This is a genomic window from Vibrio sp. S11_S32 (assembly GCF_014694465.1).
In the GTDB taxonomy this organism is placed as follows: domain Bacteria; phylum Pseudomonadota; class Gammaproteobacteria; order Enterobacterales; family Vibrionaceae; genus Vibrio; species Vibrio algicola.
The window spans coordinates 57442-98727 of sequence record NZ_JAAUWS010000010.1 but is presented as its reverse complement, the minus strand read 5'-3'; the positions used below and the strand labels follow the sequence as shown (position 1 = coordinate 98727).

53 protein-coding genes and 1 riboswitch (1 of these 54 only partly in view) are annotated in these 41286 nt (G+C 43.5%); of the genes, 42 read left to right on the top strand and 11 right to left on the bottom strand.

What is annotated here, in order from left to right; all coding sequences use genetic code 11:
• The 29 genes from HC723_RS08005 to rplQ all read left to right on the top strand — a co-directional run.
• The coding region (locus HC723_RS08005) for an EF-Tu C-terminal domain-related protein (RefSeq protein ID WP_446751388.1) at positions 1–245 on the top strand (245 nt) is incomplete at its 5' end.
• Between the two features lie 519 nt (positions 246–764).
• Complete coding sequence (gene rpsJ, locus HC723_RS08000; RefSeq protein WP_153447923.1) at positions 765–1076, top strand: 30S ribosomal protein S10; 312 nt, start codon at positions 765–767, stop codon at positions 1074–1076.
• 13 nt (positions 1077–1089) lie between these two features.
• Positions 1090–1719: a 50S ribosomal protein L3 gene (gene rplC, locus HC723_RS07995; protein ID WP_153447922.1), complete on the top strand. Its 630-nt coding sequence runs from the start codon at positions 1090–1092 to the stop codon at positions 1717–1719.
• 16 nt (positions 1720–1735) lie between these two features.
• Positions 1736–2338, top strand: coding sequence for a 50S ribosomal protein L4 (rplD, locus tag HC723_RS07990; protein ID WP_153447921.1), 603 nt, complete (start codon positions 1736–1738; stop codon positions 2336–2338).
• Positions 2335–2637 carry a 50S ribosomal protein L23 gene (gene rplW / locus HC723_RS07985; protein WP_153447920.1) on the top strand — a complete coding sequence of 101 codons (303 nt, stop codon included), beginning with the start codon at positions 2335–2337 and terminating at the stop codon, positions 2635–2637. Before rplD ends, rplW begins: the two co-directional genes overlap by 4 nt.
• Before the next feature lie 15 nt (positions 2638–2652).
• Complete coding sequence (gene rplB, locus HC723_RS07980; protein WP_153447919.1) at positions 2653–3477, top strand: 50S ribosomal protein L2; 825 nt, start codon at positions 2653–2655, stop codon at positions 3475–3477.
• 19 nt (positions 3478–3496) lie between these two features.
• Positions 3497–3775 carry a 30S ribosomal protein S19 gene (rpsS, locus tag HC723_RS07975; protein WP_001138114.1) on the top strand — a complete coding sequence of 93 codons (279 nt, stop codon included), beginning with the start codon at positions 3497–3499 and terminating at the stop codon, positions 3773–3775.
• Positions 3776–3785: 10 nt separating this feature from the next.
• The gene (gene rplV / locus HC723_RS07970) at positions 3786–4118 is read left to right on the top strand and encodes a 50S ribosomal protein L22 (RefSeq protein WP_153448223.1); all 333 of its coding nucleotides are present in this window, start codon (positions 3786–3788) and stop codon (positions 4116–4118) included.
• Positions 4119–4138: 20 nt separating this feature from the next.
• Entirely contained in the window at positions 4139–4837 is a 699-nt protein-coding gene (rpsC, locus tag HC723_RS07965; protein WP_153447918.1) for a 30S ribosomal protein S3, read from the top strand.
• A gap of 11 nt (positions 4838–4848) precedes the next feature.
• A complete protein-coding gene (gene rplP / locus HC723_RS07960; protein WP_153447917.1) occupies positions 4849–5259 on the top strand; it encodes a 50S ribosomal protein L16 in 411 nt (136 codons plus the stop codon).
• Entirely contained in the window at positions 5259–5450 is a 192-nt protein-coding gene (gene rpmC, locus HC723_RS07955) for a 50S ribosomal protein L29 (protein ID WP_153447916.1), read from the top strand. Before rplP ends, rpmC begins: the two co-directional genes overlap by 1 nt.
• Complete coding sequence (gene rpsQ / locus HC723_RS07950; RefSeq protein WP_153447915.1) at positions 5450–5704, top strand: 30S ribosomal protein S17; 255 nt, start codon at positions 5450–5452, stop codon at positions 5702–5704. The genes rpmC and rpsQ overlap by 1 nt, the downstream gene beginning before the upstream one ends.
• 165 nt (positions 5705–5869) lie before the next feature.
• On the top strand, positions 5870–6241 hold the full coding sequence (gene rplN, locus HC723_RS07945) for a 50S ribosomal protein L14 (RefSeq protein ID WP_017026385.1): 372 nt from the start codon (positions 5870–5872) through the stop codon (positions 6239–6241).
• A gap of 12 nt (positions 6242–6253) precedes the next feature.
• Entirely contained in the window at positions 6254–6568 is a 315-nt protein-coding gene (gene rplX, locus HC723_RS07940) for a 50S ribosomal protein L24 (RefSeq protein WP_017026384.1), read from the top strand.
• Between the two features lie 14 nt (positions 6569–6582).
• A complete protein-coding gene (rplE, locus tag HC723_RS07935) occupies positions 6583–7122 on the top strand; it encodes a 50S ribosomal protein L5 (RefSeq protein WP_153447913.1) in 540 nt (179 codons plus the stop codon).
• Positions 7123–7139: 17 nt separating this feature from the next.
• Positions 7140–7445 (top strand): 30S ribosomal protein S14, encoded by a 306-nt coding sequence (gene rpsN / locus HC723_RS07930; RefSeq protein WP_153447912.1) that lies wholly within the window; start codon positions 7140–7142, stop codon positions 7443–7445.
• Between the two features lie 29 nt (positions 7446–7474).
• Positions 7475–7867, top strand: a complete 393-nt coding sequence (gene rpsH, locus HC723_RS07925) for a 30S ribosomal protein S8 (protein WP_153447911.1) — start codon at positions 7475–7477, stop codon at positions 7865–7867.
• 10 nt (positions 7868–7877) lie between these two features.
• Positions 7878–8411, top strand: coding sequence for a 50S ribosomal protein L6 (gene rplF, locus HC723_RS07920; protein WP_153447910.1), 534 nt, complete (start codon positions 7878–7880; stop codon positions 8409–8411).
• Positions 8412–8420: 9 nt separating this feature from the next.
• The gene (gene rplR, locus HC723_RS07915; RefSeq protein WP_086962098.1) at positions 8421–8774 is read left to right on the top strand and encodes a 50S ribosomal protein L18; all 354 of its coding nucleotides are present in this window, start codon (positions 8421–8423) and stop codon (positions 8772–8774) included.
• A 14-nt stretch (positions 8775–8788) separates the two neighbouring features.
• Positions 8789–9289, top strand: a complete 501-nt coding sequence (rpsE, locus tag HC723_RS07910; RefSeq protein ID WP_153447909.1) for a 30S ribosomal protein S5 — start codon at positions 8789–8791, stop codon at positions 9287–9289.
• A gap of 7 nt (positions 9290–9296) precedes the next feature.
• A complete protein-coding gene (gene rpmD / locus HC723_RS07905; RefSeq protein ID WP_101111175.1) occupies positions 9297–9473 on the top strand; it encodes a 50S ribosomal protein L30 in 177 nt (58 codons plus the stop codon).
• A gap of 5 nt (positions 9474–9478) precedes the next feature.
• The gene (rplO, locus tag HC723_RS07900; protein WP_153447908.1) at positions 9479–9913 is read left to right on the top strand and encodes a 50S ribosomal protein L15; all 435 of its coding nucleotides are present in this window, start codon (positions 9479–9481) and stop codon (positions 9911–9913) included.
• Positions 9914–9933: 20 nt separating this feature from the next.
• A complete protein-coding gene (gene secY, locus HC723_RS07895; RefSeq protein WP_153447907.1) occupies positions 9934–11268 on the top strand; it encodes a preprotein translocase subunit SecY in 1335 nt (444 codons plus the stop codon).
• A gap of 42 nt (positions 11269–11310) precedes the next feature.
• A complete protein-coding gene (gene rpmJ, locus HC723_RS07890; RefSeq protein ID WP_000868186.1) occupies positions 11311–11424 on the top strand; it encodes a 50S ribosomal protein L36 in 114 nt (37 codons plus the stop codon).
• Between the two features lie 147 nt (positions 11425–11571).
• Positions 11572–11928 carry a 30S ribosomal protein S13 gene (gene rpsM, locus HC723_RS07885; protein WP_153447906.1) on the top strand — a complete coding sequence of 119 codons (357 nt, stop codon included), beginning with the start codon at positions 11572–11574 and terminating at the stop codon, positions 11926–11928.
• A 21-nt stretch (positions 11929–11949) separates the two neighbouring features.
• Positions 11950–12339 carry a 30S ribosomal protein S11 gene (rpsK, locus tag HC723_RS07880; protein ID WP_027697910.1) on the top strand — a complete coding sequence of 130 codons (390 nt, stop codon included), beginning with the start codon at positions 11950–11952 and terminating at the stop codon, positions 12337–12339.
• A gap of 29 nt (positions 12340–12368) precedes the next feature.
• On the top strand, positions 12369–12989 hold the full coding sequence (rpsD, locus tag HC723_RS07875; RefSeq protein WP_153447905.1) for a 30S ribosomal protein S4: 621 nt from the start codon (positions 12369–12371) through the stop codon (positions 12987–12989).
• Between the two features lie 24 nt (positions 12990–13013).
• Positions 13014–14006: a DNA-directed RNA polymerase subunit alpha gene (locus HC723_RS07870; protein ID WP_153447904.1), complete on the top strand. Its 993-nt coding sequence runs from the start codon at positions 13014–13016 to the stop codon at positions 14004–14006.
• A 26-nt stretch (positions 14007–14032) separates the two neighbouring features.
• The gene (gene rplQ, locus HC723_RS07865) at positions 14033–14416 is read left to right on the top strand and encodes a 50S ribosomal protein L17 (protein ID WP_153447903.1); all 384 of its coding nucleotides are present in this window, start codon (positions 14033–14035) and stop codon (positions 14414–14416) included.
• Between the two features lie 93 nt (positions 14417–14509).
• Here the strand turns inward: rplQ and HC723_RS07860 are convergent, their stop codons facing one another.
• Entirely contained in the window at positions 14510–14986 is a 477-nt protein-coding gene (locus HC723_RS07860; RefSeq protein WP_153447902.1) for a DUF2780 domain-containing protein, read from the bottom strand.
• A gap of 207 nt (positions 14987–15193) precedes the next feature.
• Entirely contained in the window at positions 15194–15814 is a 621-nt protein-coding gene (locus tag HC723_RS07855) for an FKBP-type peptidyl-prolyl cis-trans isomerase (protein ID WP_153447901.1), read from the bottom strand.
• A gap of 187 nt (positions 15815–16001) precedes the next feature.
• Here HC723_RS07855 and HC723_RS07850 point away from each other — a divergent pair, with 187 nt between their 5' ends.
• Entirely contained in the window at positions 16002–16649 is a 648-nt protein-coding gene (locus tag HC723_RS07850) for a LysM-like peptidoglycan-binding domain-containing protein (protein ID WP_225874269.1), read from the top strand.
• 5 nt (positions 16650–16654) lie between these two features.
• Here the strand turns inward: HC723_RS07850 and HC723_RS07845 are convergent, their stop codons facing one another.
• Entirely contained in the window at positions 16655–17110 is a 456-nt protein-coding gene (locus HC723_RS07845; RefSeq protein ID WP_190338707.1) for a GNAT family N-acetyltransferase, read from the bottom strand.
• 277 nt (positions 17111–17387) lie between these two features.
• Between HC723_RS07845 and cobA the strand changes: the two genes are divergently transcribed.
• The 5 genes from cobA to cysC all read left to right on the top strand — a co-directional run bounded on the left by cobA (position 17388) and on the right by cysC (position 23212).
• Entirely contained in the window at positions 17388–18317 is a 930-nt protein-coding gene (gene cobA / locus HC723_RS07840) for a uroporphyrinogen-III C-methyltransferase (protein ID WP_190338706.1), read from the top strand.
• 58 nt (positions 18318–18375) lie between these two features.
• On the top strand, positions 18376–19284 hold the full coding sequence (cysD, locus tag HC723_RS07835) for a sulfate adenylyltransferase subunit CysD (protein ID WP_153447898.1): 909 nt from the start codon (positions 18376–18378) through the stop codon (positions 19282–19284).
• A 62-nt stretch (positions 19285–19346) separates the two neighbouring features.
• Complete coding sequence (cysN, locus tag HC723_RS07830; protein ID WP_153447897.1) at positions 19347–20807, top strand: sulfate adenylyltransferase subunit CysN; 1461 nt, start codon at positions 19347–19349, stop codon at positions 20805–20807.
• A gap of 14 nt (positions 20808–20821) precedes the next feature.
• A complete protein-coding gene (locus tag HC723_RS07825) occupies positions 20822–22546 on the top strand; it encodes an SLC13 family permease (protein WP_190338705.1) in 1725 nt (574 codons plus the stop codon).
• A gap of 15 nt (positions 22547–22561) precedes the next feature.
• A complete protein-coding gene (gene cysC / locus HC723_RS07820; protein ID WP_153447895.1) occupies positions 22562–23212 on the top strand; it encodes an adenylyl-sulfate kinase in 651 nt (216 codons plus the stop codon).
• 98 nt (positions 23213–23310) lie between these two features.
• Here cysC and HC723_RS07815 read toward each other — a convergent pair whose 3' ends face one another.
• The 5 genes from HC723_RS07815 to HC723_RS07795 form a co-directional block, all read right to left on the bottom strand.
• A complete protein-coding gene (locus tag HC723_RS07815; protein ID WP_446751395.1) occupies positions 23311–23976 on the bottom strand; it encodes a DUF3299 domain-containing protein in 666 nt (221 codons plus the stop codon).
• A gap of 2 nt (positions 23977–23978) precedes the next feature.
• Positions 23979–25238 (bottom strand): ABC transporter permease, encoded by a 1260-nt coding sequence (locus HC723_RS07810; protein ID WP_153447894.1) that lies wholly within the window; start codon positions 25236–25238, stop codon positions 23979–23981.
• Positions 25235–25948: an ABC transporter ATP-binding protein gene (locus tag HC723_RS07805; RefSeq protein WP_407701679.1), complete on the bottom strand. Its 714-nt coding sequence runs from the start codon at positions 25946–25948 to the stop codon at positions 25235–25237. The genes HC723_RS07810 and HC723_RS07805 overlap by 4 nt, the downstream gene beginning before the upstream one ends.
• 7 nt (positions 25949–25955) lie before the next feature.
• Positions 25956–26558, bottom strand: coding sequence for a ZrgA family zinc uptake protein (locus tag HC723_RS07800; RefSeq protein ID WP_190338704.1), 603 nt, complete (start codon positions 26556–26558; stop codon positions 25956–25958).
• A gap of 164 nt (positions 26559–26722) precedes the next feature.
• Entirely contained in the window at positions 26723–27274 is a 552-nt protein-coding gene (locus tag HC723_RS07795) for a YtfJ family protein (RefSeq protein ID WP_153447892.1), read from the bottom strand.
• Between the two features lie 235 nt (positions 27275–27509).
• Between HC723_RS07795 and HC723_RS07790 the strand changes: the two genes are divergently transcribed.
• Positions 27510–27716 (top strand): DUF1107 family protein, encoded by a 207-nt coding sequence (locus tag HC723_RS07790; protein ID WP_153448219.1) that lies wholly within the window; start codon positions 27510–27512, stop codon positions 27714–27716.
• A gap of 90 nt (positions 27717–27806) precedes the next feature.
• On the opposite strand, the gene msrA is transcribed toward HC723_RS07790, so the two are convergent.
• On the bottom strand, positions 27807–28454 hold the full coding sequence (msrA, locus tag HC723_RS07785; RefSeq protein WP_153447891.1) for a peptide-methionine (S)-S-oxide reductase MsrA: 648 nt from the start codon (positions 28452–28454) through the stop codon (positions 27807–27809).
• 126 nt (positions 28455–28580) lie between these two features.
• Between msrA and tamA the strand changes: the two genes are divergently transcribed.
• The gene (gene tamA / locus HC723_RS07780; RefSeq protein ID WP_190338710.1) at positions 28581–30314 is read left to right on the top strand and encodes an autotransporter assembly complex protein TamA; all 1734 of its coding nucleotides are present in this window, start codon (positions 28581–28583) and stop codon (positions 30312–30314) included.
• Complete coding sequence (tamB, locus tag HC723_RS07775) at positions 30314–34084, top strand: autotransporter assembly complex protein TamB (RefSeq protein ID WP_190338703.1); 3771 nt, start codon at positions 30314–30316, stop codon at positions 34082–34084. The genes tamA and tamB overlap by 1 nt, the downstream gene beginning before the upstream one ends.
• 203 nt (positions 34085–34287) lie before the next feature.
• Here tamB and ppa read toward each other — a convergent pair whose 3' ends face one another.
• Both ppa and fbp read right to left on the bottom strand, forming a co-directional pair.
• Positions 34288–34815, bottom strand: coding sequence for an inorganic diphosphatase (gene ppa, locus HC723_RS07770; RefSeq protein WP_153447889.1), 528 nt, complete (start codon positions 34813–34815; stop codon positions 34288–34290).
• A 187-nt stretch (positions 34816–35002) separates the two neighbouring features.
• A complete protein-coding gene (gene fbp, locus HC723_RS07765) occupies positions 35003–36013 on the bottom strand; it encodes a class 1 fructose-bisphosphatase (RefSeq protein WP_190338702.1) in 1011 nt (336 codons plus the stop codon).
• 306 nt (positions 36014–36319) lie between these two features.
• Between fbp and mpl the strand changes: the two genes are divergently transcribed.
• The 4 genes from mpl to thiP all read left to right on the top strand — a co-directional run.
• Positions 36320–37675: a UDP-N-acetylmuramate:L-alanyl-gamma-D-glutamyl-meso-diaminopimelate ligase gene (mpl, locus tag HC723_RS07760; protein WP_190338701.1), complete on the top strand. Its 1356-nt coding sequence runs from the start codon at positions 36320–36322 to the stop codon at positions 37673–37675.
• Between the two features lie 351 nt (positions 37676–38026).
• The gene (locus HC723_RS07755) at positions 38027–38692 is read left to right on the top strand and encodes a flavin prenyltransferase UbiX (RefSeq protein WP_153447886.1); all 666 of its coding nucleotides are present in this window, start codon (positions 38027–38029) and stop codon (positions 38690–38692) included.
• A gap of 211 nt (positions 38693–38903) precedes the next feature.
• A riboswitch (TPP riboswitch) is annotated at positions 38904–39013 on the top strand.
• A gap of 130 nt (positions 39014–39143) precedes the next feature.
• Positions 39144–40115, top strand: coding sequence for a thiamine ABC transporter substrate binding subunit (gene thiB, locus HC723_RS07750; RefSeq protein WP_194704512.1), 972 nt, complete (start codon positions 39144–39146; stop codon positions 40113–40115).
• 87 nt (positions 40116–40202) lie between these two features.
• Positions 40203–41286, top strand: partial view of a thiamine/thiamine pyrophosphate ABC transporter permease ThiP gene (thiP, locus tag HC723_RS07745; protein WP_190338700.1) — the 5' portion only. It continues 530 nt past the right edge of the window; only the first 1084 of its 1614 coding nucleotides appear in the window; it begins with the start codon at positions 40203–40205; the stop codon falls past the right edge of the window.

Sequence of the window (41286 nt, the reverse complement as noted above, 5' to 3'; positions counted from 1 at the left end):
AAGATGAAGGTGGTCGTCATACTCCTTTCTTCAAAGGTTACCGTCCACAGTTCTACTTCCGTACAACGGACGTAACTGGCGACATTCAATTGCCAGAAGGCGTTGAAATGGTAATGCCTGGCGATAACGTACAAATGATCGTAACTCTAATCGCACCAATCGCGATGGACGAAGGTCTACGTTTCGCAATCCGTGAAGGCGGCCGTACTGTTGGTGCTGGTGTTGTTGCTAAAGTTATCGCTTAATTGCCGATACCTTTTGGTAAACAAGACTAACAACCGTTAGTACAATGAGAAAGGGGAGCTTCGGCTTCCCTTTTTGTTTTTACAGACTATCATTTCCTCGCACCTCGCACCTCGCACCTCGCACCTCGCACCTCGCACCTCGCACCTAAATCGTATTGTTCCGATTAATTTTCATCCAACACTTGCATCCCGTTTTGTGATCTGTATAATGCAACGCACTGGTTAAGCCAGTTGTGAACCAATGAGCAGCGAGGATTCGTGTTAACACTCTTTATCTTTTAGAGATAATTCGGTGATTAACCATAATGTATACTCAGCTTATGTTCGCAGTTAATAAAATTAATGTTTATTGCAGTTAGCGATTGTTCGCGATCACTATAAGAAATGTTAATCACAATTAACTGACAATGTACCCAATAAGGGCACTACGGTTTCACATAAATCAATCGACATTCCTGCAAATTTATGCAGTTGAGTGGCGATATTGTTTGTGTAATTAATTAATTGGAGCTCTGTCTCATGCAGAACCAACGTATTCGTATCCGTCTTAAGGCTTTCGATTATCGTTTAATCGATCAGTCTACAGCGGAAATCGTTGAAACAGCAAAGCGCACCGGCGCACAGGTTCGTGGTCCTATTCCACTGCCTACTCGTAAAGAGCGTTTCACTGTTCTTACTTCTCCTCACGTCAACAAAGACGCACGTGACCAGTACGAAATTCGTACTCACAAGCGTTTGATCGACATCGTTGAGCCAACAGATAAAACTGTTGATGCATTGATGCGTTTAGATCTTGCTGCTGGCGTTGATGTTCAAATCAGCCTAGGTTAAGGGAGAAGAGATAATGATTGGTCTAGTCGGTCGTAAAGTGGGTATGACCCGCGTATTTACCGAAGAAGGCGTTTCTATTCCTGTAACAGTTGTTGAAGTTGAAGTTAACCGTGTTTCTCAAGTACGTACTCTTGAGATTGATGGTTACGCAGCTATTCAAGTAACTGCAGGTTCTAAGAAAGCTAACCGTGTAACTAAACCTGAAGCTGGTCACTTTGCGAAAGCAGGTGTTGAAGCAGGTCGCGGTCTTTGGGAATTCCGTTTAGAAAACGGTGAAGAGTTTGAAGTTGGCGCTGAGCTAAACGTAGAACTTTTCAATGAAATCAAAAAAGTAGACGTTACTGGTACATCTAAAGGTAAGGGCTTCCAAGGCGTAGTTAAGCGTTGGAACTTCCGTACTCAAGATATGACTCATGGTAACTCTTTGTCTCACCGTGCACCGGGTTCAATTGGCCAATGTCAAACTCCAGGTCGCGTGTTTAAAGGCAAAAAAATGGCTGGTCACATGGGAGCTGAGCGTGTAACGACTCAGAACCTAGAGATCGTACGTGTTGACGCTGAACGCAATCTGCTTCTTATTAAAGGTGCAGTACCCGGTTCTATCGGTGGCAACGTTATCGTAAAGCCAGCTGTTAAAGCATAACGTCTAGGAGTAAGTAATGGAATTGATGGTTAAAGGTGCTGATGCACTAACTGTTTCCGAGACTACTTTCGGACGTGAGTTTAACGAAGCTCTTGTACATCAAGTAGTTGTTGCGTATGCAGCAGGTGCTCGTCAAGGTACTCGTGCTCAAAAGACTCGTTCTGAAGTATCTGGTGGCGGCGCTAAACCATGGCGTCAAAAAGGTACTGGCCGTGCGCGTGCTGGTACAATCCGTAGCCCAATCTGGCGTACAGGTGGTGTTACTTTTGCTGCGAAACCACAAAATCACAGCCAAAAAGTTAACAAAAAAATGTACCGTGGTGCTATGAAAAGCATTCTTTCTGAATTAGTTCGTCAAGAGCGTTTAATCGTTGTTGATAACTTCTCAGTTGAAGCGCCAAAAACTAAAGACCTAGTTGCTAAGCTTAAAGATCTTGAGCTAAACGATGTTTTAATCGTAACTAGCGAAGTAGACGAGAATCTATTCTTAGCTGCTCGTAACCTTTATAAAGTTGATGCACGTGACGTAGCTGGTATTGATCCAGTAAGTCTGATTGCATTTAACAAGGTTCTAATTACTGCTGACGCAGTGAAGCAAGTTGAGGAGATGCTGGCATGATCAGTGAAGAGCGTCTACTAAAAGTTCTACGTGCCCCGCACGTCTCTGAAAAAGCGACAATGACTGCTGAAAAAGCAAACACTATCGTTTTTAAAGTTGCTATTAACGCAACGAAAAAAGAGATCAAAGCAGCAGTAGAGAAGCTATTTGAAGTTGAAGTTAAGTCTGTAAATACCCTTGTTCTTAAGGGTAAGACCAAACGTCAAGGTACACGTGAAGGCCGTCGTTCAGACGTCAAGAAAGCTTACGTTACTTTGAAAGAAGGCCAAGACCTTGACTTCGTTGGCGGTGCTGAGTAACAGGAGTAGTTAAAAATGGCTATTGTTAAGTGTAAGCCGACTTCCCCTGGTCGTCGCCACGTTGTTAAAGTAGTTAATGCTGACCTTCATAAAGGTAAGCCTTACGCACCACTTTTAGAGAAAAACTCTAAGAACGGTGGTCGTAACAATAACGGTCGTATTACAGTTCGTCACATTGGTGGTGGTCACAAGCACCATTACCGTCTGATTGACTTTAAACGTAACAAAGATGGAATTCCTGCAAAGGTTGAACGTCTAGAATACGATCCAAACCGTAGTGCAAACATTGCTTTAGTATTGTATGCAGACGGTGAACGTCGTTACATCATTGCACCTAAAGGCATTCAAGCTGGTGATGCGATCCAATCTGGCGTTGATGCCGCAATCAAAGCAGGTAACACTCTGCCGATGCGTAACATCCCAGTAGGTTCGACTATTCACTGTATTGAACTTAAGCCTGGTAAAGGTGCACAGCTAGCTCGTTCAGCTGGCGCATATGCACAACTTGTCGCTCGCGACGGTTCATATGTAACTCTACGCTTACGTTCTGGTGAGATGCGTAAAGTGTTATCTGAAGGCCGTGCTACTATCGGTGAAGTAGGTAACTCTGAACACATGCTTCGTGAACTTGGTAAAGCTGGTGCTAACCGCTGGCGCGGTATTCGTCCAACCGTTCGCGGTGTTGTGATGAACCCAGTAGATCACCCACATGGTGGTGGTGAAGGTCGTACATCTGGTGGCCGTCATCCGGTTTCACCATGGGGTATGCCAACTAAGGGCTTCAAAACCCGTAAGAATAAACGCACCGACAAGTACATTGTACGTCGTCGTAACAAATAATCTAAATAGAGGATAAGCCATGCCACGTTCTCTCAAGAAAGGTCCTTTTATTGACCTACACTTGCTGAAGAAGGTAGAGAAAGCGGTGGAAAGCGGAGACAAAAAGCCTATTAAGACTTGGTCCCGTCGCTCAATGATCATTCCTACAATGATCGGTTTGACCATCGCTGTCCATAATGGTCGTCAGCACGTACCAGTTTTCGTTACCGATGAAATGATCGGTCACAAGCTGGGCGAATTTGCGCCAACTCGTACCTATCGCGGCCATGCTGCAGATAAGAAAGCTAAGAAGAAATAGGGAGTAGATGATGGAAGCTATTGCTAAACATAACTTTGCTCGCATTTCTCCACAGAAAGCTCGCTTAGTTGCAGACCAAATCCGTGGTAAATCAGTAGAACAAGCTCTTGAAATTCTAACGTTCAGCAACAAAAAAGCTGCTGAACTTATTAAGAAAGTTCTTGATTCTGCGATTGCAAATGCGGAACACAACGAAGGTGCAGATATCGACGATCTTAATGTCGCTAAAATCTTCGTAGATGAGGGTCCTATCATGAAGCGTATTATGCCTCGTGCTAAAGGCCGTGCGGATCGTATCTTGAAGCGTTCAAGCCACATCAGTATTGTTGTAGCGGATCGCTAAAAGACTAGGAGAGTAAGCAAATGGGTCAGAAAGTACATCCAAATGGTATTCGTCTTGGCATCGTTAAGCCTTGGAATGCTACATGGTTTGCTAATACCAAAGAGTTCGCTGACAACCTAGACGGCGACTTCAAGGTACGTCAGTTCTTAACGAAAGAACTGCAAAAAGCGTCTTTATCTCGCATCGTTATCGAGCGTCCAGCGAAAAGCATCCGTGTGACTATTCACACTGCTCGCCCTGGTATCGTAATCGGTAAGAAAGGCGAAGACGTTGAGAAGCTACGCGCAGCTGTAGCTAAAATAGCAGGTGTACCGGCGCAAATTAATATTGCCGAAGTACGCAAACCAGAGCTAGATGGTCAATTAGTGGCTGATAGCATCTCGTCTCAACTAGAACGTCGTGTTATGTTCCGTCGCGCTATGAAGCGCGCAGTACAAAACGCAATGCGTCTAGGTGCTAAGGGTATTAAAGTAGAAGTAAGCGGCCGTCTTGGCGGTGCTGAAATCGCGCGTACTGAATGGTACCGTGAAGGCCGTGTGCCACTACATACCCTACGTGCTGACATTGATTACGCAACTTCTTCGGCTCACACCCAATACGGTGTGATCGGCGTTAAAGTTTGGATCTTCAAAGGAGAAATCCTTGGTGGAATGCCTGACGCAAACGCTGTTGAGCCAAAGGCTGACAAGCCTAAGAAGCAGCGTAAAAGCCGTAAGTAAGGAGTCGACTGATGCTACAACCTAAACGTACTAAATTCCGTAAGGTTATGACTGGTCGTAACCGTGGTCTAGCTAAAGGTACTGATGTGAGCTTCGGCGAATTCGGTCTTAAAGCTGTTGGCCGTGGTCGAATGACTGCTCGTCAAATCGAAGCGGCACGTCGTGCAATGACGCGTCACGTTAAGCGTCAAGGTCAAATCTGGATCCGAGTTTTTCCAGACAAGCCTATCACTGAAAAACCTCTTGAAGTTCGTCAAGGTAAAGGTAAGGGTAACGTAGAATATTGGGTTGCCCAAATCCAACCAGGTAAAGTGATGTACGAGATGGGTGGTGTACCTGAAGAGTTGGCACGTGAAGCGTTCCGTCTTGCGGCACGTAAACTGCCTATAAAAACAACTTTTGTAACTAAGCAGGTGATGTGATGAAAGCACAAGACCTACGCGAAAAAAGCGTTGAAGAGCTTAACGCTGAGTTATTGAGCTTGCTACGTGAACAGTTTAACTTGCGTATGCAAGCTGCGACTGGTCAACTACAGCAGACTCATACTCTGAAAGCTGTACGTCGTGATATCGCACGTGTTAAGACTGTTTTGACTAGTAAGGCAGGCGCATAATGAGCGAAACTACTCGTACGACTCAAGGTCGTGTAATTAGCGACAAGATGGACAAGTCTATCGTTGTTGCTATCGAACGCTTTGTTAAACATCCTGTATACGGGAAGTTCATCAAGCGTACGACAAAAGTACATGCACATGATGAAACCAACGAATGTCGCCTAGGTGACAAAGTTGAAATCTGTGAGTGTCGTCCACTGTCTAAGACAAAATCTTGGACTTTGGTAAAAGTTTTAGAAAAAGCGAAAATTTAATTTTCCTTATATTCTAAGCTTTTAAAGCGGCTCCAAACGTTTTTTTGGAGCCGTTTATTTTTTGACTACCTTTCTGAAAGAAACGGTGGTACAATTCGCAGCCCTTGTAAAAGAGGCAGCCCGACCCGTGATGGGTCTAGTTTTAATATTTAGCGGAGCACTAACATGATCCAAATGCAAAGTACACTGGACGCAGCGGATAATTCCGGCGCTCGCAGAGTAATGTGTATTAAGGTTCTGGGTGGCTCTCACCGCCGTTATGCACATATCGGAGATATCATTAAAGTTACTGTTAAGGAAGCAATTCCACGCGGTAAAGTTAAAAAAGGTGATGTCCTGAAAGCGGTAGTGGTGCGCACCCGTAAAGGCGTTCGTCGTCCAGACGGTTCTGTCATTCGCTTCGACCGTAATGCTTGTGTATTGTTGAATGACAATACTGAGCAACCAGTCGGTACACGTATCTTTGGTCCTGTGACTCGTGAGCTTCGTAATGCGAAATTCATGAAGATTGTGTCACTTGCACCAGAAGTTCTGTAAGGAGCGACAAAAATGGCAGCTAAAATCCGTCGTAATGACGAAGTAATCGTTCTTGCTGGGAAAGACAAAGGCAAGCGCGGTAAAGTAACTAAGGTTCTCGAAACTGGTAAAGTTTTCGTTGAAGGTATCAACCTTGTTAAAAAACACCAAAAGCCTCAACCGGCTCTAGGTCAGCAAGGTGGCATCGTTGAACAAGAAGCAGCTATTGATGCTTCTAACGTTGCAATCTTTAACGCATCTACTGGTAAAGCGGATCGTATCGGTTTCCGTTTGGAAGAAGGCACTAAAGTGCGTTTCTTCAAATCAAACGGTGAATTAATTAAGTAATTTGGAGTTCTACTATGGCGAAACTGCATGATTACTACAAGTCGTCTGTAGTCGCTGAACTGACCAAAGAGTTCAGCTACACAAGCGTCATGCAAGTCCCTAGGATTGATAAAATCACCCTAAATATGGGCGTTGGTGAAGCAATTAACGATAAGAAACTACTAGAGAACGCAGCAAGTGATATGGCGACCATCTCAGGTCAAAAGCCACTTATCACTAAAGCACGTAAATCTGTTGCTGGTTTCAAAATCCGTGAAGGCTACCCAATTGGTTGTAAAGTAACCTTGCGTGGCGAGCGTATGTGGGATTTCTTTGAGCGTTTGATTTCTATCGCTCTTCCACGAGTACGTGATTTCCGTGGTGTTAGCGCTAAGTCTTTTGACGGACGCGGTAACTACAGCATGGGCGTTCGCGAGCAAATCATCTTTCCGGAAATCGACTATGATAAAGTCGATCGTGTACGCGGTCTTGATATTACTATCACGACGTCTGCAAGCACCGATGAAGAAGGTCGAGCTCTGCTGGCTGCCTTTAACTTCCCATTCCGCAAATAAGGTGAAGGGTTACTGTTATGGCTAAACAATCAATGAAAGCACGTGAAACTAAACGTGCAAAGCTTGTAGCGCAATTCGCTGAAAAGCGTTCTGCTCTTAAAGCAATCATCAGCGATGTAAACGCATCTGAAGAAGATCGTTGGAATGCGGTTTTAAAACTGCAATCTCTTCCACGTGATTCAAGTGCATCACGTCAGCGCAACCGTTGCAACCAAACTGGTCGTCCACACGGTTTCCTACGTAAATTCGGTCTGAGCCGTATCAAAGTTCGTGAAGCTTGCATGAAAGGCGAGATTCCTGGACTTCGTAAGGCCAGCTGGTAATTGCCACTTAATCATTTGGAGTAAATCTTATGAGCATGCAAGATCCGATTTCGGATATGCTGACCCGTATTCGTAACGGGCAGTCAGCAAATAAAGTTGCTGTGAAAATGCCTTCTTCAAAGCTTAAAGTTGCACTTGCTACTTTACTTAAAGCTGAAGGTTACATCACTGACTTCGCTACTGATGGCGAAGTAAAACCTGTGCTAGAAGTTACACTTAAGTACTTCCAAGCTAAACCAGTTATCGAGCAAATCCAACGTGTTTCACGTCCTGGTCTACGCGTCTATAAAAATAAAGACACGTTACCGACTGTGATGGGCGGTTTGGGTGTTGCTGTTGTGTCCACTTCCAAGGGTCTGATGTCTGACCGTGCTGCTCGTAAAGCAGGTCTTGGCGGTGAAATCATCTGTTACGTTGCGTAAGGAGTAGACTATGTCTCGTGTTGCTAAAGCACCCGTTGCTATTCCTGCCGGCGTTGAGGTGAAACTGAACGGCCAGGAAATCACTGTAAAAGGTGGTAAAGGTGAATTGACGCGCGTTATTAATAACGATGTTGTTCTTTCACAGGAAGATAACAACCTAATATTCACACCTAAAGAAGGTGTGTTTAAGTCAAATGCTCAAGCTGGTACAGCTCGCGCACTTGTTAACAACATGGTTGTTGGTGTTACTGAAGGCTTTACTAAGAAGCTAGTTCTTAAAGGTGTTGGTTACCGTGCTGCTATTAAAGGCAACGCTGTAGGTCTCACTTTAGGCTTCTCACACCCGGTTGAGCACGCTCTACCAGAAGGTGTTAAAGCAGAATGTCCAAGTCAAACTGAGATCGTTTTAACCGGTTGTGATAAACAACTTGTTGGTCAAGTTGCGGCTGATATTCGTTCTTACCGTGAGCCTGAGCCTTATAAAGGCAAAGGTGTTCGTTACGCAGATGAAAATGTGCGTACTAAAGAAGCTAAGAAGAAGTAAGGTAACACTATGGATAAGAAAGCATCTCGCATCCGTCGTGCTACACGCGCACGTCGTAAGATTGCCGAGCTAGGTGCAAATCGCCTAGTAGTACATCGTACTCCACGTCACGTGTACGCTCAGGTTATCGCACCAAACGGCTCTGTGGTTATCGCATCTGCTTCTACTGTAGAAAAGGCGATCCGTGAGCAAGTTAAGAATACTAGTAACGTTGACGCTGCTAAAGCTGTAGGTAAAGCTATTGCTGAGCGCGCTATCGAAAAAGGCATCTCTGATGTTGCATTCGATCGTTCTGGTTTCCAATACCACGGTCGAGTAGCGGCACTTGCAGATTCTGCACGTGAAGCTGGTCTGAAATTCTAAGGTAGGGTTGGAAGATGGCTAAACAAGAACAACAAGCTTCAGATTTGAACGAAAAGTTAATCGCTGTTAACCGTGTTGCAAAAACGGTTAAAGGTGGTCGAATCTTTAGCTTTACTGCACTAACAGTAGTTGGTGACGGTAATGGTCGCATCGGTTTCGGTTACGGTAAAGCCCGTGAAGTACCAGCTGCGATTCAAAAAGCAATGGAAAAAGCGCGTCGTAACATGGTTACTATCGCACTTAATGAAGGCACACTTCACCACTCAGTGAAAGGTCGCCATACAGGCTCTAAAGTTTACATGCAACCAGCTTCAGAAGGTACAGGTATCATTGCCGGTGGTGCAATGCGTGCAGTACTTGAAGTTGTAGGTGTCCATAACGTACTTGCTAAGGCGTATGGCTCTACCAACCCAATCAACGTTGTTCGCGCAACGATTGATGGTTTGAGCGGCATGAAGTCACCAGAAATGGTTGCTGCTAAGCGTGGTCTAACTGTTGAATCTATTTCGGAGTAAGAACACCATGGCAACTATTAAAGTAACTCAAACTAAAAGCTCAATCGGCCGTCTACCGAAGCATAAAGCTTCTTTGCGTGGTCTAGGCCTTCGTCGAATCAACCATACAGTTGAACTTGAAGATACTCCGTGTGTACGCGGAATGATCAACAAAGTTTACTATATGGTTAAAGTTGAGGAGTAATCAGAATGCGTTTGAATACTCTATCACCGGCTGCAGGTTCTAAACCTTCTAAGAAGCGTTTAGGTCGCGGTATCGGTTCTGGACTAGGTAAAACTGGTGGCCGCGGTCACAAAGGTCAAAAATCACGTTCTGGCGGCTCTGTTCGTCCAGGTTTTGAAGGCGGTCAAATGCCTTTGAAACAACGTCTACCAAAATTCGGTTTCACTTCTCGTAAGAGCCTAGTGACTGCTGAAGTTCGTCTAGCTGAGCTAGCGAAAGTAACGGCTGACGTTATTGATCTTAACAGCTTGAAAGCTGCTAACGTAATCACTAAGAACATCGAGTTTGTTAAGATCGTTCTTTCTGGTGAAATCAGCAAGTCTGTCACTGTTAAAGGTCTACGTGTGACTAAAGGTGCTCAAGCTGCTATCGAAGCTGCTGGCGGTAAAATCGAAGCATAATCTTCGAAGGATAGGTACAGATGGCTAAAAAACCAGGACAAGATTTCAGTGCTGCTAAACAGGGTACTGGTGAATTAAAGTCGCGTTTGTTATTCGTAATAGGTGCGCTTTTAGTATTCCGAGCTGGCTCTTTTGTGCCGATTCCTGGTATTGATGCGACTGTACTTGCCGATTTGTTCGAACAGCAAAAAGGTACCATCATTGAAATGTTTAACATGTTCTCTGGTGGTGCTCTTTCGCGTGCATCTATATTAGCGTTGGGTATCATGCCGTATATTTCGGCATCGATCGTTGTCCAACTGTTAACAGTAGTTCATCCAGCGTTAGCTGAACTCAAAAAAGAGGGTGAAGCCGGCCGTCGTAAGATAAGCCGATATACACGCTATGGCACGCTTGTGCTGGCAACTTTCCAAGCAATTGGTATTGCAACTGGTCTGCCGAACATGGTCCACAATCTTGTCGTTATCGACAAAACCATGTTCACAATCATTGCTACCGTCAGTCTAGTAACCGGCACCATGTTTTTAATGTGGTTAGGTGAACAAATTACTGAGCGTGGAATTGGTAACGGTATTTCATTGATTATTTTCACTGGTATCGTTGCAGGGTTGCCTGCTGCAATCGGACATACAATTGAGCAAGCGCGTCAAGGTGAATTGAACGTGCTTCTTCTATTGTTAATTGCTGTAATTGCGTTCGCTGTTATTTACTTCGTCGTGTTTATGGAGCGTGGTCAACGTCGTATCGTCGTTAACTATGCGAAACGTCAACAAGGTCGTAAAGTATTTGCAGCTCAAAGCACGCATTTACCTTTGAAGATAAATATGGCGGGCGTTATCCCTGCTATCTTTGCTTCAAGTATTATTCTTTTCCCAGGAACTCTAGCCCAATGGTTAGGTCAGAATGGTGAAAGCCCTACATTTGGTTGGTTAACGGACGTGTCTTTGGCACTTAGCCCAGGTCAACCTTTGTATATAATACTGTATGCAACAGCAATTATTTTCTTCTGTTTCTTTTATACTGCGATGGTGTTTAACCCGCGTGAAACAGCTGATAATTTGAAGAAGTCCGGTGCATTCGTACCCGGCATCCGCCCAGGTGAGCAGACAGCAAGATACATTGATAAAGTAATGACACGCTTAACGCTGGTTGGTGCTTTATATATTACCTTTATTTGTCTCGTCCCACAGTTTATGATGACCGCTTGGAACGTTAAGTTCTATTTCGGTGGTACTTCACTACTTATCGTAGTGGTAGTAATCATGGACTTTATGGCACAGGTACAGACTCATCTGATGTCTCAGCAGTATGATTCTGTGTTGAAAAAAGCAAACCTGAAAGGCTATGGTCGTTAATTTAAACGAGTATAGTTCAGGTTTCATTTACGGAGTTTAGCAATGAAAGTTCGTGCTTCCGTTAAGAAAATCTGCCGTAACTGTAAAGTTATCAAGCGCAACGGTGTTGTGCGTGTAATTTGCAGTGAGCCAAAGCATAAACAACGCCAAGGCTAATTAGCAGTTTTTTTTACTTGAAATATGAAGGCAGGTCGAGTATATTCCTCGGCCTACCTTTTGCGTGCAAAAGAAGTAGTATGCCGCTGCGTATCCTCGACGGGCTCTGCAGCGGATAATTCTTTATATAAGTACTAGGAGTGAATAGTGGCCCGTATAGCAGGCATTAACATTCCTGATCAAAAACATGCAGTTATCGCGTTAACCGCGATCTTCGGCATCGGCAAAACTCGTTCTCAAGCTATTTTAGCTGAAGTGGGTATTGCTGAACATGTTAAGATCAGTGAACTAACAGAAGAGCAGATTGATCAACTGCGTGATGGTGTAGCTAAATACACTGTAGAAGGTGATCTACGTCGTGAAGTATCGATGAACATCAAGCGTCTTATGGACCTTGGCTGTTACCGCGGTCTTCGTCATCGTCGCAGTCTACCACTACGTGGACAGCGTACTAAAACCAACGCCCGTACCCGTAAGGGTCCGCGCAAGCCGATCAAAAAATAATCGGATAAGGTAGAGAGTACAATGGCAAAACAACCAACACGCACGCGTAAACGCGTTCGCAAGCAAGTAGCAGATGGCGTAGCGCACATCCATGCTTCTTTTAACAACACAATCGTGACCATTACTGACCGTCAAGGTAACGCTCTTTCTTGGGCTACCGCAGGTGGATCAGGTTTCCGTGGTTCTCGTAAATCTACGCCGTTCGCTGCACAGGTTGCTGCAGAACGCGCAGGTGAAATGGCCAAAGAATATGGCCTAAAGAACTTGGAAGTTATGGTTAAGGGCCCTGGTCCTGGTCGTGAGTCTACTATCCGTGCTTTAAACGCATTGGGTTACCGCATTACTAATATTGTTGATGCAACTCCGATCCCTCATAACGGTTGTCGTCCACCTAAGAAACGTCGCGTTTAATTCGTTTCTAGGAATATTGGAGAAAGATCATGGCAAGATATTTGGGCCCTAAGCTTAAGCTTAGTCGTCGTGAAGGTACTGACTTATTCCTTAAGTCAGGTGTCCGCGCGATCGATACCAAGTGTAAAATTGATAACGCACCAGGTGTACACGGCGCTCGTCGCGGTCGTCTATCTGAGTATGGCGTTCAGCTTCGTGAGAAGCAAAAAGTTCGTCGTATGTACGGCGTACTAGAAAAACAATTCCGCAACTACTACAAAGAAGCTGCACGCCTTAAAGGCAATACAGGTGCAAACCTGCTTCAACTTCTTGAAGGTCGTTTAGATAATGTTATTTACCGTATGGGTTTCGGTGCTACTCGCGCTGAATCACGTCAATTAGTTAGCCATAAAGCTATCTTAGTAAATGGCAAAGTAGTTAACGTTCCTTCATTCAAAGTTTCGGCTAACGACGTTGTATCAATTCGTGAAAAAGCTAAACAGCAATCACGTATTAAAGCGGCTCTAGAAGTTGCTGAACAACGCGAAAAACCAACTTGGATTGAAGTAGATGGTGGCAAGATGGAAGGTGTGTTTAAACGCATCCCAGAACGTTCTGATCTATCTGCTGACATCAACGAACACTTGATCGTCGAACTTTACTCTAAGTAAAGTTTAAACAAAAGAGAGGACACAATGCAGGGTTCTGTAACAGAATTTCTTAAGCCACGTCTTGTTGACATCGAACAGATCAGCACGACACATGCAAAAGTAACTCTTGAGCCTTTAGAGCGTGGTTTTGGCCACACTTTAGGTAATGCACTTCGCCGTATTCTTTTATCTTCTATGCCAGGTTGTGCTGTAACAGAAGTTGAGATTGAAGGCGTTTTACACGAGTACAGCACCAAAGAAGGTGTTCAAGAGGATATCCTTGAGGTTCTTCTTAACCTGAAAGGTTTAGCTGTTAGTGTTGCCGAAGGCAAAGATGAAGTGTTCATTACACTAAATAAATCAGGCTCGGGCCCTGTTGTTGCAGGTGACATCATCCATGATGGTGATGTAGAGATCGCTAACCCAGAGCACGTTATTTGTCACCTAACGGATGACAATGCTGAGATCGCTATGCGTATCAAAGTAGAACGTGGTCGTGGTTATGTTCCGTCTTCAGCTCGTATCCATACTGAAGAAGATGAGCGTCCTATTGGTCGTCTACTTGTAGATGCAACTTACAGCCCAGTCGATAAAATCGCCTATGCTGTAGAAGCAGCTCGTGTAGAACAACGTACCGATTTAGACAAGCTTGTCATCGATATGGAAACAAATGGCACTTTGGAACCTGAGGAAGCAATTCGTCGTGCAGCTACCATTTTAGCTGAACAACTTGATGCGTTCGTAGATCTTCGTGATGTACGTGTACCAGAAGAGAAAGAAGAGAAGCCGGAGTTCGATCCTATTCTACTGCGTCCTGTAGACGATCTTGAACTAACAGTTCGCTCTGCTAACTGCTTGAAAGCAGAAGCGATTCACTACATCGGTGATCTTGTACAGCGTACTGAGGTTGAGCTTCTTAAAACGCCAAACCTTGGTAAGAAGTCTTTAACAGAGATTAAAGATGTTCTAGCGTCGCGCGGTCTTTCTCTAGGTATGCGCCTAGAAAACTGGCCACCAGCGTCGATTGCTGAAGATTAATTGATATTAGTTAGAAGGATTAGGTCATGCGCCATCGTAAGAGTGGTCGTCAACTCAACCGCAACAGCAGCCATCGCAAAGCGATGTTTAGCAACATGGCTTGCTCTCTAGTTCGTCATGAAGTTATTAAGACGACTTTGCCTAAGGCAAAAGAGCTTCGCCGCGTAGTTGAGCCTTTGATTACATTAGCTAAGTCGGATAGCGTTGCTAACCGTCGTTTAGCATTTGCACGTACTCGTGATAACGAAGTCGTAGCAAAATTGTTTACTGAACTAGGTCCACGTTTTGCGAGCCGTCAAGGCGGATACACTCGCATCTTAAAATGTGGCTTCCGTACTGGTGATAAAGCTCCAATGGCTTACATTGAGCTTGTAGATCGTCCAGCTGCAGCTGAAGAAGCTGCTGAATAATACGAAAGTTCATTAATAAAAAACGCTGAGTCGATGACTCAGCGTTTTTTTTGTCTTTAAAATATGAAAGCTAAAAATGGATAGTGATTAATTTTACTTCCAAAGGCTAGTTAATGAATCCATTAAACCGCTGCTCGCCCCTTCTTTATTCAAGTATTCAAGTACAATCGGTGCATATTGGTCGACCATGGCACTATCTAAACCTAATTTTTCAAATGCGCTTTTTACTGCAGCCATGCTATCTAATGAACTACTGGCTGATTTTGCGGTATTAAGTAAACCGCCAAGCTGTGAAGATAGACCATCTAATTCAGCACCACTTGTGGCGGGTAATTTATTCGAAGCCAAAGCAAGTAATGCGCCCGCACCACCCGCAGCTTGAGTGGAACTAACCCCGAGTTGATCTTTCAAGCTATTAACTAATTCAGAGCTATTTTGAGCAGAATCGCTGATCTGAGAGCTTAGCTTGCTCACTGAGTCAGAATCTTTTTCACCAAGACCAAACAATGCGTAGCTTGGTGCTGACATGATAAGGCTAAGAGTCACTAAGCCTACTGCTATTTTTTTCATGTTAATATCCTTATTGTATTAGTTTGTTTGGTTGTCCATTAAAGAGTGCACTCGCGCTTTCAATATATTATAACTTCACTCATTAGTTAAGGTAAATTAGCAATATTGTTACTTTTATGTTTGGGATGTTATCATTTACAAATTGTAGATGAAAAAAAACAGCCAAATTAGGCTGTTTTGATTGATTGCTAGTCTAAGCCAACAATATTAAAGAATAGCAATTAGCTCAACTTCAAATACAAGTGCTGCGAAAGGTGGGATTGCCGCACCAGCGCCACGCTCACCGTAAGCAAGATCTTGCGGAATGTATAATTTCCACTTAGAGCCAACCGTCATAAGTTGCAATGCTTCAACCCAACCAGCAATAACGCCAGTCACTGGGAATTCTGCAGGTTGACCACGTTGTACTGAACTGTCGAAAACCGTACCGTCAGTTAATTGACCGTGGTAATGAACGCGTACTTGCTTATCTGAAGTTGGGATTTCGCCAGTACCTTCCGTCATTACTTCATATTGAAGACCAGACTCAAGTACGGTAACTTCCGAACGTAGTGCATTGTCAGCCAAGAATGCTTCACCGTCAGCAGCCGCTACTTTAGCCACTTCTGCGCGTTGTGATTCTGCACGAGTGTGTAGATCGCGTAGTGCATTATTGATGTCGTCAACTTCGATTTCTGGCATGTCACCAGTTAATGAAGTCGCAATACCTTTTGCGATAGCAGCGACGCTAAGACCTTCAAGGCCACTACCTGCAAGTTGTTGGCCCATTTGTAGACCAATACCGTAACTTGCTTTTTGTTCAACTGTTTCTAATTTAACTTCAGACATGCGGATCTCTTGTTTGCTTTTAAATGAAGGGTAAAGGATACCAGTTCTGTCATAGAGATGAAACTACCCCATAGTGATGAAACTTTGTAACAATAATGGGTTTTACTATCGGATGAGACTGAAATTTTGTACTCTACCAGAAATACTTTTATTCTTATGATGATGAATATATAAATGAGGTTTAGCTGTGAATCAACGTAACCGACAACCATCGTCCTTTAAACAAAAACTAGCCGAAAATAGTGTTTTTGGCACGCTTAAGACTTATTGGCTAAGTTTGCCTAAATTACACCAACGTGCATTAATGATACTGATCCCAATGGTATTGATTTTGTTATTACTGCCGGTTGGCAAATCCACTCCAAAGCAGGAGTCGATAGTAAAGGCAGTGACGCAGCCAAAACGTGTCGCGGTGCCTGTGATGATCAATGGGGTCGAGACCACAGCATCAAAGCCAAAACCTAAAACCGAAGACAAACAAAATGAAAAACGTATTAGTCTTGGTGGCAATACCGGTGATGACGCGAAGGCGGAACAACAAGCTAAGCGCGAGATCTCCAATAATGCTGGGCCAGAACCGTGGCATAATTATACCGTGAGCAAAGGTGACACTCTTTCTCAGGTGTTTAGAAATAATGATTTATCTTTGTCCGATCTCAATAAATTAGTCGCGATCGAAGGAAAAGATAAGCCACTTAGTCAGATCAAGCATGGTCAGCAGGTTCGCTTTAAATTAACTAATCGTGGTGATCTGGATATTCTACAAATAGAGAGAGAAGATGGTGCGGTGCTATTTTTCCGTCTCGCCAGTGGTGGTTTTTCGCGGACGGAATAAATTCGTTAATCTTTATTTTTTCGCGTCATATCAATATGAGGGATATCATCTTCAAGGTATTCCTCACTGGCTTTCTTAAATCCATGCTGTTGATAATATGCTTCCAAATGCGATTGTGCCCCAATGGTGATATCGCAATTCGGCCAATATGTTAAGCAAAATTCAATCGCGGTTTGCAACAGTTGATGACCTAACCCTGCACCTCGATGATTTTTATTAGTTGCGACTCGGCCAATACTGACCTCAGAAAAACTGACCCCTTGTGGCAATAAGCGCGCACAGGCCACCAACTCATTCTCTTGATACCCTATTAAGTGATAAACCCCAGCTAGTATGTCTTTGCCATCGAGTTCAGGATAAGGGCAGGTTTGCTCCACCACAAAGACATCAACTCTTAGCCGCAATAACTGATAAAGCTCTAACGGGCTAAGCTCGGCAAATTTCACACACTTCCACTGCATACTCTATTCCTTGTCAATATGGCCTATTTAAGTGCCGCTTCTTTCAATGCAGCGCTTTAAATACGGCTCTTTTAAATACGAATAGCTACGATAACCTTTTCGCGCTATTGGTCAAGGTTTAGCGGTTGCTTACGGATAAGTTTGATAGATCTAATATTAGCTGGATCTATTATCCCTTAGCAGTTATTTGCATATCGAATGAATTTTTATCATTTCAGCTAATCGGCTTCGATCGTCATAATGAATTCTCATTTAGGATGAATGGTGATTTAAGCTTATGGATACGATTAAACAATTTCCAATGCGCAAGCAACAGAGCATACAAGCAGCTCCAAGTATGCAGGCTTTGCTAACCCAAGCAACCAGTCAATTATCTGCTGGTCGTGTTGCGCTTATTGGTGCCGGTCCAGGCGATGCTGAGCTACTCACCTTGAAGGCTTTATCTTATTTACAGCAAGCGGAAGTGGTGCTGTACGACTATCTTGTTTCTGATGAAATCATGGCATTAATTCCGAGTACCACCATTTTGGTCTGTGTGGGTAAAAAGGCCGGTCATCATAGCGTTCCACAACATAAAACCAATCAGCTTCTAGTCGATTTTGCCAACCAAGGTTATAAAGTCGCGCGGATCAAAGGCGGGGACCCATTTGTCTTTGGTCGTGGCGGAGAAGAATTAGAAGTGTTGGCCGAGGCGGGTATTCAATTTGAAGTGATCCCAGGTATTACTGCCGCTGCGGGTGCAACGGCTTATGCCGGTATCCCATTAACCCACCGTGATTACGCTCAATCGGCGATGTTTATTACCGGCCACCTTAAATCGGAACAAGATACGCTGGAATGGAAAACCTTAGCTCGTGGTAATCAAACCTTAGTCATTTATATGGGGTTGATGAAGTCGAGTCATATCCAACAACAATTGATTGAACATGGTAGAGCGACTACCACCCCTATCGCCATTATTGAACGTGGCACTCATAAAAATCAAAAAGTACTGATTGGTGAGCTATCCGAGCTTGCCAGTTTAGCCGTTCAGGCACAATCACCCTCATTAATAGTGGTGGGTGAAGTCGTGAAGTTGGCTAAAAAACTCAGCTGGTTTCAGCAAGATGATAGCGCCAATAATATCGAGAATATTGAAACCAGCCTCAATAACAGCGCAGTATTTACATCATTAAATCCACATCAAGCTAAGGTGATATCTGCTTAATTAAGTAGCTTATATCTAGCCGTAAGAGATGCTCTTAGAGTAATAAGGAAATATTGAAATGGAACAAGAACGTTTAACTCACTTACAACAACTGGAAGCGGAAAGTATTCATATTATTCGTGAAGTTGCGGCTGAGTTTGATAACCCAGTGATGATGTATTCGGTGGGTAAAGATTCGGCGGTGATGTTGCATCTGGCACGTAAGGCTTTTTACCCAGGCAAGATCCCATTCCCTTTATTGCATGTCGATACCGATTGGAAATTCAAAGAAATGATTGAGTTTCGTGATCGCACCGCTAAGAAATACGGTTTTGAGTTGTTGGTGCATAAGAACCCTGAAGGCATCGCGATGGGGTGTAATCCTTTTGTGCATGGCTCATCCAAGCATACCGATATCATGAAAACTCAAGGCTTAAAACAAGCACTTAATCACTATGGTTTTGATGCGGCTTTTGGTGGCGCTCGTCGTGATGAAGAGAAATCTCGCGCCAAAGAACGCGTCTATTCATTCCGTGATAAGCACCATGGTTGGGATCCAAAAAATCAACGTCCTGAGCTATGGAAAACCTACAATGGTCAAGTTAATAAAGGGGAAAGCATTCGGGTGTTCCCACTTTCAAACTGGACTGAATTGGATATTTGGCAATATATCTATCTAGAAAATATTGAAATTGTGCCTTTGTATTTATCTGCAGTTCGCCCTGTGGTCAACCGTGATGGCATGTTGATCATGGTGGATGATGATCGCTTTGTATTTGAACAAGGTGAGCAGGTTGAGCAAAAAAGCGTGCGCTTTAGAACGCTCGGTTGTTACCCACTCACTGGTGCGGTGGAATCTACCGCGGCGACATTGCCTGAAATAATTCAAGAAATGTTGGTGGCGACATCGAGTGAAAGACAAGGACGAGCGATTGACCATGATCAGTCTGGCTCAATGGAAATGAAAAAACGCCAAGGCTACTTCTAAAACACGAATTGTGATGCTCTGAATGACACATTTCGTGGGTGGTTATTAACAAGGATTTTAATATGAACGCAGCAGTAGAGGCCGAGTTGGCCGAACTAGGTATCGAAGGGTATCTGACTCAACATCAATACAAATCATTAATGCGCTTTTTAACCTGTGGTTCGGTTGATGATGGTAAAAGCACCTTAATTGGCCGTTTGTTACATGACTCTAAGCAGATTTATGAAGATCAACTAGCAGCCGTCAATAACGATAGCCAGCGTGTAGGTACCACGGGTGAGCGCCCAGACTTAGCTTTGTTGGTCGATGGCCTGCAAGCTGAGCGTGAACAAGGCATTACCATTGATGTTGCCTATCGTTATTTCTCGACTCAAAAACGCAAATTTATTATTGCCGATACGCCTGGGCATGAGCAGTACACCCGTAATATGGCGACCGGTGCATCAACTTGTGATGTGGCGGTGATCTTAATTGATGCCCGTAAAGGGATTTTAGACCAGACCCGTCGTCACTCCTTTATTGCCAGTTTATTAGGTATTCGTCATTTTGTTGTTGCGGTGAATAAAATGGACTTGGTCGAGTATTCTCAAGCGCGCTTTGAAGAAATTCGCCAACAATATTTTGAATTTTCCAAAAACCTGAATCAAGGTATCGACATTCAATTGATCCCGATTTCGGCGTTAGAAGGCGATAACGTGGTCGATCAAACTGAGAATTTAGCTTGGTATCAAGGTTTACCATTACTGCAAATTTTAGAAAATATCGATTTAAGCCAAGAGCATACGCAAGGTGAGTTTCGCCTGCCGGTGCAATATGTCAGCCGCCCTAATTTAGATTTTCGTGGTTTTGCTGGCACCATTGCCAACGGCACTATTGCAGTTGGTGATCGCGTCACTGCTTTACCATCAGGTAAAAGTTCGACCGTGGCTCGTATAGTGACTTTTGATGGCGATCTTGATAGTGCGCGCGCCGGACAAGCGGTCACCATCACATTAAATGATGAAATTGATATCAGTCGTGGCGATTTATTGGTCCCGCAGGGCGCATCGATCAAAGCCACCAATCACTTCTTAGCCGATGTGGTATGGATGACGGAACAACCGTTAGTCGCAGGCCGTCAATACGATATTAAAGTTGCCGGTAAACATACGGTTGGACAATTGGAATCGATTAAACATCAATATGATATCAATAGCCTTGACCAATTTGAGGCGCAAGAGTTGCCGTTAAATGGGATTGGCCTATGTGAGATCTCGTTAACGGAAACCGTCGCATTAGATCACTATACCGATTGTGAAGATACCGGTGGTTTTATCTTTGTTGACCGCTTAACTAACGTCACCGTTGGAGCCGGGATGATCCGTGAGCGTTTATCGTCACAGCAATCTCAATCGTTGAGCTCAAGCGGTGGTGCAGGCTTTGAAGTGGAATTAAATGCCCTTATTCGTAAGCATTTTCCACATTGGGACGCGAAAGATATTAGCCAGATCTTTGAGCCATCATCGCTGCATAACAAGCAATAAGGTTGGATGCTGGCATGTGGGAAAAATGGTTAGTGTTATTATTATTAGCGAGCATTATTGGTAGTTTAATTTTTACCAAGTGCAAACCTAGCTTTATTTTTTCCGCTGCCACGTTAGTTGCTTTTATGATTGGCGCGGTTGATCTCAATGGATTGGCGAAAAACTTCACCAACTCATCATTATTAACCTTAGTGTTATTAATTTTGGCATCTTGCGCGTTAGAAAAAACGCGCTTGATCAGTTGGATAAGTCGTCATATCTCCAAAGGGAAGCTAGGCAGTGTGGTGAGTAAGCTTGGTTTGTCGACCGCTTTTTTATCATCATTTACCAATAACACCGCAGTGGTGGTAGCCTTGATTGGCGCGATTAAGCGTAACCAATCCCACGCGCCATCACGCTTATTGATACCATTATCGTATGCGGCGATCTTAGGCGGAACCCTGACCTTAATTGGCACCTCTACCAACCTTATCATTAACAGTTTTGTGGTGGATGCCGGACTACCTAGCTTAAGCTTCTTTGCTCCAACTTGTATTGGCTTAGCGGTCTCGGCCGGTGGCGTGTTGGTATTGATCCCATTGAGTTATCTTTTACCAACCAGTGATGCTAATGAGCAAGATGAACTGCCTTATTTTTTAGAGGCTCGAGTTGAAAAAGGCTCTCCTTTAATTGGCAAGAGTATTGCCGAGAATAACCTGCGCGCGCTGCGTAAATTATTTTTGGCTGAGGTGATCCGAGATGGCCTAACCTTAGCTTCGGTAACCCCTGATTTAGTCTTGCAAGAAGGGGATCGCTTATTGTTCTGTGGTGATGTTGAAAGCGTGGCGACCTTACAAGAAATTACCGGTATCACTCTATTTGGTCAGCATCATTTAAACGGTCAAAGTTTTATTGAAGTAGTGGTAGGGCAATCGGCTTCGATTCGCAATAAAACCTTAAAATCAACCCAGTTTCGAGAGCGCTTTGATGCGGTGGTGGTGGCGATCCGCCGTGGGCATGAACGTCTTGAAGGCGGGCTAGGCAATGTCACATTAGCCGCAGGAGATACGTTAATTTTAGTACCTGGGAAAGGCTTTCATCGAGCGCGTGAAACGCATGGTAAAGAATTTGTCTTGAGTAACGATTTAGATAGCAGCGCTAAATTAGATAGCAAGAAATCCACCATAGTCTTACTGGGTTTTGCTTTAGCTATTGGGCTGTCTTTAATGGGGTTAGTACCTATTATTAAAGCGTTAGCCGCGTATATCATTGTGATGTTACTGATGGGTGCAATCGGTATTAGTGAGCTACGTCGTCGCTTTCCTTTGGATATCGTGGTGATTGTAGGGTCTGCATTATCGCTGGCACAATTAATGATGTCTTCAGGGTTATCGGCGCAAATGGGCGATTTATTCATTTATTTATTTAATGGTTGGGGACCGGTGGGGGCATTGATTGCCACTTACCTACTGACTTTAGTTTTAACCGAACTTATCACCAATAACGCCGCAGCCGCTTTAGCTTTCCCGATCGGTTATAGCATGGCAATGGCGTATGGTATCGATCCTATGCCATTTATTATGGCGGTACTGTTTGGTGCCAGCGCCAGTTTTATTTCGCCTTATGGTTATCAAACCAATTTACTGGTGTATAGCGTTGGTAATTACCGTATGAAAGATTTTATTAAAGTAGGGGTGCCAATGTCGTTGGTGTATTCAACCTTAGTGTTGATGTTGATCCCGTATTTTTTCCCTTTTTAAGATGGAAGTTAAACTATGAGCCAAATTGAAAAAAGTGTCGCACTTGCAGCGAATCAAACGATTGAAAAAGATGACAATGTGATTTGGCATCAACATCAAGTTAATAAGCAAACACGGGCGCAATTAAAAAGCCAAAAGCCCGCTGTACTGTGGTTTACCGGTTTGTCTGGCGCAGGGAAATCCACTGTTGCAGGGGCGTTAGAATCGGCACTGGTGGCGCGCGGTTATCATACTTATTTGCTTGATGGAGACAATGTTCGCCATGGCTTATGCCGTGATCTGGGGTTTTCAGCCCAAGATCGTCGTGAAAATATTCGCCGTATTGGTGAATTAGCTAAATTGATGGCCGATGCGGGGCTGATTGTATTGTCGGCGTTTATTTCTCCTCATCGCGCGGAAAGACAAATGGTACGAGAATTACTGCCAGAAGGTGAGTTTATCGAAGTGTTTGTTAATGCTTCACTCGATGTGTGCGAGCAGCGCGATCCGAAAGGCTTATATAAAAAAGCGCGCGCTGGAGAAATTGCCAACTTTACCGGTATTGATTCCGATTATGAAGCGCCATTACAGGCCGAGATTGACTTGCCTGCCGGAGAGAAATCGATTGATGAACTGGTCGAGCAATGTTTAGTGGCGTTGCAAGATAAGGGAATTATCGCAGTGTAACGCTACTGTTGGTATTACGTGCCAATCCCATCACTCTGAAGATGATGAGATTGGTACTAACATGATTAATAGGCATCAATTAGGTTTTAGCTTATCGCTTAATAATTACCATCATCGTACTTTTCAATTTTCGCGCCTTGCATGGTGTAACCTGTTTCGGCCAATTCATGATTGAGAACTTGAGTCTGCAATTTACCCACCACATAGACCACATCCCACAGTTTTTGGACTGGTGCCCCTTGAGGGAACTTTACATAGATAATTTGATTGGGTGGTGGCGGCGGCACATGGATACAAGCGCCAAAATACGGCACTAATAAGAATTCAGTGACGGTATTAGCGTCGCCTTCAAGTGGAATCACAAAACCTGGGATCTTAACGATTTTCCCATCTAATTCGGGGCGAGTCTTACCAATATGAGATTGTTTCGCAGCAGGCGCATTATGATTGGTAACATTAGGCGCGATAGGCATTCCAACACTATTGAAATGCCGCTTTTCATCGGCGGGTACTAAGTCTTCCCATTCAAGACTGACGACTTTTTTCCCTGATATATCTAGCGCTTTTTTAGCCGACGACTTGATATCCGTTACCGACTTAGATGTCGCTTGGGGAGTCGAGGTATCAACACCGGAATATTTGGATATTGCATGGCTTATTGGACTCCATAACATAATCCCCAGACACGAAAAGACAACAATAACTTTGAGAGTATCTGAACGTTGTTGCCACCACTTCAATGGGGGATTTACCGATTCTGACATAATTAGACCTTAATGCTCATGCCGTCAGCAAGTGACTGACGATAGGCCTTTATGGAAGGGATAAGACCGATTAAAATACCAGAAACTTGCACCATAGCCAGCAAAATAACATCATGTGGTGATAGACCTGTTAAAGCGATTTTAATGCCATATTGTTGCTCTATCAATGGTGCGCTTATGCCTAGTGCGCAATAAAGTAACCCCACACCCACTGCGATCCCTAGCAGAGTCAGTACGCTTGCCTCACTCATCAATAAAAAGAAAACGTGTTTAGGTTGGGCGCCCATCGCGCGTAAAATGGCCATTTCTCGACGTCTTTCTTGCAAACCGGTTAATAGACTGGTCAGCATACCTAATAAACCGGCCACCACCACAAACGATGAAATTACCATTAACGCTTGCTCCGCTACCGACATCATGCCCCATAACTCACTCAGTGCAATACCGGGCAAAATCGCGGTTAAGGGCTCTTTAGTGTAATTGTTGATTTGGCGCTGCAACATAAAAGTTTGAATTTTTGAGTTTAACCCCAGCATAAAAGCGGTGATTTCTTTTGGCTCAAAAGCTTGTTTTTCTAGTGTTTCTTGACTTGGCGTTACGCCGATATGTGCGCCCGATTGCCAGCCCACATGTATGGCTGTGATCGCCCCAAGCGAGACATGTACGGTTTTATCTACCGGTGTTCCAGTGGGGGCTAAAATGCCGACAATTTTAAACGGTAAATTTTTATGGCGAGTGAAAGCCTTATCTGAAATGCCATGCGCGATAATAATATCATCGCCCACATGGTAATTTAGTTTTTTGGCCACATCCGCCCCAACCACAGTATCAAACATCCCCTTAAATGTGTGACCTTGAGAGAAAGTAAGTGCTTGCTTGTGGCCGTATTGATAAAACCTGAAATAATCCTGATTGGTTCCCATCACTCGAAAACCACGGTGTGAATCGCCTAAAGAAATGGGGATCGCCCACTTTACTTGTGGCAAATGGGTAATTTCTTGATAGCTTTTCCAATCGATATTATTAGTAGCGTTACCGATGCGAAATACCGAATACAACAATAAATTTACGCTGCCAGAGCGGGCGCCGACAATTAAATCGGTATTTGAAATGGTGTTGGCAAAGCTGTCTTTTGCTTGGGTGCGAATTTTTTCTACCCCAAGTAATAGCACCACCGAAATCGCCACGGTTAAGAGGGTTAAAATGGCGGTAGTTTTTCGGTTGCTAAGGCTTTTCCAAGCAAGGGATAAAATGGCGCTCATGCCGATACTCCCGTCGCTTGATTCAGCTGAGTTAAATCAACGCTATGTTCAAAATGAGCCTGTAAGTTGGCATCATGGCTAACAAAAATTAAGCATGCTTGTGATTGATTGGCTTGTTCCATAAGCAATGAAATAAAAGCTTGGCGATTATCAGTATCGAGCGAGGAAGTCGGTTCGTCGGCGATGATGATTTCTGGTTTGCCAATCAAAGCTCGGGCAGCAGCGACTCGTTGCTGCTGACCAATACTCAGTTCATTGACCGGTTGATCAAAGCAATTTTCCGGTAGCTGTAAGCGCAATAACAATTGTTTAGCTTGTTGCGGCAGTGATGGGCCGTCCTGCAGCGTCCGTTGTTTACGCAAGCGAGAAAAACGACAAGGCAGCAACACGTTGTCGATCACCGATAAATAAGGCAATAAATTGAATTGCTGAAAAATATAACCAATATGATCGGCACGAAACTGATCTCGTTGTGCTTGTTTTAAGCTGCTAAGGTCTTGTCCTAAGACACTGACTTGCCCTTGTTGCGGGGTTAATATTCCGCACAATAACCCGAGCAAGGTTGACTTGCCACAGCCACTTGGCCCCTTAATAAAGACATGCTGCTGATGAGCAATATTAAGCTGTGGAAACGCCAAGGTTGGTTGCATTTTTTTAGGCCAAGAAAATTGAATGTTTTCTAGGGTTAAGGCATTAGGGCAAGTCATCATTATTCCTTTACCACTGAATTTGTTGATCTGGTTTGCTTAACTCGAGCTGAGTTTGAACCTTATCGGTAAGTAAATTAATGTTTAGTGTTTGGGTGGTAGTGAAATACTCAAACCAATGACTGGTGATGGTATTTAATTGCGCTATATTTCCACAGTGATAATGATATTGGACGTTGACACTGGCATGCTGGTGGCTTTCATTTTGGTCGTGGTCGTGGTCGTGGTCGTGGTCGTGGTCGTGGTCGTGGTCGTCATTGGCAATGGTATCGTTCACGTCGATATGTTCAATCTTGCATTGAGCTTGGGGTAATAAGGTTAATATTTTATCGGGGGCATTCAATAACGCCATGCGTTGCTGATAAATAGTTTGCTCTTCTTTGCTTGTCGGCGGATGTTCGAAGCCGACCACATCATGACCTGGTGATGAGATCTCAACTAAAAAATCATCACCATCTTGTGCCAAATTATAAGTGACGACACCGTGAACGTGAGCTTGGTGTTGACGAAAAGCGGGTTCGGAAGTTTGATGGGCTGCATCGTCATGAGCAAAACTCATAATAGAATAGAGACTGAGAGGTAACAAAGCATAGCGCAATAAAGAAGCGTTCATAATCAACCTAATGTTCGAATATTGAGTAAATGTGAGCATAGATTGAAAGGGAGATCATCTAGCTACGGAATATTGATATAATATAACAACAATGCCGCAGCGAAGAAAGCGTTATAACATAACATTTATAATGGTGATTAAATTCAGATCGACAGCCCTAGTAACTAAAGGCTTTTCTTGATGAGTTTTAGAACACTGGCAATGTCTTGTTCCGTTAACTTACCTTGTTTGTTGTACAGTACACGTCCGCTTTTATCTTGCACGATAATGGTTGAAGTACCATCGTCCAATTGCCACGCTTTAGCGACCACACCATCAGTATCTAATACCATTGAAGACCAAGGGAAATCTTTTTTACCATCCTCGGTCGATGATTTTACCAATGCACCTGTTCCCCAAATCGCATCATCTTGGTTAACGACGGTGGTGGTTTGATAATCACTTTCAGGGAAGTGTTCATTGGTGATGGCGTCCATTAGTGGAGCATTCATCGCTTTAGCACTGGTACGGCCGGCAATCGCTTGGATCACTCGAACCTTACCTAACATTTGCTCGGTGCGCCAAGGTAGGTAAGACTCTTTATCATCTTGGATAAAAATTTCGCCACCTTTCTCGACACTGACTGCAGCCACATTTTGACCAATTTTCACATTATTGGCATTGGCGATGAAAGGAGCAATGGATAGTAAAAGAACGAGGGATAATTTTTTCAACATAATATGGATTACCTAATAAACTATAATGAAATAAAGAGTGGGTATGTACCGATATAATAGCCTAATAATTATGTTTTAAAGTGTGTATTTGCCACTGAGATCTAATTTTTGGAGATTATTTTTGGTTATAACTGTGACTCATCAGTTATATGTGGTGGTTTTATTCGCACTGCCACAATGGTTTTATTGACAGAATCTTACATGCGAATATAGAAAGTGGATATAAATCATGAACATGAGACCAATTTTCAACTGTTACCGTCCCACTAAAATTGCCCGCTTTGTGAAGATGCTATTTAGTGGTGAATTTATGATCCAAGGTATTGGTTACTTTCGCTTTGATCAAGGTCGAGTACTACTGCCTAATGTCGCCAACAAGAAACAGTTACAAGCGATGAAAGAGATCAACCTTGCGATTAAACATCTATCATTAGAGTGCTAACAACCGAGCTCGCAAAATAAAAATCGCAGCAACACTTTGCTAGCCCAACATTCTTCTGGTTGAGCTAGCAACCGCCATAATCATTAAGCATCATTGCGCAGGAAAGCACACTCCGGTTCCTCCAATCCCACAATACCCTTGAGGGTTCTTGGCTAAATATTGCTGGTGATAGGTTTCGGCTAAGTAATACTCTTGTGCTAGCGCAATCTCAGTAGTGATGCCTTGTGAGCCGGTATCTTGTGATAAAGCCTCTTGTTGTAAAGCAAATTGATAGGTCGCTTTACTGGTTTGTGTAGTGTCTAGATCAGCTTGAGTGTCGACATAAATCACTGAACGGTATTGGGTGCCGATATCATTACCTTGGCGCATGCCTTGAGTGGGATTATGACGCTCCCAAAATACCGTTAATAGTTGTTGGAGTGTCACAATGGCCGGATCAAAAATAACCCTTACTACTTCCGCATGACCCGTTTGTCCTGAGCACACTTCTTGATAGGTTGGATTTTTAGTATAGCCGCCGCTGTAGCCTACCGAAGTACTTACTACGCCTTCGAGTGACCAAAAAACACGCTCAGCGCCCCAAAAACAACCTAAACCTAACAATACTTGCTGAAAATTTACTGGTTTATCTGCGCTTAAATCCGTTTGATTGATAAAATGGCACTCAGTCACGGGCATTTTTTCATTTCGGCCGACTAATGCCGTTGCTGCTGTGACTAATTTTTGGTTATTCGACATATTTGGACCTCTTGTTGCTTTAGAGAAAAAGGACTAACAGTTATACTACCTGACCGGATAACCCTATTTTTGATTTCAAATTCACAAGGGTTGCTTGCTTTTAAGGATAGAGAGCACTTGCCATCAATGAAATACACCTACTTATCTCTTTTAATAAGTTCCTTACTGCTATTGCCAACGACGGCGAGTTATGCAGAAACAGAGCTGACGATTAAAGGCGTAGAAGGAAAGACTGAAGATAATATATCGGCTTATCTTTCTTCGATCAAAGAAGATCAGTATTCGGTGTCGCTGCGCTTTCAATCCCAATTAGAAACCAATATTCGAGACGCCTTAAAAGCATTAGGTTACTACAACCCCGACATTACCTTTACGGTTGAAGGGGAGGCAAGTGAAGAAGATAACGAATTAATTGTTCAAATCGACAAAGGTGTGCCGAGTATTATTTATATCAGCGATATTGATATCAAAGGAGAAGCGGCAGCAGATAAAGATTTTATTCGTTTAATTGATAATTCTAAACTGAACCTAGGGCAAGTGCTCAATCATGGTCATTATGAGTCTCTAAAAAGTGCAATGAGAAACTTAGCATTACAAAAAGGCTATTTTGATGGTCAATTTGTTGATGCTCGTCTACAAGTCTCCCCGCAGCGTAATCAAGCTTTTATACATTTACATTACCAGAGTGGGCCTCGTTATTTATTTGGTGATACTAGTATTAAGGGCAGCCAAATTGAAGATCCTCGAGTGCGATCATTGCTGCCTTATAAAGAAGGTGACCCTTATCAATCGGTTTCGGTTGGACTATTAAATCAAAACTTATCCAGCACCGAATGGTTTTCAAGCGTATCAGTACAGCCGGATCTAGAGCATTCAGGTAAAACCAAAAAATTACCGATGAAAGTGAACCTTGAGCCACAAACCAAAAACCAAATAGAAACAGGTTTAGGTTATTCGACTGATGTTGGGCCGCGAGGGAAATTATCTTGGAAAAAACCTTGGCTTAATAAATATGGGCATAGTACCGGTGCCAGTGTGATGCTCTCAAGCCCAGAGAAAACCTTTATTGCCAACTACAAAATTCCATTAGTCGATGTATTGCATGATTATTATTTGGTGCAATATGGTTTTAAAGACGAAAATGAAAATGACACCGATAGCCAAGAACAAAATTTATCGTTTGAACGTCATTGGCTGTACGATGATGGTTGGCATCGCAGTATTTATGTTCGTCTTTTATATGAAGATTATGTACAGGCTTCGGAATCTGGCCACTCATTGTTTGCTTTGCCTGGCATATCATTTTCACGAGTCAGAACACGCGGTACCAGTGGTATGCCGATGTGGGGAGATAAACAAAGTATTAAAGTCGAATATGGTGATCCAGCCGTTTTATCTGACACCCGTGTATTACGAGTGATTGGCCATACTGGCTGGGTGCGCGGAGCTGGAGAAAATCACCGATTCTTAACTCGATTAGATGCAGGGGGGACCTTTGCTGAAGATTGGGATAAAGTACCACCATCATTGCGTTTCTTTGTGGGGGGGATTAACTCGCTACGCGGTTATGGCTATGAAGATATTTCACCTGAAAATAGTGAAGGTGAATTAGAGGGTGGAGCTTATATGGCAACCAGTAGTTTTGAATACCAATATCGTATTACGGGTAATTGGTGGTGGGCAACCTTTGCCGACTTTGGTGATGCATGGACAGATACCCCACAATGGAAAACTGGTTTAGGAATGGGTTTACGCTGGGGATCACCCGTAGGTCCGGTGCGCCTTGATTTTGCTTATGGTCAGAATGCTGATAAAGGCGATCAATTTAAGATCCACTTTACCTTAGGGCCAGAGTTGTAATGAGACGATTACTTAAATGGTTACTAGGACTTACCCTTCTTATCCCGACAACAGTACTCATACTACTGTTGTTATTGGCAGTGTTATTGTTTACCAATCTTGGGCTAAATAGCGCACTGTGGGTGGCACATAAAGCATTACCAGAGTTAAGTGTGGGTGAGGCTGAAGGGAGCGTATTACCCGCATTTACATTAAAAAATGTCCAATATCATGCTCCAGAGTTGCCATTAGAGGTTAAATTAAAACGCTTAGATTTCGCCATTACTTTAGATTGTTTGCTACAACACTCAGTGTGTGTTGATACGGTCGCGCTGCAAGGTTTAAAGCTCGACCTGCCATCATTACCCGATACGCCAAGCAGTGAGGATGATTCGTCAGCGCCAATGTCATCGATTTTTTTGCCTATTCCAGTGTCGTTAACTCACCTTACCCTCAACGATATCGATTTAAATATACTCGGCAATAAGGTTAAGTGGCAGTCGTTTTCGAGTGGCTTATATATGCAAGGTAGCACCTTAACGCTGCGCCCGACCACCTGGCAAAGTATTCGTTTATCTCTTGCATCTAGTTCCCCTAAACAATCAACCTCACCCGTTAAAAAAGTGCCGCTATCCGAGCAACCCGATATAGCATTACCGGAAATCAAGCTACCGATAAACTTGAATATTGAACCGTTTGAAGTAAAAGATTTTCGCCTGAACGGTGATACCCCGATCGTGGTTAATCGCTTAGCATTAAATGGCAATACTCGAGGCAGCAAGGTGAGTATTAATCGCTTGCAACTTGATATGCCGCAAGCTGATCTCGATGCTAAAGCAAAGGTGACATTAGCCGGAGATTACCCATTAACCTTACGCGCCAATAGCCAAGTGAAAATGGAGGATTATTTAGGTCAAAAAATTCGTTTAGAAGCCGATGGTAGCGTGGCTGATTTATCACTAGTGACTCAGTTATCAAATGGAGCCAATGCACATCTAAGCGGAACATTACAACCACTGAAAGCTAGCTTGCCTTTTGATGTACATCTCACTCAAACCAAAGTGCGCTGGCCATTAAAAGGCCCGGCTGATTATCATGTTGCCGTGCCTAATTTGAGCGCGAAAGGTTCATTAGAACATTATCAATTTGACGTTCAAGCCGATGCTTCTGGTGATGATATTCCCACCACAGGATTAGAGGTAACAGGGTCGGGTGACCTATCCCACGTCAAGATCCAAAAAATCACACTGGATACATTGGGCGGCCATGTGTCGGGGCAATTAATGGTGAATTGGCAACAGTTATTGCATTGGACCGCAACCTTAGGTTTTACCGATATTCAACCAGGACAGCAATGGCCACAAGCAGAAGGCAAGATCAGCGGCAGTGTGATTAATTCCGGCACACTCACCAAACAAGGCGGTTGGCGGGTACAAGTTCCGAGCGTCGATATTCAAGGGATCTTACGTCAGTATCCGATTTTAATGAAAGGACAGATCAACGCCAATGATGCGAATGGTGATGGCACCATCAATGTTGGTACGCGCGGTTTACGCATTTCTCATGCTGATAATGGCGTAAAAATCAAAGGTCAATTGGGCAAAGAATGGGATATGGATGTCGATATTGAGGCGCCGACATTATCTCAATCGGTGCCACAAATAAAAGGCAGCATTCAAGGGCGAGTATTATTACGTGGTCAACAAAAACAACCTAAAGTGTATTCGAATTTAACTGCGAAAAACCTTGCTGTGCCAGAGTTTGATGCCACGCTACAGTCTTTAATTATCAAAGGTGAAGTGTCGCCGTTTCCGAGTCCAAGCGGCGATCTAGCACTGCTGGCCACCAAGGGCGAGTATCAAGGCCATAACCTAGAAAGCTTAAAAATTCACTTTGCGGGTGGACAGAAAAAACACCAATTGGATTTTGATGCGATTAGCGACTTGGTCTCCACTCACTTTACTCTTACGGGAGGGGTTACATCGACCACCAACATGCAATGGAAAGGGCAATTGCAGTCGGCTGAAATCGTATTGCAGCAGCAACAACCCCAACACTGGCAGTTACAGTCGCCATTGCCGCTAGAGTATCAAATAGATAAAAACATCGCCTCGGTGGATGCGCATTGTTGGATTAACTCTCCGGCTAAAATTTGTTTAGAGGAAGACGCAACACTGGGCGAAAAAGGAGAAGTTAAGCTTGCCGTTAGTCATTTTAAGTTTTCTCAATTAAAAGAGTTCATTCCAACTGGCACCCTAATTAGCGGAGAAATTAACGCTAAAGCTTGGGCTAAATGGGCACCCAATACGCCACCTCAAGTTAAGCTTGATTTGCATATTCCTAAAGGTCATGTAACACAAAACATTGCTCCTCCACTCACCATTGGTTGGGAAGAGCTTCAACTTTCAGCCGCGCTTGCCAATGATAAGCTCGATCTTAAATGGCTATTTGATTTGACTAATAATGGTGAAATTGAAGGCAAAGTGGCGATCGATAAAGTACAAAGTAAACGACCGATTATGCAAGGTATGAACAGTATCAAGCATATTAACTTGTTGCCATTATCAGCCTTGTTAGGCGAGCAAAATTTAATGGAAGCTGACATTAACTCAATGCTTAATTTTCAAGGGCCAATCTTAAATCCGAGAGTGGTTGGTGACTTTACGATTTCAAAAATGAAGTTAGAAGGACAAGCCTTTCCTGTGGACGTCAACAGTGGTGAGATTAATACTAAATTTAATGGTTATTCTGCACGCTTAAACTCAAAACTTCACACGCCGGATGGTGAACTTAACCTAAAAGGTGATGCCGATTGGTCAAAGCGTAAAAATTGGCGAGTGAATCTGCGAGCGTTTGGTGACGATTTAAAAGTTGAAGCGCCGCCAATGGTACGCTTAAAGGTTAGGCCGGATCTTACCATTGCGATCACGCCTAAACTTGCCAAGATCACCGGTAATATTGATATACCATGGGGACGGATCTTAGTCGAAAATCTTCCCGAAAGTGCCATTGGTTTATCGAAAGATGAAGTGATCTTAGATCAAAACCTGCAACCGGTTGAAAAAAGCTCCAGGTTGCCGATGGCGCTTCAAACCAGTGTCACCATCAATATCGGGGACGATGTGAGTTTATCAGCCTTTGGTTTACGCGGTAACTTAGTTGGGCATTTAAAAGTTTCTCAGAAGAACAAAGGTCCCTTTATTTTAGGTGAGATTCGAATTGAGAGAGGGTCATATCGATCTTTCGGGCAAGATCTGGTGATCAAAGAAGGTAAGATCATTATGAACGGCCCGGCAGATCAACCTTATGTGTCGATCAAAGCGATCCGTAATCCTGACAATACCGAAGATGATGTGACGGCAGGGATCGAAGTTACCGGCCCTGCTGATGCACCAGAAGTTACTGTGTTTTCAGAGCCTGCAATGTCTCAAACCAGCGCGTTATCGTATTTATTGCGTGGGCGTGATGTGGAAGATGGATCCGGTGGTAGCGCCATGACTACAGCGCTAATTGGGTTAAGCTTAGCCAAAAGTGGCAGAGTGGTTGGCGAGTTAGGAGAAAAATTTGGGGTGCAAGACTTACAACTTGGCACCGCAGGTTCAGGAGATGAATCACAAGTGACGGTGAGTGGTTATATCGCCCCTGGGCTGCAAGTGAAATATGGCGTTGGTATCTTTAATGCTTTGGGTGAATTTACCGTGCGCTATGAGTTAATGAGTGATTTTTATGTTGAAGCGATAACTGGATTAGACAGCGCCGTCGATTTTATTTACCAGTTTAGTTTTGATTGATAAAAGGCAATGCGGTTTAGATACCAGCTGTTGTATTAGTGAGTGTGCAGGTGTCGGGCGTTCAATCTCAATCAAGATAAGCTAGGATGATGCTTAACTGAATCAATACTGCGATAAAAATAAAAGAGCACGTCAATAATGGCGAGCTCTTTTTTTATATTAAAATCAACTATCATAGTTAGAAATTTCAGGGAGCAGTTTAATTATTTCTTCGCTCGCTCAAAGGATTCTAAAATTTCAGCGCGCGCTGATGCCACACCTTCCCAACCATCAACTTTTACCCATTTTCCGCTTTCAAGATCTTTATAACGCTCAAAGAAGTGGGTGATTTGTGATTTGAGTAATTCAGGTACATCACCAATATCTTGAATATGATCATACTCTTTAGACAGTTTGCTATGTGGAACCGCGATCACTTTGGCATCTTCACCTGACTCATCGGTCATTTTCAATACCCCAACTGGGCGGCAACGGATCACCGAGCCCGGCATTAATGGAAACGGGGTTGGGACTAATACATCAACCGGATCACCGTCTAATGATAGTGTCTCATTCACATAACCATAGTTACATGGGTAGAACATTGGTGCCGACATAAAACGGTCGACAAATAATGCTCCACTGTCTTTATCAACTTCATATTTAATTGGGTCAGCATTGGCTGGGATTTCGATAACAACATACAAATCATCAGGTAATGATTTACCAGCCGGGACGTGGTTCAAGCTCATTGGAATTCCTTTCTAAGAGTAATAAACCGTCAGATTATAACGTGACTTGTCAGTGGTTTGTAGCGGAAAAGTTACAAAAATTCGATCGACAAAGGGGGCAGAGAGGATTAAGGGAGGCATAAAAAAGCAATGAAAGCCAAAAGGACCTTCATTGCCAATTATTAGGGGTTGTTAGCCAATTACATTATTAATCTGGGTATTGTTGCAAGAAGGATTCAACTTTCTCAACCATTATCGTTGAGCCGACTACGAAAGGAACGCGTTGATGCAGTTCGGTTGGTTTGATATCTAAAATCCGTTGATAGCCATCAGTTGCCTTACCGCCAGATTGCTCCATTAAGAAAGCAATCGGGTTGCATTCATACAATAAACGCAATTTACCATCAGGATGGCTTTGAGTGCTTGGGTATAAATAGACGCCACCTTTTAATAGGTTACGGTGATAATCTGCCACCAATGAACCAATATAACGCGAGGTGTAAGGACGGTTATCTTCTGGTGCATCTTCTTGGCAGTATTTAATGTATTTCTTTATTCCAGTCGGAAAACGAATGTAATTGCCTTCATTAATCGAATAGATTGAGCCTGTAGCAGGGATCATCATTTTCTCATGTGACAAGCAGAAGACTCCGATCGAAGGATCGTAAGTAAAGCCATGTACCCCTTTACCTGTGGTGTATACCAGCATGGTGGATGAGCCATAAATAATGTAGCCCGCCGCCACTTGCTTATGGCCTGGCTGAAGAAAATCTTCCGCAGTCGGCGCACTACCAATCGGAGATACTCGGTGGTAGATCGAGAAGATGGTTCCGACCGAGACATTCACATCGATATTCGATGAACCATCTAAAGGATCCATTAACACCACATACTTGGCATTTTTATTGAGTTCTTTATTAAAGCTTACCGCTTCATCTTCTTCTTCACTGGCAATACCACAAACTTGACCACGAGCTTCAAGTGCGGCTTTAAATTTGTCATTGGCATACAGATCGAGCTTTTGTTGCTCTTCACCTTGCACATTCTCAGCACCAACTGAACCCGTAATATCAACTAAACCGGCTTTGTTAATTTCTCGGTTGACAATTTTAGCCGCTAATTTTATCGAGCCAAGCAGAGAAGAAAGGTCACCACTGGCATGAGGAAAGTGATTTTGGTGTTCAATAATAAATTCGCCTAACGTGCGAGTTATCGACATAATGGATCCTTTTTTGTCGTTAATTTTATTCATTGCAGGAAATAGTGGTAGTACCAGTGTGTATCTCTTTTGGATACTCATTTATTCGATTGTAAATCCAGAATCTTATTAATGGTAATGAAGTAACTGATGAAGCTTCACAAATGTGCACTTAAGCAAGGTCTCGATATTAAAAGAGATAATTCATAATAATGCACAGAAAATTGTTTTCGAACACCATACATTTGATTGCGTTTGAGTTACTATTTCGCACAAAGTTATTGACCTAATTTGAGTCTCACAAAAAAGTGGGAAGGAAAACCTATTATGCATATTCATATTCTTGGTATTTGTGGCACTTTTATGGGCGGTGCCGCCGTATTAGCTCGCCAGCTAGGGCATAAAGTAACTGGCAGTGATGCCAATGTGTATCCGCCAATGAGCACTTTGCTTGAATCTCAAGGTATTGAAATAATTGAAGGATTCGATCCTTCTCAATTAAATCCCGCCCCCGATTTAGTGGTAATAGGAAATGCCATGAGTCGTGGTAATCCGTGCGTGGAATATGTATTAAATCAGAATCTTAAATACACCTCTGGCCCGCAATGGTTACAAGAGTTTTTATTGCATGATCGTTGGGTGTTAGCGGTAGCGGGTACCCATGGGAAAACCACCACGGCAAGCATGTTGTCTTGGATTTTAGAAGACTGTGGCTATACACCGGGCTTTCTGGTTGGTGGTGTACTTGGTAACTTTGGTGTATCGGCTCGTCTAGGCGAAAGTATGTTTTTTGTGGTCGAAGCAGATGAATATGACAGTGCTTTTTTCGATAAGCGTTCAAAGTTTGTTCATTATCATCCACGCACCTTAGTGATGAATAATCTTGAGTTCGATCATGCTGACATTTTTGACGGTCTTGAAGCGATCAAGCGACAATTTCATCATTTAGTGCGTACTGTTCCGGGTAACGGACGGATCTTAACCCCGACTAATGATGCTGGCCTAGAGGATGTGATCCAACGTGGTTGCTGGAGTGAACTCGAACATATAGGCGATGATGGTCACTGGAAAGCTGAAAAAATTCAAAAAGATGGCAGCCATTTTAATGTTTATCTCGATGGTCAGTTGGGCGGAGTAGTGAAATGGGATTTGGTCGGTGATCATAATGTCAATAATGCCTTAATGGCGATTTCCGCGGCGCGACATGTTGGCGTCACCGCCGATCTTGCTTGTGAAGCGTTAGGCAAATTTATTAATACGAAACGTCGTTTAGAACTAAAAGGCATTGAAGCTAACGTGACGGTTTATGATGATTTTGCCCATCATCCAACCGCGATTGATTTAACCCTTGATGGTCTGCGCAATAAAGTCGGTGACAGTAAAATTATTGCGGTGTTTGAACCTCGCTCTAGCACCATGAAAATGGGAGTGCATCAACAAACCTTAGCGGCAGCATTTAAACATGCTGATGTGGTGGCGTTATACCAACCCAATAATATCCAGTGGTCAGTACAATCGGTCGCCGATCAATGTGAACAAACTGCTTTTGTTGAAGATAATATCGATACACTTGTTGAGCGAGTGGTGGCACAAGCCCATGCTGGCGATCAGATCTTAGTAATGAGCAATGGTGGCTTTGAAGGGATCCATGGCAAATTGTTGCAAGCATTAGCAGCAAAGTAGCAGTAACATCAAAGTGGCAATAGCTTCAAAGTAACAACAGGCACATCATAAGTAAAAAGATCATGGTAGGTAAAAAGGTCGTGATGATCCTTTTGTTTCGATGAACATGCCAATTGTACTAGGATCGATGAATTTGATTATAGAGAAAAGTGTCAAAGGTCAGGGATGACCTTTTCTCAAGCGTCCATGGATGGGTCAGCATCTTTTCGGAATATTCAAATTTATTGAGCCGCTTATATCGACAATCTAGCGAGCAACGGTATTAATACCAATCGTAGTAACTATCTAATCAGCTAATGACTTTGATAGGTATGATTAACTCACCCAAGTTCAGAAATTAAGGAGCGCGAGATGTCTCAACCTAACGTACCCCATTCAAGTAGCAAACATATAACCTTAGCGTTTACCGGAGCTTCGGGTGCACCGTATGGTTTGCGCTTACTTGAGTGCTTACTGGCGGCTGATTACACCGTGTATTTATTAATATCGTCTGCCGCGCGAGTAGTGATGGCAACCGAGCATGGTTTAAAATTACCCAGTGGCCCGCAAGCGGCGCAACAAACCTTACTGGCCCACTTAAATAGTCAGCGAGATCAGTTGATTGATAGTGATAAGTTGGTTGTGTGCGGTAAAGAAGATTGGTTCTCGCCAGTGGCTTCAGGATCGGCCGCGCCAAAACAAATGGTGGTGTGCCCGTGTTCGGCAGGCAGTGTGGCCTCGATTGCGCACGGCATGTCAGATAACTTAATTGAACGAGCCGCCGATGTGGTGATGAAAGAGCGTGGCCAATTGCTGCTGGTGGTTCGTGAAACGCCATTCTCCACCTTGCACTTAGAAAATATGCATAAACTGTCGCAAATGGGCGTCACCATAATGCCGGCAGCGCCTGGCTTTTACCATCAGCCTAAAACCATTGAAGATCTAATTGATTTTATGGTGGCCAGAATATTAGATCACCTAGGTATTAAACAAGGCTTAGTGCCGCGCTGGGGTTATGATCAACGTGACAATCATTAATTTGGTTATCTTTTGAGGTTATACTAATTCCATAAATTTAATGATCGTTAAAAATTGAGTACAGAGAAAAGTGTCAAAGGCCATGGATGGCCTTTCTCAAGCGACCAAGGACGGATCAGCGTCTTTTCGGCGTAGTCAAATTGATCAAATATTAAATGGAATTGGTATTATCACTAGCCTATTAATGCTTAACTCAATACAATCAGATTGAAAATACTCATCGGGGAGCTGAATCAAACACGGATTCGGCTGAGATCTTTTTAAGAGACCCGTGTACCTGAACCAGATAATGCTGGCGTAGGAATTGAGTCTGGATCTCCCTACTTACTTTCCTGTGCCGCTCACTAAAAAGGATATTCTAGTGAACGACACCACCTCTATTTCGAGCAACAATCCAAAACGTAAAAATAAAGTGACAACTAAACCGAAAGCGATTCTAGCTGCATTCAGTTTGCCTTTATTGTTATCACTTTCTAATGGTGCGCAAGCCGCTGATAAGCCAACCCTTACCGTCTATACCTACGACTCGTTTACTTCCGATTGGGGCCCTGGTCCTAAAATTAAAACGGCCTTTGAAGCCCAATGCGGTTGTCAGTTAAATTTTGTCGCGCTCGATGATGGTGGTTCAGTATTAAGCCGTTTACGTTTAGAAGGAAAAAATATCAAAGCAGACGTAGTGTTAGGGTTAAATAACAATATTATGGCGCAAGCACAGCAAACCGGATTGCTCGCCAAACATGATGTAGACACTTCTAAAGTGACCATTCCTGGTGGTTGGGACAACCCTTACTTCGTCCCATTCGATTACGGCTATTTCGCTTTTGTGTACAACAAAACCAAAATGAAGAACCCACCGAAAAGCTTAAAAGAGCTGGTGGAACGTGATGATTTTAATATTATTTACCAAGATCCGCGTACCTCGATCACCGGTCAAGGCTTGCTGTTATGGGTAAAATCAGTATATGGGGATAAAGCAGCGGATGCGTGGCAAAAGATAGCTAAGAAAACGGTGACGGTGAGTAAAGGTTGGTCTGATTCATACCCGATGTTCTTAAAAGGCGAGAGCGATATGGTGTTGTCTTACAGTACCTCTCCTGCTTATCACATTATTGCTGAAAACAATCAAGATTACGCCGCAGCTAACTTTGCTGAAGGACAATACGCTCAGATTGAATTGGCCGCTAAAGTGAAAAGCTCCCACCATCAAAAACTGGCCGATCAGTTTATGCAGTTTATTTTAAGCGATGACTTCCAATCCGTAATGGCGACGGGGAATTGGATGTATCCGGTTACCAACATAGCCCTGCCTAAAGGTTATGAGCAACTGAGCGTGCCAACGAAAATGCTGTCACTCGACCCTCAAGTGGTGGCGAAACAGTTGAAAAGCTGGACTCGTGAATGGCAAATGGCGTTATCTGAATAGCAACCAATCGAAATAAGAATAAAGCGAAATAAAAATAAAGCGGAATAAGGTTAAATCGAAAAGGTGAATTTATGATGGTGATACTAGGTGGTTAATGTGTCAGTGCCGAAGTTAGGCTTACTGGTTGCGGTTACTATTGGGCTATTTGTGTGCTCAACCGTGATGGCATTAATTCAACACGCCCCAACGTTAAATTTGGGTTGGATTTTGTCCGATCCTTATTATCGCCACATTACCTTTTTCAGTTTCTATCAGGCTTTATTTTCAACCTTATTGAGTGTTGGTTTCGCAATTCCGGTAGCGCATGCTCTTTCTCGTCGCGAGTTTAAAGGCAAGGCTCTGCTGCTAAAGCTCTTCGCTTCAACTTTAGTCTTGCCAGTGCTGGTAGGCGTGTTTGGTATTGTCGCCATCTTTGGTAACAGCGGTATTGTGGCGGATATTTTCCGGTATTTTGATGCGCGCTTACCTTTTTCTATCTACGGATTAAATGGCATTTTAATCGCCCATGTGTTTTTTAACCTGCCTTATGCCAGTCGATTATTATTGCATTCGCTAGAGTCGATCCCCAATGAGCAACATAAGCTGTGCGCACATTTGGGGATGAACGATTGGCAAAAATTTCGACAAATTGAATGGCCGCGCATGCGTCAGCAATTACCACAAGTGGCGGGTTTGGTGTTTATGCTGTGCTTTACCAGTTTCTCGGCGGTGATGGCGCTGGGGGGAGGCCCCAAATCGACCACGATTGAACTGGCGATCTATCAAGCGATTAAGTTTGATTTTGACTTGCAGGCGGGGGCGATTTTAGCCTTATGGCAAATGTTATTGTGTGGCGTGTTGAGCTTAACTTTATTGCGTTTTAGTAACAGCGTACCGAGCTCTTCTGGCGGCAGTGTCAGTCATCATGCTAAAGAGAAAAGGCAGCGAGTGGCCTTATTTTCTACCAGTCATCGCGCAAAAATTTGGGATGCAGCTTGGATTGGTGGCGCGATGCTGTTAGTGCTTCCGCCTTTATTGATGGTGATATGGCAAGGCTTAAATCCCAAATCGTTAACCATATTGCAAGATGAGAAATTTTGGCAAGCGTTAAGCGCTTCGATTCAAGTAGCAACATTAGCCAGTTCATTGGCATTATTGATGGGGATCGCGATTTTATTTACTAGCCGAGCTT

Coding starts and splice junctions, on each gene's coding strand:
- rpsJ (WP_153447923.1), top strand. CDS start 765: ATGCAGAACCAACGTATTCGTATCCGTCTTAAGGCTTTCGATTATCGT.
- rplC (WP_153447922.1), top strand. CDS start 1,090: ATGATTGGTCTAGTCGGTCGTAAAGTGGGTATGACCCGCGTATTTACC.
- rplD (WP_153447921.1), top strand. CDS start 1,736: ATGGAATTGATGGTTAAAGGTGCTGATGCACTAACTGTTTCCGAGACT.
- rplW (WP_153447920.1), top strand. CDS start 2,335: ATGATCAGTGAAGAGCGTCTACTAAAAGTTCTACGTGCCCCGCACGTC.
- rplB (WP_153447919.1), top strand. CDS start 2,653: ATGGCTATTGTTAAGTGTAAGCCGACTTCCCCTGGTCGTCGCCACGTT.
- rpsS (WP_001138114.1), top strand. CDS start 3,497: ATGCCACGTTCTCTCAAGAAAGGTCCTTTTATTGACCTACACTTGCTG.
- rplV (WP_153448223.1), top strand. CDS start 3,786: ATGGAAGCTATTGCTAAACATAACTTTGCTCGCATTTCTCCACAGAAA.
- rpsC (WP_153447918.1), top strand. CDS start 4,139: ATGGGTCAGAAAGTACATCCAAATGGTATTCGTCTTGGCATCGTTAAG.
- rplP (WP_153447917.1), top strand. CDS start 4,849: ATGCTACAACCTAAACGTACTAAATTCCGTAAGGTTATGACTGGTCGT.
- rpmC (WP_153447916.1), top strand. CDS start 5,259: ATGAAAGCACAAGACCTACGCGAAAAAAGCGTTGAAGAGCTTAACGCT.
- rpsQ (WP_153447915.1), top strand. CDS start 5,450: ATGAGCGAAACTACTCGTACGACTCAAGGTCGTGTAATTAGCGACAAG.
- rplN (WP_017026385.1), top strand. CDS start 5,870: ATGATCCAAATGCAAAGTACACTGGACGCAGCGGATAATTCCGGCGCT.
- rplX (WP_017026384.1), top strand. CDS start 6,254: ATGGCAGCTAAAATCCGTCGTAATGACGAAGTAATCGTTCTTGCTGGG.
- rplE (WP_153447913.1), top strand. CDS start 6,583: ATGGCGAAACTGCATGATTACTACAAGTCGTCTGTAGTCGCTGAACTG.
- rpsN (WP_153447912.1), top strand. CDS start 7,140: ATGGCTAAACAATCAATGAAAGCACGTGAAACTAAACGTGCAAAGCTT.
- rpsH (WP_153447911.1), top strand. CDS start 7,475: ATGAGCATGCAAGATCCGATTTCGGATATGCTGACCCGTATTCGTAAC.
- rplF (WP_153447910.1), top strand. CDS start 7,878: ATGTCTCGTGTTGCTAAAGCACCCGTTGCTATTCCTGCCGGCGTTGAG.
- rplR (WP_086962098.1), top strand. CDS start 8,421: ATGGATAAGAAAGCATCTCGCATCCGTCGTGCTACACGCGCACGTCGT.
- rpsE (WP_153447909.1), top strand. CDS start 8,789: ATGGCTAAACAAGAACAACAAGCTTCAGATTTGAACGAAAAGTTAATC.
- rpmD (WP_101111175.1), top strand. CDS start 9,297: ATGGCAACTATTAAAGTAACTCAAACTAAAAGCTCAATCGGCCGTCTA.
- rplO (WP_153447908.1), top strand. CDS start 9,479: ATGCGTTTGAATACTCTATCACCGGCTGCAGGTTCTAAACCTTCTAAG.
- secY (WP_153447907.1), top strand. CDS start 9,934: ATGGCTAAAAAACCAGGACAAGATTTCAGTGCTGCTAAACAGGGTACT.
- rpmJ (WP_000868186.1), top strand. CDS start 11,311: ATGAAAGTTCGTGCTTCCGTTAAGAAAATCTGCCGTAACTGTAAAGTT.
- rpsK (WP_027697910.1), top strand. CDS start 11,950: ATGGCAAAACAACCAACACGCACGCGTAAACGCGTTCGCAAGCAAGTA.
- rpsD (WP_153447905.1), top strand. CDS start 12,369: ATGGCAAGATATTTGGGCCCTAAGCTTAAGCTTAGTCGTCGTGAAGGT.
- HC723_RS07870 (WP_153447904.1), top strand. CDS start 13,014: ATGCAGGGTTCTGTAACAGAATTTCTTAAGCCACGTCTTGTTGACATC.
- rplQ (WP_153447903.1), top strand. CDS start 14,033: ATGCGCCATCGTAAGAGTGGTCGTCAACTCAACCGCAACAGCAGCCAT.
- HC723_RS07860 (WP_153447902.1), bottom strand. CDS start 14,986: ATGAAAAAAATAGCAGTAGGCTTAGTGACTCTTAGCCTTATCATGTCA.
- HC723_RS07855 (WP_153447901.1), bottom strand. CDS start 15,814: ATGTCTGAAGTTAAATTAGAAACAGTTGAACAAAAAGCAAGTTACGGT.
- HC723_RS07845 (WP_190338707.1), bottom strand. CDS start 17,110: ATGCAGTGGAAGTGTGTGAAATTTGCCGAGCTTAGCCCGTTAGAGCTT.
- cobA (WP_190338706.1), top strand. CDS start 17,388: ATGGATACGATTAAACAATTTCCAATGCGCAAGCAACAGAGCATACAA.
- cysD (WP_153447898.1), top strand. CDS start 18,376: ATGGAACAAGAACGTTTAACTCACTTACAACAACTGGAAGCGGAAAGT.
- cysN (WP_153447897.1), top strand. CDS start 19,347: ATGAACGCAGCAGTAGAGGCCGAGTTGGCCGAACTAGGTATCGAAGGG.
- HC723_RS07825 (WP_190338705.1), top strand. CDS start 20,822: ATGTGGGAAAAATGGTTAGTGTTATTATTATTAGCGAGCATTATTGGT.
- cysC (WP_153447895.1), top strand. CDS start 22,562: ATGAGCCAAATTGAAAAAAGTGTCGCACTTGCAGCGAATCAAACGATT.
- HC723_RS07815 (WP_446751395.1), bottom strand. CDS start 23,976: ATGTCAGAATCGGTAAATCCCCCATTGAAGTGGTGGCAACAACGTTCA.
- HC723_RS07810 (WP_153447894.1), bottom strand. CDS start 25,238: ATGAGCGCCATTTTATCCCTTGCTTGGAAAAGCCTTAGCAACCGAAAA.
- HC723_RS07805 (WP_407701679.1), bottom strand. CDS start 25,948: ATGATGACTTGCCCTAATGCCTTAACCCTAGAAAACATTCAATTTTCT.
- HC723_RS07800 (WP_190338704.1), bottom strand. CDS start 26,558: ATGAACGCTTCTTTATTGCGCTATGCTTTGTTACCTCTCAGTCTCTAT.
- HC723_RS07795 (WP_153447892.1), bottom strand. CDS start 27,274: ATGTTGAAAAAATTATCCCTCGTTCTTTTACTATCCATTGCTCCTTTC.
- HC723_RS07790 (WP_153448219.1), top strand. CDS start 27,510: ATGAGACCAATTTTCAACTGTTACCGTCCCACTAAAATTGCCCGCTTT.
- msrA (WP_153447891.1), bottom strand. CDS start 28,454: ATGTCGAATAACCAAAAATTAGTCACAGCAGCAACGGCATTAGTCGGC.
- tamA (WP_190338710.1), top strand. CDS start 28,581: ATGAAATACACCTACTTATCTCTTTTAATAAGTTCCTTACTGCTATTG.
- tamB (WP_190338703.1), top strand. CDS start 30,314: ATGAGACGATTACTTAAATGGTTACTAGGACTTACCCTTCTTATCCCG.
- ppa (WP_153447889.1), bottom strand. CDS start 34,815: ATGAGCTTGAACCACGTCCCGGCTGGTAAATCATTACCTGATGATTTG.
- fbp (WP_190338702.1), bottom strand. CDS start 36,013: ATGTCGATAACTCGCACGTTAGGCGAATTTATTATTGAACACCAAAAT.
- mpl (WP_190338701.1), top strand. CDS start 36,320: ATGCATATTCATATTCTTGGTATTTGTGGCACTTTTATGGGCGGTGCC.
- HC723_RS07755 (WP_153447886.1), top strand. CDS start 38,027: ATGTCTCAACCTAACGTACCCCATTCAAGTAGCAAACATATAACCTTA.